Raw genomic sequence first — 57,671 nt, 5'->3', positions numbered from 1 at the left:
AAATTGTTATATAATTGTAAACACATTTACGGTTAAAACTAATTTCAGTATTTTTGTCAAAAATTAAACAAAACTACAATCCAAAAATAAATGGCTTTAAATACAATAAACCCAACCGAAACAGTAGCTTGGAAGAAACTTCAACAGCATTACAGTGAAATGCAAAAAGCTTCCATGAAAGAAATGTTTCAAGCTGATGATTCAAGAACAGAAAAGTTTAACCTGAGATGGAATGATTTTTTAATTGATTATTCAAAAAACATTATTAATCAGGAAACTGTTGACTTATTACTTGAGTTGATAGAAGAAGCAGGACTTAAAAGTGCTATCTCAGACTATTTTGAAGGTGGGATTATTAATCAGACTGAGAATAGAGCGGTATTGCATACAGCTTTGAGAGCTAAGGAATCAGCGGTTATAAATGTAGAAGGACAAAATGTGGTTCCTGAAGTTTATGAAGTAAAAAATAAAATAAAAACATTTACTAATGAAGTAACATCTGGGCAAAGAACGGGTTTTACAGGCAAACCTTTTACGGATATTGTAAATATAGGGATTGGTGGTTCAGATTTGGGACCTGCAATGGCAGTAGAAGCATTACAATTTTACAAAAATCAATTGAACGTTCATTTTGTATCGAATGTTGATGGAGATCATGTAAACGAAATCATTAAAAAATTAAATCCAGAAACAACGCTTTTTGTTATTGTTTCTAAAACATTTACCACACAGGAAACATTGACCAATTCTGAAACTATCAGAAAATGGTTTTTGCAATCAGCAAAACAAGAAGATGTAGCCAAACATTTTGTCGCGGTTTCCACAAATATTGCCAAAGTAACAGAATTTGGTATAAATCCTGACAATGTATTTCCTATGTGGGACTGGGTTGGAGGTCGTTTTTCTTTATGGAGTGCTGTGGGGCTTTCAATAAGTTTGGCGGTAGGATTCGAAAATTTTGACGAATTATTAAGCGGTGCAAATGAAATGGATGATCATTTCAAAACGACTGATTTTGATAAAAATATTCCTGTTATTTTAGCTTTGTTGAGTGTTTGGTATAATAATTTCTTTGGAGCAGAGAGTGAAGCCTTGATTCCGTACACGCAATATTTACAAAAATTGGCGCCTTACTTACAGCAAGGAACAATGGAAAGTAATGGAAAAAGTGTTGGACGTGATGGAAAACCGGTGAATTATGAAACGGGAACTATCATTTGGGGTGAACCGGGGACCAATTCGCAACATGCTTTTTTTCAATTGATTCACCAAGGAACTAAATTGATTCCTACTGATTTTATTGGATTTATAAAACCATTATATGGTGATGAAGACCATCATGATAAATTGATGTCAAACTTTTTTGCACAAACGGAAGCATTATTACACGGGAAAACGGAGGAACAAGTTCAGGCGGAATTCGATAAACAAGGGCTTGCCGCTGATAAAGCAGTTTTTCTTTTGCCGTTTAAGGTTTTTACGGGTAATAAGCCTACGAATACTATTTTGATACAAAAACTGACGCCAAGGACACTAGGTTCATTAATTGCAATGTATGAACATAAGATTTTTGTTCAAGGAATCATTTGGAATATATTTAGTTACGATCAATGGGGAGTTGAACTTGGAAAGCAATTAGCAAATTCAATTTTAGAAGAGATAAACACTAAAAAAGTAAAAAATCACGATTCTTCAACTGCATTTTTATTAAATCATTTTCTTTCGAATAAATAAAATTTTGTTTTAATCTAGATTATACAACAAGGTTTAAAGACAATTTTCATTGAATTTTGAACTTACGGACTTCAAAAAGCCCCGATTTTATAAAAAATCGGGGCTTTTTTATGTAAATAATTCAGTGATAGTGAGTTTTTGATAATGTTTTCTATTTTTTAACAAATTGGTTTTTATAATATTTTTATCAGATGAATATATATAATTGTTAAAAAATAATAATTAAATTATTTTTTAACAATTATGTTGCAATAATCACTTTAAAGCAAAAAATTGTGATTTAGGTGGATTTTCTTAACGTTTCCATAACAGTATGCGGCTTAAATGTTATAATTTTGCTAAAAATTAATAAATTAAACAAAAAACAAAAATGAAAAAAATTATTTTTATTTTGATTATTTTTTTATCAGCTGTTGGTCATACGCAGGTTACTAGTTCTGCAATGTCTGGTTCTGTTAAAACAAGCACTGGCGAATTGCTTCCAGGTGCATCAGTTGAGGTTATACATAAACCAACTGGAACAAAATATTTTTCAACTACAGGTTCTAAAGGTGGATATGCTGTACAGGGAATCAGACCAGGTGGCCCTTACACAGTTAGAGTAACTTTCATAGGTTACAAAACAACTGAAATTACTGAAATCAACGCGCCATTAGGTAATAATATTACAGTTAATGTTGTTGTAGATGAGGAATCCAATGCCCTAAAAGAAGTTGTGATTGTATCTACAAAATCAAAAGGAACTTTCAATAAAGGAAGAACTGGAGCTTCTCAACAATTTTCTAACAGAGAATTAACTGCCGTTCCTGTTACAGGAGCACGTTCAATAAACGCGGTTACTAAATATAATGCTAACGCAGGAAGTAATGGTAGTTTTGGAGGTCAAGATTCAAGATTGAATAACTTTACTATCGATGGATCTGCATTTAACAATGGTTTTGGACTTGGAACTGATTCACAAGCTGGTGGTAGAACAGGTTCTACCGCGATTTCTTTAGATGCTATTGAACAATTGCAAGTTAATATTGCACCATATGATGTACGTCAATCAGGATTTTTAGGTTCTGGAATTAATGCAGTAACTAAAAGTGGTACAAATGAAATTGAAGGTTCTGTTTATAATTCTTTCCGTAATAACAGAAAAGATTTTATTGGAACTAAAGCAGGGAACACAGTAATCGTTCCTGGAAAATTTGATGAAACAGTTTGGGGAGCTAGAATAGGAGCGCCTATTATTAAAGACAAATTATTTTTCTTTGGAAATTTTGAGACAATAGAAAATACAAGCCCAGCTACAACTTGGACTTCTACAGGTTCTCCTCAGCCAAGTGCTCAGGTTTCTTTACCAACATTTGCTGAAATGCAAACATTGTCAAATTTTGTTAAAGATAAATTTAATTATACAACTGGTCCTTGGGAAAATTATGATGCTTCAAAAGTTTCAAAGAAATTCCTTGCTAGAATTGACTGGAATATTAATGACAATCATAAACTTACTGCTCGTTATGTTTTTCATAACTCAAATTCTGACGAGTTGACTTCTAATTCAAATTCATTAGGATTTGGTAACAGAAGAACTAGTAATCTTGCAATGTCATTCCAAAACAGTGGTTATGTTATTCAAGATAATACGAGATCTATTGTTGTAGAATTGAACAGTAAATTAAGTAATTCATGGTACAATAACTTCATCGCAGGTTATGATAAACAAATTGAAGATAGAGGTTTACAAGGTGGAGGTTTATTTCCTACAATTGATATAAAAAACGGATCAAATACGTTTATTTCATTAGGTTTAGACCCATTTACGCAAGGAAATAAACTTTCTTATTCTACACTACACTTTACGGATAATTTGACAAAAACAATAGGAAATCATTCGTTATTGTTTGGTGCTAATTTTGAGCATTTTAAATCAAGTAACTTGTTTTTCTCAGGATCTAATGGAGTATATGTTTTTAACTCTTTAACTGATTTTTACGCTGCTGCTAATCAATCTGCAAATACGGGCGGTGCTCCATCAACTACTGCTTTACCGGCACGTTTTCAATTCAGATATTCTGCTTTGCCAGGAGCTGAAGAGCCGTTACAGATTTTGAAATCTAATAAAATAGATGTGTACACTCAAGATGAAATTAAAGTGAGTGATAATTTAAGAGTGACATTAGGTCTTCGTGCTTCAGCGGTTTGGTTTGCTGATACAGCACTTGAAAATACTAAAGTTACTGCAATGACTTTTGGAAATGGTGAAAAGTTTAATACTGGTGAAATGCCAAATACACAATATTTATTTGAACCTAGAGTAGGTTTCAATTTAGATGTTGCTGGAGATGCTACAACACAAGTTCGTGGAGGTAGTGGTGTGTTTACTGGAAGAGCTCCATCAGTGTTTTTATCTAATGCAATTGGTAATAACGGTGTTCTTACTGGTTTTGTTGATGTTAGTGGCGCAGCTGTAGGAACAGGTGGATATGGTTTTACTCCTAATCCTAATGATTATTTTATTCCTGCAACACCTACGCTTCCTTCTACATTTGAATTGGCGTTTACAGCTAAAAAATTTAAATTTCCACAAGTTTGGAAAACTAATATAGCGGTTGATCAAAAACTTCCTTTTGGTTTCATAGGAACTATTGAAGGTATCTTCCAACAAAATATTAACGCTATTCATTATTACAATGCTAATTTTGATGCTCCAGTTGGAAATTTTAGCGGACCAGATACAAGACCTAGATATGCTAGAACTGATAATGGAGTTCGTATAAATGACAATGTTTCAAGTGCTGTAGTATTAACGAATACGGATAAAGGATATTTTTACTCAACAACATTCAAATTAGAGTATCCATACAAAAAAGGACTTTGGGGTTCAGTAGCTTACACACATTCAAGTGCTAATGATTTATTATCTGCAGGTTCTATTGCTTCTGGTTCATGGACTGGTGCAAGATCAGTAAATGGTAACAACGATTTACCTTTGTCATTATCTTCTAACAATACACCACATAGAATTGTTGGTATATTAGGTTATAAAATTGAATATGGAAATAATTTAGGTGCTGCAACTTCAGTAAATCTTGGATATATTGGGGAACAAGCTGGAGCTTATTCTTATGCTTACGGTGGAGATATGAATGGAGATCAAGTTAATGGAAATGATTTAATGTATGTTCCAAATAATGGAAATGAAATCCGTTTTCAATCTTTATCTGTTACAAATATTGTAAATGGAGCAAATGTTGTAACTGTTTATACTGAAGCGCAACAACAACAGGCGTTTGAAGCTTACATCAAACAAGATTCATATCTTTCTTCAAGAAGAGGTCAGTACACCGAAAGAAATGGTGGTGTTTTGCCAATGTTACATAGATTAGATTTATCTGTAACTCAAGATTTTTTCATTAAAATTGCAGGTAAAAAGAATAGCTTCCAATTTAGAGCTGACGTCTTAAACTTTACCAATTTGTTGAATAGAGATTGGGGAGTAACTCAAAGAATTACAGCAACAAACGGGAATGTTTTAAGTTATAAAACGACAACTGCGAATGTGCCTTTTTATACATTGGCAACTCAAACAGATGTAGCTGGAACAAAAACTTTAATTAAAGATACTTTCCAAAAAAATGCTTCTACTTTCGATGTTTGGCAAGCACAATTTACACTTAGATATATTTTTGGTAAATAATACCTGAAAAAAATATCAAAAAATCAAAACCACGTATTAAAGCGTGGTTTTTTTATGCCTTTTTTTATTATATTTGTTAAAACAAAAACATAATTTATGTACGAATTCATTCAAAAATTTCATTCTGGTTGGGCTTATTTAGCACTTTTATTATTAGTGGTTGCAGTTGTTAATTCCTTTATTGGGATGGCTTCCAAAAAAGAGTTTACTTCAAAAGATAGAAAAATTGCATTATTTGGACTTATAGGAACACATACACAATTATTAATTGGTTTGATTTTATATTTCGTTTCGCCATTAGGTTTCGCTTCATTAGGGCAAATGTCAGATAAAGCATTACGATTAACTTCTCTGGAACACCCATTAATCAATATTATTGCAATTACTTTAATTACTATAGGATGGTCAAAACATAAAAAGTTAACGACTAGTGAGTCAAAATTCAAAACTTTTTCTATTTTTTATGGTTTAGGATTATTACTTATTTTAAGTAGAATTCCATGGTCAATGTGGTTTTAAAAAATCATTTAAAGCTCTAGAAATAGAGCTTTTTTTATCTGGGTATGGTTTTTGTAAAATAGATTAACTTAAAAAAGTATAAATGAAAAAATTAATAACATTATTTTTTTTGCTTGCAATTATAGGATTAGTTAGCAGCCAAAGTTCAATTGTTGATAAACAAAAGAACGCTATACAAAAAGATACTATTAAAAAAAACAAGCCTGGGATTGCACGTCAAGAAATTATCTCAGACACCTTGACAATCGAAAACGGAAAATTTAAAATCTATAAAAAAGAAGCGCACGCCTCTTATTATGCGGATAAGTTCAATGGAAAAAGAACGACCAGCGGTAAAAAATTTGATAATAATAAATATACAGCAGCACATAAAAAACTGCCTTTTGGAACAAAAGTAAAAGTGACTAATGAATCCAACGGAAAATCAGTAATCGTAGAGATTACAGATAGAGGTCCATTTGTAAGATCAAGAGAAATAGATTTGTCAAAACGAGCTTTTAGAGATATCGCTTCACGTAATGACGATGGAGGAATGATTGTAACAATAGCAGTATTGAATAATTAAATCACCAGCTTTTATAAGGATTATTGCTTAAATAAGAATTATAATAACGCTTGTCATTTGTTACTTCATTGCTTAGCCAATTTGGTTTTTCAAAAGTTTCATTTTCAGAGCCAAGTTCAATTTCAGCAATAATCAATCCTTCGTTTTGACCATGAAACACATCAATCTCATAAACATGATTACCTAGTTTAACTTCAAAACGTGTTTTATCAATCACGCCTTTTTCACATAAAAGCAACAAGTTTTTAGCTTCTTCAACTGGGATTTCCTTTTCCCACTCAAAACGAGACAGGCCAGATTCATTAGAAATTCCTTTTATAGTTAGAAATCCCTTATTTCCTTTTATGCGAACACGAACCGTACGTTCCGGAACCGAACTTAAATAACCCTGTGCAATATGATTTTGAGTTAAAGCGGCTCTTTTAAAGGAATCATCTTTAACCAAAAATTTTCGTTCTATTTCAATCATAATGACTTTAGTTTTTGGAGTTGTTTCCGGTTATTCGTTTCAATTTCTCCTTCATAAAATTTTTTTCTATTTTAAAAAAAGGAGCTTCTTGGGTCGCTCTTTTCTTAAAAGAAAAAATAGTTTTTTTCAATCGAAGATTTCCACTGCTACCCGGACTAATTTGATTTGTCAAATATATTGAATATTTCCACTACAATTAATTTATATCCTTTAAGAAGATTTTGTTATCTCTTCCTTCCAATTAGTTTTACTATTCTGAGTAAGACAAAGTGGTATCGACGAAGATTTAAATGGAGTTTTTTAGACAACTTTAAGTTTTGTAAACACTTTTTCAAGAGGTTATTTTATGATTAAGTTAATGAAAGTTGGCAGGTCAATTTGTATTTTTACAAAAATTGAACTAAAATAATGAAATCCCTTTTTAAAGCAAAATCAAAGACAACTCCAGCAGAATTAATCACTAAATTTTTTGACGAAAGTCAGTCTTGGCGTTATAAAGAAGACGATTTAGAACCATTAATTGAATTAATTAGATTGATTCGGCCTTTAAAAACTAAAAATTTAGAAATTGTTGATTTACAAGAAATCATATCTTTTTTAAAGAAAAATTATTTACTCCGAGAACAGTTTTCAATTTATATCAAAGAAATTTTAAACGATAAAAAGTTCAATAAAATCCTTTCTGATGCGGCTATTTTACAAGATGTAGATTTTATTTTTGAAGTCAAAAAAAGAATTTTTGCTAAATTGTTACCCTATCAGCCACAAAAAGACACATTAGAATACATCCTCAATCAAGTTTTTTATCTTGCTAATGATACAATCTGGATTAATAAAATACCATCAAATCAATTAGAAGAATTATACGTTCTTTTAGAATTTAATTCTATTTATGAAAGCACGGAGCCTAATTCGGTTTTATCGGAATTATTGTTTGGAATGTACTTAATTACTCAGCGAATTAGTGGTCGTGCTATGGAAACGGATGTTATTAAAATGGTACCGGAATTTGATGATTATGAAAGTCCTTTCTCTGCTTTTGAAAAGGAATTGTTTCAAATCGAAGACAAAATTAGAAATTCTGAAAATCATTATATCAAGTCGGATGATCTATCGTATGCGCAGCTGTTGGTCTTGCATAAACAATGTGAAGAATTCGTTGATAAAGCATTTCACAACAGTTCAAAATATGGAATTTCGCTTCGGGTAAACCAGAATTTATTAAAAATCAGGCAACAATTAGAACGGTTAAAATTCTTAATTCCGCTATTGCTTGTAGATAAAGAGAACGGTAAAAAGAGCAACGGTATCGCATTGGCGTTACATTTAATTAAATACAATTGCTACAAAAATAATGTCCGAAAATTTATTGGTGAAAGTACCCAACTGATTTCCTATGAAATAACGCAACATACGGCTAAAACTGGCGAACATTACATTACTGAAGACCGAAAGGAATATTTTAAAATGTTTCGAACTGCATTAGGAGGAGGATTTATCGTGGGCATATTATGTGTGATTAAAGTTTTACTCTCCAGAGCGGACACAAGCTTTTTTGGACACGCTTTTCTTTACAGTATGAACTATGCTTTTGGGTTTATAGCTATTTACCTTTTGGGTTTCACTTTGGCTACAAAACAACCTGCTATGACTGCTTCGGCTTTGATAAAAGCTTTGGAAGAAGGTGTTATAAAACAAGGTAGAGATACTGAAAAATATAAAGCTTTTGCGATTCTTTTTGCGCGTGTTTTTCGCTCGCAGTTTATAGCATTCGTTGGGAATGTTATTATGGCTTTTCCGGTTTCATTACTTGGAATTTGGCTTATTGATTATACTTTAGATTATAATATTGCCGCTACTAAATGGGAGTCGTTGCTCATTGATATAAGTCCAATACATTCGTTGGCTATTTTTCATGCAGCTATTGCCGGAGTATTTTTGTTTTTATCAGGAATTATTTCGGGGAGTATTGCCAATAGGGATAAACACAATCAGGTTTTTTTCCGGATAACGGAACATCCCTTGCTTAAAAGAAGTTTAGGAAAAGATAGGACGCTTAAATTAGCAAAACTGTATGAGAAAAGATGGGCAGGAATTGTTTCCAATTTTTGGTTTGGTATATTCATGGGAAGTACAGCATCTATTGGTTTGTTTTTAGGGCTGAATCTGGATATTCGACATATCACTTTTGCCAGCGGAAATTTAGCTTTAGCATTATACGGAGCAAATTATGAAGTCAGTGAGTCAATGTTATTTTGGGGTGTTTTTGGAATTGGTATTATAGGTTTGGTTAACTTTATGGTAAGTTTTAGTCTGTCATTGGGATTGGCCTTTCGCTCAAGAGCCATTTCATTATTTGAGTTGCGATTTGTCACAATTTCCATTTGGAACCATTTCAAGTCCCGTCCATTTAGTTTTTTCTTTCCCACAGAAAAAAAACACAAATCAGAAGTAGTAGAAAATTATTTAAGTTCCGAAGCTAAAATATAATCTTTAGAATAGAAAACCATTAGAAAATAGTTCTGGATATATAAGTATTAAAATATGCAGGAGGAGTCAGTGCTAAATAGAAAAATCATACACGTTGACATGGATGCATTTTATGCCTCGGTGGAGCAAATGGATAATCCCGCATTGCGAGGAAAGCCTATTGCTGTAGGAGGTTCTGAAAATCGTGGGGTGGTTGCGGCGGCGAGTTATGAAGCTAGGAAATTTGGTGTTCGCAGTGCCATAAGTGGTGTTATGGCTAAGAAAAATTGTCCGGAGCTCATTTTTGTAAGACCACGATTTGATAGATACAAGGAGATTTCGACTAAGATCCATAAAATTTTTCATGAGTACACGGATTTGGTGGAGCCTTTGTCGCTCGATGAGGCCTATTTAGATGTAACTAATAACAAAAAAGGGAACCCTAGTGCTACTTTATTGGCACAGGAAATAAGACAGCGTATTTTCAATGAAGTAGGTTTAACGGCGTCGGCAGGAATATCTGTCAATAAGTTTGTGGCTAAAATTGCTAGTGATTATAATAAACCTAATGGACAAAAAACGGTAAATCCTGATGAAGTCATTTCATTTCTGGAAGAATTACCCATCCGAAAATTTCATGGTGTTGGAAAAGTCACTACCGAAAAAATGTACCAACTAGGAATTTTTACCGGAGTAGAATTAAAAAGTAAATCATTGGAATTTTTAGAGAAACATTTTGGAAAATCGGGGAGTTTCTATTATCATGTCGTGAGAGGGATTCATAATAGCGAAGTGAAATCAAATCGAATTACAAAATCTGTTGCGGCAGAACACACTTTTGATGTGAATCTCTCTTCTGAAATTTACATGTTAGAACAGCTTGAAACTATTGCCGGTGCATTAGAAAGAAGATTGAAAAAATACAATGTTGCAGGAAAAACAATTACTTTAAAAATAAAATACAGCGATTTTACACAACAAACCCGAAGTAAAACATTGCCTTATTTTATTTCTGATAAAGCATTGATAGTAGAAATCGTAAAAGAACTGTTGTATCAAGAACGAATGAAAGATTCCGTACGATTGCTTGGAATTTCATTAAGTAATTTAAATACCGAAGAGAAGAAATTTATTGTTGTACAGTTAAAATTTGATTTTTGATTGAGAATTGACCTCGTTCAACAATGGTTAAAATCAGCTATTTGCTATTTTGTTTTTATAAATAAAATTACATTTGACTTCAAAATCAAAATAGTATGAGTAGTTTTAAACAATATGATGTAGCCATTTCGGAATATCACATGGGGCTAAGTGTAAAGAGACTGCCCGTTTTTTCTTGGGATTTTAATCATGAATTTATAGTAGAACTAAAAAAATCGTTTCTGGATTTAAATAAACTTAAATCAATTGCATTAAAAAACAAGTGGACTAGTCATAATTTAGATTTAAAATCAAGGCTAACCGAAGAAGTAATAATAGTTACAGATGTTAACTTAAGTATTGTTTTTGCTTCTCATAATATGTTGAAAATGAATGGTTATGTAGAGGCAGAAGTTTTGGGTAAAAGCCCTAAAATGTTCCAAGGTCATGCTACTGATTTAACAACTTCAAATGAGATTCGTGATGCAATTCAACTTAAACAACCTTTTGAAAAAACGGTTATGAATTATAAAAAAAATGGAGACCTCTATTCGTGCTTGATAAAAGGATTTCCGGTCTTTAATTTGAAAGGAGACTTAAGTCATTATATTGCTTTTGAGAAAGCGGCTTAAATTAAGAAACCCTTTCTGATTCAGAAAGGGTTTCTTATTATTGAATATCTTACAATAGATTTAGTTTTTACTGTTTAGCTTAGAAAGTAATCGTAAAAACTCTATGTATAACCAAACTAGTGTTATCATTAATCCCATAGCGCCATACCATTCCATGTATTTAGGCATTTTTTGTTCGGCTCCTTTTTCGATTCTGTCAAAATCCAAAAATAGATTTAAAGCAGCAATAACTATCACAAAAATACTGATTCCAATGCTCATCATCGAGTTGCCATAATGAACGGGCACAAAGCTGGTAAACATAGAAAATAACCAAGATATTAGATAGTAAGTTGCAATAGCAAGCGTAGCAGCTACAACAACTGATTTGAACTGCTCTGTTACTTTTACAATTTTATATTTATACAATCCTAGACAAACTGCAAAAGTTACAAACGTAGCTCCAACCGCCTGAATCACAATCCCGGGATACATGGCTTCAAATATTGCCGAAATCCCACCGATGAATAATCCTTCGAACAAAGCATAGCCCGGAGCCAGATACGGGGAGTATTGTGGTTTGAAAGCTGAAATCACGACTAGAATAAGTCCTACAATAGCACCGCCAATTGCCGGAACTATTGGATTTATACCATTAAATGCCAACCACCAAATTACCATTGCAGAAGCCGTAAGAAGTAAAAATAGAATTAAACTCTTGTTGATCGTTCCTGACAAAGTCATTTCTTGGTTGAAATCAATTAGAGTGGCCTGATGTACTTCGTCTTTTCTTGAAACTGCTGTTGATGAAAAAGTTTTATTATTTAAAAATGGATTTTTAGAATTGAAACTCATAGTTGGTGCGATTTTTTGTTCATCAAATATAAATTTTATTTTATAGAAGAATGTTTAATTGTTCTTAATTTTTTTCGAATGAAAATTTAAATATTTTTTTAATTGAAAAAATCTAGTCAAAAAAAATCCGTCTCGTTATTAAACAAGACGGATTTTATAGTAATTTAAATAGCTTAAATCTATTCTATTTCAGAAACTCTTAAGGTATTTACCATTCCTTTATCTTTAATAGGCATTGCTGCTAAATTGATAAGGAAATCACCTTTTTGTACAAAACCTTTTTGTTTTACAATTTCGTTAATGTCAGTTACAGTATCATCTGTGCTTACATCCTTAGAGTACATGAAAGATTTTACTCCCCATAATAAATTAAGTTGTGTAAGGATTCTTTTATTAGATGTAAAAACTAGAATATGTGCATTTGGTCTCCAAGCCGAAATCTGGAAAGCAGTATAACCACTATTAGTCAATGTACAGATAGCTTTTGCTTTGATAACATTAGCCATAGTTGCAGCATGGTGACAAATTGTTTTAGTAATAAAACGTTTTGTTTTGATTTGTGGCGTATTTTGTGGTACTTGAATAAGTGGAGAATCTTCAACTGCTTCAATGATTTGAGTCATTTTTTGGATTACTTGAACTGGATAATTTCCAGTAGCAGTTTCTCCAGAAAGCATTACAGCATCAGCACCATCCATAACTGAGTTCGCAACGTCATTTACCTCTGCACGTGTTGGCGTAAGGCTGGTGATCATTGTTTCCATCATTTGCGTAGCAACGATAACTGGAATACGAGCTGTTTTAGCTCTGCGAATTAATTCTTTTTGAACTAAAGGTACTTCATGAGCAGGAAGTTCAACTCCTAAATCTCCACGAGCCACCATTAAAGCATCACAATAAGCAACAATTTTGTCGATGTTTTCTAATGCTTCCGGCATTTCTATTTTGGCAACAATTGGAATTTTATATTCTGAATGTTGTGCAATTAATTCCTGCAAGTCTTGTAAATCTCTTGGTGTTTTTACAAAAGATAATGCAATCCAATCTACATTTTGCCCAATAGCAAAAATAGCATCAGCAATATCTTTTTCAGTCATTGCTGGAAGAGATATTTTTGTATTTGGAAGATTTACTCCTTTTTTAGATTTCAACTCACCACCTTGAATTACTCTTGCTATAACTTCTGATTTTTTATCAGTTTCAACAATTTCGAAAATAAGTTTTCCATCATCAAGCAAAATTCTTTCTCCAGGATTTACATCATTTGGAAAGTTTTGGTATTTCATGAATACTTTTTTTGCAGTTCCAAGGATATCCTCAGCAGTAGTGAATGTAATTAAGTCACCATCATGAACTACAACACCTTCTTCCATAACTCCTACACGAAGTTTAGGTCCTTGTAAATCTCCCAGGATTGCAGTAGTGTAGCCAAACTCTTCATTTAGACCTCGTATGATATTGATTTTTTGTTTTACATCTTCGTAGTCAGCATGTGAAAAATTCACTCTAAAAACATTTACACCTGCATCAATCATGTCTTTAATGATCTCTCTTGTACTACATGCAGGCCCAAGTGTGGCTACAATTTTAGTTTTTTTGTTTGTAAGCATTGGTATTAAAAAATTAAATTGTTTTTTGATTTGATTTGATTTGTATCTACGGTATAAAGTGTAGATATGCTATCGATTTTATTTAATATAGTCTGTATTGTTGATACGCTCCTTGTATCTTCAATATTCTCTATTTTTAAGAAATAATCTACTTTTTTAAACTCAGGAAGTAAAAAGACTTTTGTTGAAACTTCCATTGTAACATTTGAAAATAAATTTTGGCTAATTCCCTTTTTTTGTTGAACTACCTCATTTTTATTTTGAATCAAATTCCAAGTGATTGCTTTTTCATTATCATAATAATAGAATCTTGAAAAATTTGTTTCCCCTTCTTCTATATTAATCTGAATTTCATTCTTGCTTTTACTTAAATTTATTGGCAATAATTGATTAATAAAAAAAGCCAATCTATAGTCTTCTAATGAAGTATGTATAGCAATTAAATAGTAATCTATTTCGTCAAATTCTCCAAGATCTAGTTTATGAATAGCCATTTCATGAAAAAATAAGTTGTAAATATAGTATTTCTATCGATGTTCTAACCTATCTAAATAGGATGATTTTGTTAAATTATCAACGAAAACGTTATAGGTTTAAGAAAATGACGTTATTTTCTGTCCATTTTTTCTTGAAATGCAAAATAAGCGCGTTGGGATGCTTTCTCTTCCGCCTTCTTTTTAGAAGTTGCTCTTGCTTTTGCAATTACTTTATCATCGATGCTGAGTTTAACTCCAAACAACCGTTGTCCATCTATTGCATTGTCCTCAAAAATATCATAGTGAAATATTTTTTTCTCTTTTTGACACCATTCTATAATTAAACTTTTATAACTAATTACCTTTCCTTCCAGTCGGGCAATATCTACATAGGGGACGATGACTCTTTTCTGGATGAATTTTTCGCAATAGACATATCCTCTGTCTAAATAGATTGCTCCAACTAGCGATTCAAAGATATTACCATGTATGTTTTCTCCAAAATGTTGCAATGGCACTTTACTTTCTATATACTGTACCAGATTTAAATCCTTTCCTAATTCGTTCAAATGTTCTCTGCTTACGATTTTTGAACGCATTTTTGTCAAATAACCCTCGTCACCAGCAGGAGCTTTATTAAATAAATGGGCTGCAATTACGGAGCTTAACATGGCGTCACCCAAAAACTCCAATCTTTCGTAATTGATTGGGTTTCCCAGAACATCCAATCGATTAGAGGAGCGGTGTGTGAATGCTTTTTTATAGTAATCTAAATTATCAGGGGCAAATCCTAAAATTTTCTGAATAGAATCAAAAAAAATCCCGTCTTCTAGAGAACGGGATTTCGAAAATATTTTTCTAATTATACGCATATAATTTAGATATCTAATTTTTTTACCAATACACAAGCATTGTGTCCTCCAAAACCAAAGGTATTACTCATTACAACATTCATTTCTCTTTTTTGAGGAACATTAAAAGTAAAGTTTAGTTTAGAATCAATACTTTCATCATTAGTAAAATGATTTATTGTAGGTGGTACTATTCCGTGTTTCATAGAAAGAATAGAAGAAATAGTTTCAATTGCTCCGGCAGCACCAAGTAAATGGCCTGTCATTGATTTAGTTGAATTCAGATTCATGGTATAAGCATGTTCGCCAAAAACATGTAATATAGCTTTAGATTCTGCCATGTCTCCAAGAGGAGTAGAAGTTCCGTGCATATTCACACCATCAACATCACTTGCCTGTAAACCTGCGTCTCTTAAGCAATTCAACATTACGTTTTTAGCACCTAATCCTTCAGGATGTGGAGCAGTAATATGATGTGCATCTGCTGACATTCCGCCACCACCAATTTCGCAATAAATTTTTGCACCACGAGCTATAGCATGTTCGTATTCTTCAAGGACAAGAGCACCTGCTCCTTCACCTAGAATAAATCCATCTCTGTCTTTATCCATTGGTCTTGAGGCTGTTTTTGGATCGTCATTTCTTGTAGATAAAGCATGCATGGCATTAAATCCACCCATTCCCGCAATAGTTACCGCAGCTTCAGAACCACCTGTAACCATGGCATCTGCATGACCCAATCTGATATAATTGAAAGCATCAATAATAGCGTTTGTAGAAGAAGCGCAAGCTGAAACAGTTGTAAAATTTGGCCCTCTAAAACCATATTTTATTGAAATATGACCACCAGCTATATCGGCAATCATTTTAGGGATAAAGAAAGGATTGAATTTTGGGGTACCGTCACCAGCAGCAAAATTAAGAACTTCTATTTGAAACGTTTCTAATCCGCCAATTCCTGATCCCCAAATAACACCAACTCTGTCTTTATCTAATTTTTCAAAATTGAAACCTGCATCTAGTACAGCTTCGTCAGATGCAACCATGGCATATTGAGCGTAACGGTCCATTTTTCTGGCTTCTTTTCTATCTAAAAAATCTTCTGCATTAAAATTCTTCAATTCGCATGCAAATTGTGTTTTAAATTTTGAAGCATCAAAATAAGTTATTGGTGCCGCTCCACTAACACCGTTAATGAGACCATTCCAATACGCTTCAATATTATTTCCTATAGGAGTAAGAGCGCCTAAACCTGTTACTACAACTCGTCTTAATTCCATAAATTCTTTATTTTGTTATCTTTAAACAAATAAAACCCATGCTGATACTGTATTATATAGTACAAAATAGCGATGGGTAATACAATAAATATCTTTTTGATTGAAATTCAATCTCGAATTTAATTTTAAAAAAAAATAATAACACCCGTTTACAGGATTGCAAACGGGTGTGTAATTTATTATTTTTTAGCTTCCTCGATGTAAGAGATTGCTTGACCTACAGTAGCGATGTTTTCTGCTTGATCGTCTGGAATTTGAATGTCAAATTCTTTTTCGAATTCCATAATAAGCTCAACAGTGTCTAATGAGTCAGCTCCTAAATCATTAGTGAAGCTTGCTTCTGTTACAACTTCGTTTTCGTCAACACCTAATTTGTCTACGATAATCGCTTTTACTCTTGATGCAATGTCTGACATAATCTTTAATTTTAGAATTTAATTTGTTGGCAAAAATAAAAAACTTTATTTTAAAACAACTAAATAGTTAATAAATGTGACAACTAATTTATAAAATATATTTGACAAAGCCTTCGCAATGTTATTTAATTTCATTTTTTATGCCTTTTTTTGCATAATAAAAAAGGGTTGAATTATGAAAAAAATAGTGATTTTCGCTTCTGGATCGGGGACTAATGCTGAAAACATCATCAAGTATTTCGCTGCAAAAAAAATTGGAAGCGTTGAAGCGGTGTTTACAAATAACCCAAATGCTAAGGTAATTGAAAGAGCAAAAAAATATGAGATTCCAACGGAAGTTTTCTCAAAAACAGAATTATTTGAAAGTAAAATATTACAAAAAATTAATAATATAAAACCAGATTTGATTGTTCTGGCTGGATTCTTGTTAAAATTTCCTGAGAATATCATCGAAGCCTATCCTAATAAAATAATAAATATTCATCCGGCCTTGTTGCCAAAGTATGGCGGAAAAGGGATGTATGGGATGCACATACACAGAGCAATTGTTGGAAATAAAGAAAAAGAAACGGGTATTACTATTCATTTTGTAAATGAAAATTATGATGAAGGAAATATTCTTTTTCAAAAAAATGTAGTTTTATCAGGAGACGAAACTCCAGAAGAAGTTGCTGAAAAAATTCATGAATTGGAGCAAAAATATTTTCCTGAAATAATTGAAAAACTCATAACAAATAGCTTGTAATTTTGAATATTCACGACGTACATATATATACTGATGGCGCTGCAAAAGGAAATCCAGGCCAAGGTGGCTATGGAGTGGTTATGGAATGGGTAGGGAAGCCGTATAAGAAGGAGTTTTATGAGGGTTTTCGTCATACCACTAATAATAGAATGGAATTGCTGGCGGTAATTGTGGGTCTTGAGAAATTGAAAAACCCCAATACGAGAGTTTTAGTGGTTTCCGATTCTAAATATGTTGTGGATTCCGTTGAGAAAAAGTGGGTTTTAGGTTGGGAAAAAAAAGGGTTTGTGGATAGGAAAAATTCCGATTTGTGGAAACGTTTTTTGGTTGTGTATAGAAAACACAAAGTCAATTTCAAATGGATAAAAGGACATAATAATCATGTTCAAAATGAAAGATGTGACGAGTTGGCAGTTATGGCTTCGATGCAAAAGCAACTTTCTATAGATGCTTTTTATGAAAAGGAAGAGGGGAAGTTGTTGTAAAACAATGGATTCCAGTGAAATAAATTAGCAAAACTTTACGACTGGGACCCTTTGCTATTTTATAACTTATGAACTATCTTTGCGCTTTAATTCGAAACACATAAAATGAATAAATTATTGATTGTTGGAACTGTAGCTTTCGACGCAATTGAAACTCCTTTTGCAAAAACAGATAAAATCTTAGGCGGCGCAGCAACATATATAGGATTATCAGCATCTTATTTCAATTTACAATCGGCAATAGTTTCTGTAGTTGGCGATGATTTTCCACAAGAATATTTAGATTTATTAACCGCAAGAAACATAGATATTTCTGGTATTGAAGTTGTAAAAGGCGGAAAAACTTTCTTTTGGAGCGGTCGTTACCATAATGATTTAAATTCAAGAGATACTTTAGATACTCAATTAAACGTTTTGGCAGATTTTCAGCCAAAGGTTCCTCAAAATTTCAAAAATTCGGATGTAGTGATGTTAGGAAACTTGCATCCATTAGTACAAAGCAGTGTTTTAGACCAAATGGAAACACAACCTAAATTGGTAGTTTTAGATACTATGAATTTTTGGATGGACTGTGCTTTACCGGAATTATTGGATGTGATTAAACGTGTAGATGTAATTACCATTAATGATGAAGAAGCAAGACAACTTTCGGGAGAATATTCTTTAGTGAAAGCTGCTGCAAAAATTCATACCATGGGGCCAAAATACGTGGTGATTAAAAAAGGAGAACACGGAGCTTTATTGTTTCATAACAAAGAAGTTTTCTTTGCTCCGGCATTACCTTTAGAAGAAGTTTTTGATCCAACAGGAGCTGGAGACACTTTTGCAGGTGGATTTGCAGGATTTATTACGCAAAGTGAGAATATTTCATTCGAAAATATGAAAAATGCTATTATCTATGGTTCTAATTTAGCTTCATTTTGTGTAGAGAAATTTGGAACAGAAAGAATGATTGGTTTAGATAAAGAAGAGGTGCTGTCAAGATTGAAACAATTCAAATCATTGACACAATTTGATATAGAATTATAATATTTCAAACCTCGGAAACGGGGTTTTTTTGTTCAATAAATTTGGTTAATGACATTATGCAAAACAATGTGTTCTTGAACTAGTTCAATGTAAAACAACTAAAATAAGCACAACTTTGTAGCATCATTAAGTAAATTATAAAAACGAGGGGTTTATATGATTGAAAATAATATAGATTCATTGAGCCCAAAGGATTTAAAAGATTAGAATTTAAAAATGAAACGATTTAGCTTGTTTCTAATAAACAATAAATTGTAAAATTCTTTCTAAATAACAAACACAACAACAAACAACAACACAATGAGCGACGCTTTACAACACGAATGTGGAATAGCCTTAGTTAGACTACTTAAACCGCTTGAATTTTACAAAGAAAAATACGGAACTGCTTTCTACGGAATACAAAAAATGTATCTCCTTATGGAAAAGCAACACAATCGCGGGCAGGATGGAGCTGGTTTTGCAAGTATTAAAATGGATGTTGAACCTGGCGAGCGATATATAAGCCGCGTGCGATCAAACCATGCGCAACCTATTCAGGATGTATTTAAACAAATAAATGAAAGAATAAATGAAGAAATGGTGGCGCATCCGGAATATGCGGATGATGTGCCACAACTAAAAGCTAATATTCCTTATATAGGAGAGTTGTTTTTGGGACATGTACGTTACGGAACTTTTGGGAAAAATAGTATCGAAAGCGTACATCCATTTTTACGCCAAAGCAATTGGATGCATAGAAATCTGATATTGGCTGGAAATTTCAATATGACCAATGTAAAAGAACTTTTTCAAAACTTAGTAGAACTTGGTCAGCATCCAAAGGAAATGGCAGATACGGTTACTGTTATGGAAAAAATCGGACATTTTTTAGACAAAGAAGTGATGCAATTGTATCAAGATTGTAAAGAAGAGGGTTTGTCTAAAAGAGAAGCTTCACCAGTTATTGCAGAACGATTAGATATTGCTAAAATTTTGAGACGTTCTTCTAAAAATTTAGATGGAGGTTATGCAATGGCAGGACTTTTAGGGCACGGAGATTCATTTGTATTTAGAGATCCTGCAGGGATACGTCCCGCTTATTTTTATCAAGATGACGAAGTAGTTGTTGTTGCTTCTGAAAGACCGGTTATACAAACCGTTTTCAATGTGCCTTTCGAAAAAGTACAAGAAATAGACCCAGGGAGTGCATTAATAATTAAGAAGAATGGAACGGTTTCTATGCAGGAAATTCTTCCTCCAACAGTTAAAAAAGCATGTTCTTTTGAACGTATTTATTTTTCAAGAGGAAGTGATGCTGAAATCTATCAGGAAAGAAAAAATTTAGGAAAATTGATTTTGCCTGCCGTTTTGGAAGCCATTGACGAAGATACGGATAATACCGTTTTTTCTTATATTCCAAATACTGCCGAAACTTCTTTTTATGGATTAGTTGAAGCGGCTCAGGATTTTCTAAATCAAAGAAAGAATAATTACATTCTTGAAAATAGAAATACCTTAACTAAGGATTCTTTACAAGAATTACTTTCGGTAAAAATCCGTACAGAGAAAGTAGCGATTAAAGACGCGAAATTAAGAACATTTATTACAGAGGACAGTAGTCGTGATGACTTGGTAGCTCACGTTTATGATGTTACTTATGGTGTTATCAAACCAACAGATAATTTGGTAATTATTGATGATAGTATCGTACGTGGAACTACGTTAAAAATGAGTATTATCAAAATGATGGATCGTTTGAATCCAAAACGAATTGTAATCGTTTCATCAGCACCACAAATTAGATATCCAGATTGTTACGGAATTGATATGGCTAAACTGGAAGGTTTAGTAGCATTTAAAGCAGCTTTGGAATTACTAAAAGAAAGAAACTTATATCACATTGTAGATGAAGTATATTTGAAATGTAAAGCACAGGAAAACTACATTGACAGTGAAGTTGTAAATTATGTAACGGCAATCTATGAGCCTTTTCAACCGCAAGAAGTTTCAAACAAAATTGCCGAAATGTTAAGCTCTCCTGAAATCAATGCTGAAGTCAAAATAATATTTCAAACCGTAGAAGATTTACATATTGCTTGTCCTAAAAACTTAGGGGATTGGTACTTCACTGGAGATTACCCTACACCTGGAGGGAATCGAGTAGTGAATCGTGCATTCATGAACTTTTATGAAGGAAAAGATGCTAGAGCATACTAGTAATAGGTGTAATTTAGTTATTAATCGGTTTTATATGTTGTTCATCTAATTTATTTGGTGACAACCAAGAACTAGTATAAATTTGAATCACCATAACATTAGTAGGTTAAGTTTATGGTAGATTTGGGGCAAAAAGGGTGGAAGAAATTCCACCTTTTTTATTGGAATAAAGTCAAGGATTTTTTAAATAATGAATAAAAAAATAGACGAATAAACTTTAAAAAAGCCTATCCGTCTATCGTCTAAAAATCTATTGTTTTTCTCTTTCTGACTATTTGTCTAAAGCATATCTTCTTGAAACTTCAGTCCAGTTAATTACATTGAAAAAAGCTTCGATATAATCAGGTCTTCTGTTTTGGTAATGTAAATAGTAAGCATGTTCCCAAACATCCATTCCTAAAATTGGAGTTCCACCACAACCTACACCCGGCATTAATGGATTGTCTTGGTTTGGAGTTCCACAAACATCCACTTTTCCACCTTTATGTACACAAAGCCAAGCCCATCCTGAACCAAACTGTGTAACACCCGCTTTAGAGAATTTTGCTTTAAATTCTTCAAAAGTTCCAAAAGCAGCTTCGATTGCAACCAATAAATCACCAGTTGGAAGTCCGCCACCGTTTGGTGTCATAACAGTCCAATATAAATTATGATTGTAAAAACCACCACCGTTGTTACGAACTGGCATGTTTTTCATATCAAGATTAATCAAAATATTTTCAATCGTCTTGCCTTCCATATCCGTCCCTGCAATAGCAGCATTCACGTTAGTAATGTAAGCGTTGTGATGTTTTGTATGATGAATTTCCATCGTACGCGCATCAATATAAGGTTCTAATGCGTCATACGCATAAGGTAATTGTGGTAATTCAAAAGCCATAATATGATTGTTTAATGATTTATAAATATTTTTATTCAAATTTATACATTTAACTTTGGAATCGGAAATTCTATTTCGTTATAATTTCATTAAATTAATTGATAGTGTGCTCTTTGGAATTGTAACAGACTTATTTTCAGGAGCTATTTCCTGCTTTCCGCTACAAATGAAATTCACTGAACACCGATTAAAATAGAAGTATAGTGAAGTAATCTTTTTATTCACCGAAAAGGCACATAAAAAGGATTTCCGTTGCAAACGCAGTTCATTGAACTCCTGTGAGAATGAAAGTTAGGTGAAGTAATCAGGGCTAAAAATGACTGTGCTTTAAATTGCCGTTCTGTTTTAAATACAAGTTTTAGAACCTAAATTTCTACATTACGATTGTGCCATTGCCATACAAATGACACTAATTTTAGCGCCGGGAATTTTCAATAAAGCATGCGAACAAGCTTCAAGTGTGGCTCCGGTTGTGATAACATCATCAATTAAAAGATAATGTTTATGATGGTCTTTTTCGGTAAAGGAAACATCAAAAACAGTTTCGATTCCTTCCGTTCTTCCCAATAAATTTTTCTTGGATTGCGTTTTTGAATACACATTCCGAATCAAAAGCGAATCATTATAATTTAAATTTAAACAGGAAGAAAGCGCTTCTCCAAAAGCAGTTACTTGATTGTATCCTCTTTCTTTTAATTTTCTTCGGTGCAACGGAACTGGAATAATTTCATCTACAGATTGTAATAAATCGATTGTTTTTAAATCTTCGGCATACCATTCGCCAAGGATTGTTCCTATTTCTTCGTGTCCTTTATATTTTAAATTATGAATGAGTTCTTGAACAATTCCCTTTTTATGAAAATAAAATAATGCCGAAGTGTGAATTACGGGAATTCGCCCATAAAACTTTTTGAAGGCATCATTCTCTGGATTCAAATGATGATTAGTCAACGGAATATCGTGTCTGCAAACGGTACAAATCACATTTTCATTTACTACTAAAAAGGAGCTGCAACCGGAACAGACTTTTGGAAAAAAGAGATTTATAATGCTTTCAAACATGTAATCAAGGATTTATTTATAAAAATAGACAAATCAATGCTTCAATCTTTAACAATTTTCTTTTTTTTAAGTTCACTTTTTATATTTTTGCACTATTATGGCAAAACAAGAAGATTTATTTAAGAATGTAATTTCGCACGCAAAGGAATACGGATTTATTTTTCCGTCAAGCGAAATATACGATGGTTTAAGTGCAGTCTATGATTATGCACAAAACGGAGTAGAGTTAAAAAAGAACATACGCGAATATTGGTGGAAAGCAATGGTTCAAATGAACGATAATATTGTTGGTCTTGACGCAGCGATATTGATGCACCCGACCACTTGGAAAGCATCAGGTCACGTGGATGCTTTCAATGATCCATTAATTGATAACAAAGATTCGAAAAGAAGATATAGAGCCGATGTTTTGATTGAAGATTATGCCGAAAAGCTAAATCAAAAAGCAATCAAAGAAATCGAAAAAGCACGTGCTCGTTTTGGTGATGCTTTCAAGGAACAGGAATTTGTTACGACAAATGCTAGAGTTGTTGAATACAAAGCCAAAGAAAGAGAAATTCTGGAAAGAATGGCGCGTTCGCTTGGTAACGAAGATTTAGAAGATGTAAAAGCTTTAATTGAAGAATTGGAAATTGCTTGTCCGGAATCAGGTTCAAGAAATTGGACCGAAGTGCGTCAATTCAACTTGATGTTTGGAACAAAATTAGGAGCTTCCGCTGATACGGCAATGGATTTGTATTTACGTCCAGAAACCGCTCAAGGTATTTTTGTCAATTTTTTGAACGTGCAAAAATCAGGAAGAATGAAAGTTCCTTTTGGAATTGCACAAACTGGAAAAGCATTTAGAAATGAAATCGTTGCTAGACAATTTATTTTCCGTATGCGTGAGTTTGAACAAATGGAAATGCAATTTTTTGTACGTCCAGGCGATGAAATGAAATGGTACGAACATTGGAAAACGGCAAGACTAAACTGGCATTTGTCCCTAGGTTTAGGAAAAGAAAATTACCGTTTTCATGATCACGAAAAATTAGCGCATTATGCCAATGCAGCAGCCGATATTGAGTTTAACTTTCCTTTTGGATTTAAAGAATTAGAAGGGATTCACTCTCGTACCGATTTTGATTTGAAAGCACACGAACAGTTTTCAGGTAGAAAATTACAATATTTTGATGCTGAATTAAATCAAAACTATGTTCCTTATGTAGTGGAAACTTCAGTAGGATTAGATAGAATGTTCTTGGCTGTTTTTGCAACTTCATTAAAGGAAGAAACATTAGAAGATGGTTCCACAAGAACAGTTCTAAAATTGCCAGCAGTTTTAGCGCCTACAAAAGCGGCAGTTTTACCATTGGTTAAAAAAGACGGATTGCCTGAAATTGCGCATAAAATAATTGAAGATTTGAAATGGGATTTCAATGTGGCTTATGATGAAAAAGATGCTGTAGGAAGACGTTATAGAAGACAGGATGCATTAGGAACTCCGTTTTGTATTACAGTAGATCATCAAACTATCGAGGATCAAACCGTAACGATTCGTCATAGAGATACAATGAAACAAGACCGTGTAAAAATCACAGATTTGAAATCGATTATTGAGAATGAAGTTTCGATGAAAAATTGGTTGATGAAAATGTAATTATTTTTTTGTTTATATAAGAAAAGCTTTCCTAAACGGAGAGCTTTTTTATTTTGCATAGGATTAGTAATTTTTTTAATGTACAATTAATTAGAAAGAAAATAGTTATTAATTTGTTTTGCAACAAGAATTTATGCTCTTTGTCGGATTTATTTGCGCTTCATCTTAATGTATCAACATTTGTTAAAAACATATTAACAACATCTATGAAAAAATGGTTAAATGCTTATTTTTAGACTGTTAAACAAGGGTTTTTATGCAATATTTTATGCTTTTGTTTAATTAGTTTCCCAAAACTACCAGTATTACTTAATAATTTGAAGTGCATTTTACTTTGGAAATCTGATGTTACGCCTAACAATTTTAGGAATAGCCATTGATGAATTACTCGTACATTGTTATTGACGATGATCAAGAAAGTGTTTCGAAAACGAAAGCCATTGCTGATAGTTTTTCGGAGCTTACTTTTGTGGCATCAGCAAATAATTACACGGATGGGTTAAATCTTATTTTAGAACACACTCCTCAATTAGTTTTTCTTGAAATTGACCCTACTAATAAAGAAAGTAATTTATCGTTAATACTCATTAATGAGTTGTATCGATATCTGAAAGTAATTCCGAAGATTATTGTTACAACCACAAAGAAAGATTTGGCTTTTGAAGCTATTCAATATGAAGTAGCAGATTATTTATTAAAACCATTAGCACGTATCGATATTGTAAAATCAATTTTAAAATTGAACAAATCGAATACCACAGAAGAAGTCCTTTCGAAACAATCACCAGCTGTTGATGAAAAACCTATAGTTTCAGTTAGACAAGAAACGACAAATCAGGAGCAGCCTCTTATTCTATGTATAAAATCATATGGTGATTACAGGTATATTGATGCTAAAGATATTTGCTATTTCCAAGCGGATAATAATTCTACTGATATACACTTAAATAATGGTGAAATGATAACTGCTTTCAAAACATTGAAGCACTTTGAAGGGATTTTATCTTTTCCTTTTATCAGAATTCACAACAGTTATATCGTAAACCGAAATTACATTTCTAGAATTCATACAGGGAATACGGTATGTTACATTAAAAATACTACTACAAAGCTTCCTTTCTCCAAATCGTATAAGGCAAATGTAGACCTTATTATTTCCGATTTTTCTAACGGAAATTACTTGGAAATCTAAAAAATAGTTATTTACCATAATTTGAGTATCATTCACTCTCAAACGGCTGTGTTCTACCATAAACACCTTTTTTTGTAGGAAATTTTAAGAATGCTTATGTAGTTTTACTAAAGAAATTCCTGCAAAGGGAAGTAAAAAAGTAAAAAAATATAAACATATAAAATCCCCAAATTATGAAAAAAGCAATCTTAACAATCGGTTTATTCTCTTTAGTAATGATCTTAACATCATTCACTACACCAGAAACTAAAAACACTGTGAAATCTGATACTAATGTTAATATTATAGGTGGAACTGCAACAGGAGGAAATGTAAAAGTGGATATTATTGGTGGTACAGCAACAGGAGGAAATGTAAAAGTGGATATCATTGGCGGTACAGCAACAGGAGGAAATGTAAAAGTTGATATTATTGGAGGTACAGCAACAGGAGGAAATGTAAAAGTGGACTAATACTTTAATATTTTTCTAAGTAATATTTAGGCTATCAATTATTTGGTAGCCTTTTTTTATGTCAATAGTTTTATTTTACTATTTTTGGTAAAAATCATTAGCGACTATTGAAAAATAAATACTACATACCTCTGTTATTGTTTCTGATTTTTCTTTGTTTTGGTTGTACAAAAAAAAATATAGGAAATACTCCTGTTACTTCATCAGAGGACAGTCTTTCTACTTATTTTTCATTGGCAAATGATTTTAGCTTGGCAAGAGAAAAAAGACAATTATTTAGTAGAAAAGCTTTTGACATAGTCATAAATCAGGAGAATGATTCTCTTAATAGAGTAAATTTTTTCAAAGTTGCCAACCGGTATTATAATATAAACGATTGGAAAGATTTTAATAAAACAGTGCATCTTGTTTTAGAAAAGTCTGAAAGTGCTAAGGATACTTTAAATATAACAAAGGCATATACTTATTTAGGAGATTATTATGAGTCACAAGCAGTTTTGGATAGTGCTTTCTTATTTTATTATAAAGCAGAAAAAATGTATATTAAGCTGGGGGATAATTTTAATTTAGGAAAAACACTAATCAATAAAGCAAACTTGCAATATAAGGCAGGGGATTTTTTAAGTTCTGAAAAATCAGTTTTCAATGTATTGCGTATAATAAAAGGAGAAAAGCAGATAAATAATATTTTATACGATGCATACAACCTTTTGGGAATAATATATGGCGAGCTTGGTGAATATGAAAATGCAATTAATTACCATAATAAAGCATTAGTAATTAGTGAAGATGAAATGATACCCAAGGAATTTCAGTCTAAAGCTACAACGTATAATAACATTGGATTTCTGTATCTCAATTCGCAAAAATATTTGCAAGCAAAAAATTATTTTGGAAAAGGTTTGGAACAAAAAAATCTTAAAATACAAAAACCATATGTTTATGCAATGCTGTTGGACAATTTAGCCTATTCAAAATTTAAATTGAAAGATTCAGATAGACTGCCCGAATTATTTTATCAATCACTAAAGTTGAGAGATAGTCTTCAATTGACTTCAGGAATATTTGTTAATAAAATCCATTTGTCCGAATATTTCGCTTCAAAAAAAGATTCAATTAAAGCATTGCAATATTCTAAAGAAGCATTATTACTTGCTAGAAGCACCAATATTTCTAGAGACATTTTAGTGGCATTAAAACAATTGGCTGTTATAGAGCCTGAAAAGGCATCTGCTTACACAAAAGAATACATTCGTGTCAACGAAAAGCTACAAAAAGCTGAGCGAAAAATTGGAGATAAATTCTCTCGTATAGAATATGAAACGGATCAAATAAAAGGAGAGAACACAGATCTGGAAACTAAAAACAGGAATTTATTATTTGGTTTTAGTATAATTACGATGTTGGGTTTATTTTTGTATATCATTAAAGCTCAAAAAACTAAAAACAGAGAATTGTTATTCAAACAAGAGCAGCAAAAGGTTAATGAAGAAATTTATAACTTAATGATTTCACAACAAAGTACCATTGAGACGAATAGAATTGTAGAGAAAAAAAGAGTTGCGCAAGAATTACATGACGGCGTGTTAGGAAGAATGTTTGGCGTACGAATGAACTTAGATGGGTTGAATAGATTCAATGATGAAATGGCTGTTAATCAAAGAAATAGTTATTTGGCGGAATTAAAAAATATTGAACAGGATATTCGGGAAATTTCACATGATTTGAATAGGGAGAAATCGGAATTAATTAATAACTTCGTTGCGATTGTAAATAATTTATTTGAAGATCAGAAAAAAACATTTAAGCCGAAATTAGTAACGATAATTGATCCGGCTATAAAGTGGGAGTTATTGAGTAATGCTATTAAAATAAACTTATACCGAATTATTCAGGAGTCACTTCAAAACATTAATAAGTATGCTAACGCAAATACAATTAAAGTAGAACTCAAGAAAAATGGGGATGATTTATTCTTGTCAATAAATGATGATGGAGTTGGGTTTAATGTAAATAAAGCAAAAAGAGGTATTGGTATACAAAACATTCAATCTCGAACGAATGAGTGTAATGGAACTGTCGATATAAAATCAAATAAAGGAGAAGGAACAACAATTACAATTACGGTTCCAATAGAACAGAAACTAATACTTACATAGAAATGACAATTGCCTCAACTGAAAAGACAATGATTCAAAATAATATATTAATAGTTGATGATCACCCTTTTATTATTGAAGGGTATAAAAATGCAATTACAAGATATAATCCTAAGGATTTTCAGTTTTTTATTAGTCAAGCTAAAGATTGTAAATCAGCATATGATTTGATTACAAATCCTGATACTTTAGCTTTTGACATCGCTTTTTTAGATATTAGTATGCCGCCTTACGAAGAAAAAGGTATTTATTCTGGAGAGGATTTGGCTAAATTGATTAATGAAATCATGCCTACTTGCAAAATCATTTTGCTGACTATGTATACAGAATTGCTGAAAATAAAAACTATTATAAGTACTATAAACCCAAATGGATTAGTAATAAAAAATGATCTGACATTCGATGAATTACTTTTCGCTTTTGATAAAGTCATAAATAATCAAATCTATTACAGTCAATCCGTTCAAAAAATGTTAGACTTGGCGGAAAAAGATACGATAGAAATTGATCAATTTGATAAACAAATTTTATTTCATTTGTCAAAAGGTACTAAGCTGAATGAGATTCCGCAATACATTCCGATATCGTTGGGCGCAATAGAAAGAAGAAAGTTAAACCTAAAAGAATTATTAAAAATTGTAGATGGAAGCGATATTGATTTAATTCGTGAGGCAAAAAATCAAGGATTGCTTTTTTAGCTATTAAATGAATTTCAAACAAAAAACGACACTTTCATAAGTGTCGTTTTTTGTTTGGTTTAATGGGTGTTTTTATTCACTCAAAGCATCCCAACCACGAGCTTTCAAAGCAATTCTTGTGTTGGCACGAGTAACTAAATGAATACCTTCGCTTTCTTGTGTCATGTGGCCAATAATAGTGAAATTTGGATTGCCTTTTATTTTTTCAAAGTCTTCCATGGCAATGGTGAAAAGCAATTCGTAATCTTCTCCTCCGTTTATCGCAACGGTTGTACTGTCGATGTTGAATTCTTCACAAACATTGATAAATTGAGGGTCGATTGGTAATTTGTCTTCGTATAAATTACAACCCACTTTAGACTGTTTGCACAAATGCATAATTTCCGATGACAATCCATCTGAAATATCAATCATTGAAGTTGGTTTTATTTCTAAAGCGTGCAATAAAGTACGGACATCTTTTCTGGCTTCTGGCTTCAATTGACGTTCTATCAAATACGTATAAGCATCTAAATCTGGTTGCGAATTTGGATTGACCTGAAAGACTTGCTTTTCTCTTTCTAAAACTTGCAATCCCATATAAGCAGCTCCGATATCTCCAGTAACAACTAGTAAATCAGTTTGTTTTGCACCATTTCTATAAACGATTTCCTCTTCATCAGCTTCGCCTATGGCAGTTATACTAATGATTAATCCTTTTTGAGACGAAGTGGTATCACCACCTATAACATCTACATTATATTCACGTGCTGCATGTGTAATACCTGCAAATAATTCATCTAATGCTTCCAAAGGAAAACGATTAGATACGGCAATGGAAACCGTTATTTGTGTTGGCTTGGCATTCATGGCGCAAATGTCAGAAACATTGACCACGACAGCTTTATAGCCTAAATGTTTTAGTGGCATATAAGCTAAATCAAAATGTACACCTTCAATCAACAAATCTGTTGAAACGACTACTTTTTTGTCTTTGAAATCCAAAACGGCAGCATCATCCCCAATTCCCTTTAAAGTAGAAGGTTGATTGATTTCAAAGTTTTTTGTCAAATGGTCTATCAATCCAAATTCTCCTAATTGAGCAATACTTGTGCGTTGTGGGGTTTTATCTTCGATCATTGTTTTCATTGTTTTGAGGTTGCAAATATACAAAGAAATATTCGCCTTGATTTGTATCAAATTGTATCAATTTTATCCGACCTTTAGAGTATTAAATTAGTGAAAAATGAAGTCATTTGATATAGTTACCCTTACAGTTAATCCTGCTTTAGATAAAAGCACTCATTTTAAAGGCTTAGTCCCGGAACAAAAAATACGATGTGATGAGCCTCGTTATGATGCGGGAGGAGGAGGGATCAATGTTTCTAAGGCAATCTCTCGTTTAGGCGGAACGTCTTTAGCTGCATTTACTTCTGGTGGACCAATGGGTAAAATGCTTGAGGAATTGGTGGCTAAAGAATCGGTTGAATTTAAAGCAATTGAAGTCCAAACTTGGACAAGAGAAAGTTTTGTCGCTGTTGATGATAACACTAATTCACAATATCGATTTGGATTTACGGGCGGAAAAATTTCAGAAGAAGAAAGTAATAGAATATTAGAAACCATAGCTAATTTTAAACTAAAATTCCTAGTAGCCAGTGGTAGTTTGAATGAAGGTTTATCAGTTGATTTTTATCAAAAAATCGCTGAAATCGCAAAAAAATCAAATGCTAAATTAATTGTGGACACTTCAGGTGAATCATTAAAAAAAGCATTAGAAATTGGTGTTTATATGATCAAACCCAATGTTGGAGAACTGGCAAAATTAATAGGTGTGGAGCGATTGGAACTGGAAGAAGTAAACCAAGCTGCAAAGCAAATCATTGCTAAAGGCGGCGCCGAAATTGTAGTTGTTTCCCTTGGTCCGCAAGGTGCAGTTTTGGTGACAAAAGACTCTTATGAATTTGTCCCAGCTCCCAATGTTTCCAAAAAAAGTACAGTAGGTGCTGGAGACAGCATGGTGGGCGGAATGGTTTGGGCACTTTCGCAAAATAAAAGCCTGAAAGAAGTCATCCGTTGGGGAGTTGCCTGCGGTTCAGCAGCAACGATGAATGAAGGAACCCAATTGTTTAAATTTGAAGATGCAAAACGATTGTTTGAATGGTTGAAGGATAAATAAAAACAAAAAACCCTGACAATTTTTACATCGTCAGGGTTCATTTAAAATTTATAATTTAAAATAATTTTTAATCATTCAACTTCAACACAGCCATAAACGCTTCTTGTGGAATTTCAACATTTCCAACCAATCTCATACGTTTTTTACCTTTTTTCTGCTTTTCCAATAATTTACGTTTACGGGAAATATCTCCACCATAACATTTGGCGGTAACGTCTTTACGCAACGCTTTTATCGTTTCACGCGAAATTACTTTAACACCGATTGCGGCTTGAACAGGAATGTCAAATTGTTGGCGTGGGATTAATTCTTTCAGTTTTTCACACATTTTTTTACCAATAGAATACGCATTATCGGCATGCATCAAGGACGACAAAGCATCCACAATCGTTGCGTTCAATAAAATGTCCACTTTAACCAAATTAGAAGTTCGCATTCCAATTGGGGTATAATCAAAGGAAGCATATCCTTTAGAAACTGTTTTCAAACGGTCGTAAAAATCAAATACAATCTCTGCCAATGGCATATCAAAAGTCAACTCTACGCGTTCCGTAGTCAAATATGTTTGATTGGTAATCAATCCACGTTTTTCGATACACAAACTCATTACATTTCCAACATAATCAGATTTGGTAATAATAGTTGCTTTAATAAAAGGCTCTTCAACATGGTCTAAACGAGAAGGCTCCGGTAAGTCCGAAGGATTGTTTACTATAAGTGGTGTTGTAGGATCTTTTTTAGTGTAAGCTAGATATGAAACGTTGGGAACGGTAGTAATAACAGTCATGTTAAACTCTCTCTCCAGACGCTCTTGAATAATTTCCATGTGCAACATTCCCAAGAATCCGCAACGGAAACCAAATCCCAAAGCGGCTGAACTTTCCGGTAAAAACACCAACGAAGCATCATTCAACTGCAATTTTTCCATAGAGTTTCTCAACTCTTCATAATCTTCAGTATCTACAGGATAAATTCCAGCAAAAACCATTGGTTTCACATCTTCAAAACCTTTAATTATATTCGTTGTTGGCGTTTTTGCATCCGTCAACGTATCACCAACTTTTACTTCTTTCGCTTCTTTAATTCCAGAAATTAAATACCCAACATCACCTGCTGAAATTACTTGTTTCGGAACTTGGTTTAGTTTCAAAGTACCAATCTCGTCCGCAAAATATTCGTTTCCAGTAGCCATGAATTTAATCTTCTGGCCTTTTTTAATCTGTCCGTTTTTTACACGAAAAATAACTTCGATACCACGAAACGGATTGTAATGCGAGTCAAAAATCAAAGCTTGTAATGGCTCGTCAACATTTCCTGATGGAGGAGGAATTCTTTCAATAATTGCTGCCAAAATATTTTCAACACCCAAACCAGTTTTACCCGAAGCATGAATAATATCTTCCAGTTTGCAACCTAATAAGTCTACGATATCATCGCTCACTTCTTCAGGATTTGCACTTGGTAAATCCACTTTATTCAAAACTGGAATAATTTCCAAGTCATTCTCCAAAGCCAAATATAAATTCGAAATCGTTTGTGCCTGGATACTTTGTGCGGCATCTACAATCAAAAGCGCGCCTTCACAAGCCGCAATCGAACGAGAAACCTCATACGAAAAATCCACGTGTCCTGGTGTGTCAATCAAATTCAGGATGTATTCTTGTCCTTTATACGTGTATTCCATCTGAATCGCGTGACTCTTAATCGTAATTCCACGTTCGCGCTCCAAGTCCATGTTGTCAAGCAATTGCGCTTTTTCTTCACGAGCAGTAACGGTTTGTGTGGCGCCAAGAAGTCTATCAGCAAGCGTACTTTTTCCGTGGTCAATATGTGCAATAATGCAAAAATTTCTAATATGCTTCATCTTCTGTATCTGTCAATTTTACTAATGCTTTCGCATTTAATCTGCAAATATAGGGTAAAAGTTTGACAGTTGAATTGGAATTAATTTTCAGGTATTTTAAAAAATTGTATTTTACCTTATATTATATTTTGCATTGTAAAAAGTGGTGTCTTTTTCAGAAAATACTACTCTTCTGTTTTTTTTATCTTTAAATTCAAAAGTGTCATTTACAACAAATTTTACTTCGGTAAATTTATATCCAGTTTCAAAAGTTACGGCTGTTTCATAAAGACTGTCTTTTTTAATCTCTTTCATTTTAGTGTCATAATCCCAAGATAAAGGTTTATCGTTTCCTCTAATTCCCACTTTTTTACTATTTTTTATTTCGGATGCATCCAAAGTAAAAACAATGGTTTTTTTATACGATTTCTGAACGCAACTTGTTACTAATAAAGTAAATAATAATGCGATTGTTGATACTATGGTTTTCATAATTATACTGTGTGTTTAGTTAGTAGATAATCAATTCCAAATCTTCCTGATCCTAGAATTAAATAGAAAATTGCAACCCAAAGAAATCCCATTGCCGCAAGACAATTCCATAAACCATTTTGTATTTGTTGCATAAAAATAGCAACCAACATGGTGCCAATAATAAGAAAAGAAGCAATTCGAGTTTGAAATCCGAATAATAAAAATAATCCGCCAATGGCTTCTGCAAATGCGCCCATCCAAGCAAAGAAAACGGGAGCAATAGCAAAAATTCCACCATAATTCGCCACATCGTTTGGAAACCAAAAAGCGACTTCGAATAATCCCAAATTCGCATCAATTGGTGACCAAGGCATTCCAAATTTATCTGCCCCAAAATTAAAGGCTAACAAGTAGCCACAAACAATTCGTGGAATAGTAATAAATACATCTTGTGACCAATTGGGTAACAAAATGGGTTTTGTAATTCTAGTGAGTAGTTTCATATTTTTTAGATTTGAATTTGTAATTGAGTTTATTATTGATTAAGAAGTAAATCGCCGTTCCCTGATTTTTTTGAATTGGAATCAAATTTGGCTCTTCCTTTGTTAATGATATCTCCATTTCCGGTTAATTTTGCTGTTACTTCATCGGAAACATTTGTAATTAAATTTCCGTTTCCGGTGCTTTTTAGATCTGCTTTTTTAGCGTTCAGCTTTGAAGCATCTACATCACCATTTCCAGCTTTAACAATATCTAAAACATCAATTGTTCCGCTAATTTTACTTTCACCATTTCCTGTGTTTTCTAATCTGAAATAGTGTCCAAAAATATTTTTTACAATTAAATCACTATTGCCGGTATTGCTAATTACAATAGCTTCAGGCATCGTAATTTTGATTTTTAAGTTGGTGTCTTCAACGTACATTTGATTGTTTTTGTTTCCTTTAAATTGAATTTTTAATTCATTTTCTGAAACGTTTTTCGAGAAATTTAAAAGACTTTCTAGGTTGTCATCAATAGTTACCAAAACACTCCAAGGTTTACCAATTTCGACTTCTATTTTTCCATCTAGATCTTCAAAATTCACTTTGTCGAAGTTTTTGTAATCGTAATTTTTAGTACTAATTTTTCCCGAACCTTTCAGTTGTGCATTTGCAAAAGTTGAAGTTAATGTCAATACAATTGCGATAATTAATTTTGTCATGTTTCTTGTTTTAATGATTAATAACAGGGCAAAATTGCGCTATAAATCATAGCCAATCGCTTCAAATTATGATTTGAGACTAATATTTGAAATCTAATAAGTGTTGTAAATAAATAAGTTATAGCGTTTCGATGAATTCTTTCGGAGTTTTTCCAGTATTTTTCTTGAAAGAGCGGTTGAAAGTAGCTTTTGAATTGAATCCATTATCAAAAGCAATTCCTAATAAGGTAGATTTTTTTTGTTCGCCATTTGTAAAACTATTTTTTACGGCTTCAATTCGGTAATTATTGATGCAATCGTTAAAATTCATTTGAAAACCTTGATTGATAGTTTTAGAAATCACAGAAGCATTTGTTTCTAATTTTTTTGCCAAATCGGTAAGCGTCAATTCCGGATTTTTATACAATTTTTCAGTTTGAATTAAGGTTGTAATTTTTGATTTCCAAAGTTCAATTTCGGGCGATTTTTTTTCTTCAAAAGTTTCGTGCTGAATATCAATTATGGTTTCTGATTCATTTGTATTGTTTTCATTCAATAAAAGAATCGGATTTTTATCAAAAAACGACATCTTAAAAGGAATTGTAGTACTTATAGGATTGGAATATCCTGTAATTGCAATGTAATACATAACTATCGAAAAGAACAGAAAAAACCACCAGCTACCTTGATACGATTTTATTTCGGGATAAAAGAATCCTAAAATGTCAAAAAAAACAGGAAGAAGAAGCATCGCTAAAAAAGCCATCAGATAGGTTTTTATCCATTTAAATAAAATAGAATCGGCATAACTAACTACTTGAAACATTAGTTTTTTGTATACATTATAATATCGGATACTCAAAATAAAATAAAGAATCATAGAAAGTAAACCCAGCTTTTGATACCATTGGTCAAAATCCTTGTCCATTCCGTTTTCATAGAAATAATTTTCGCCTAAAATGAACTTATCATAAATCCAAATGGCAACAATGTAGATAAGGTAAAAAAATCCAGGAAGTAAATGAAGAGCTTCTTTTTTTGAAAATTTGAAAGATGGATTTAACAGGCTTTGCGTGTAAAAAAAGATGATAGGCCCTATAAATAAAAGGTGTTGAAAAGGGGTGTAAAATAAAATGTCCCGGTAGGGTTGATTGTCATACCAACCGGCAAAACCAAGCATCCAAGGCGCAATATACAGGCTACAGAGGAAAATAAAAAAACTCAACCAATAATTTGACTTGTTTTCGGTTTTAACGGCTTTTGCAAGTAAGAGTAAGCTGTAAATGATCCCTTGCGTAAACGAAATAAGTAAAACGGAACTGTAAAAGCCAAATTGATAAAGCATTGCAAAGTTTTCGTAAAAATAATTATTAATTTTAAATGATTGTCACACATCAGATTAAATTTCATAACCGAGTTTTCTTAACTATCTTTGCAAAAAAATAAATTGATGATCAAGATTGGCAACATAATATTACCTGATTTCCCTTTACTTCTCGCACCTATGGAAGATGTGAGCGATCCGCCTTTCCGCAGATTGTGTAAAGCCCATGGAGCTGATATGATGTATTCTGAATTTATTTCTTCTGAAGGATTAATTCGTGACGCTATTAAAAGCCGAATGAAATTAGACATCTTCGATTACGAACGACCAGTTGGAATCCAGATTTTTGGTGGTGACGAAGAAGCCATGGCGATGTCTTCCAAAATTGTTTCTGCTGTAAACCCGGATTTAATAGATATTAATTTTGGTTGTCCCGTTAAGAAAGTCGTTTGCAAAGGTGCTGGTGCTGGCGTTTTAAAAGACGTTGATTTGATGATTCGTTTGACTCAGGCTGTTATCGATAGTACCCATTTGCCAGTAACCGTAAAAACCCGTTTGGGTTGGGACGATAATTCCATTAATATTGATGAAGTTGCGGAGCGTTTGCAAGACATTGGTGTTGCTGCTTTGAGCATACACGCCAGAACACGCGCACAAATGTACAAAGGCCATTCCGACTGGTCGCACATTGCTCGAGTAAAAAACAACCCAAGAATTACAATGCCTATTTTTGGAAACGGCGATATCGATTCTCCGGAAAAAGCATTACATTATAAAAATGAATACGGTATTGATGGAATCATGATTGGTCGTGCTGCTATTGGTTATCCTTGGATTTTTGACGAAATCAAACATTACTTCAAAACCGGGGAACATTTGCCAAAACCTACCGTTGTTGATAGAGTAGAAGCAGTTCGGAATCACCTCACCTGGGCAATGGAATGGAAAGGTGAAAGATTAGGAATTGTTGAAACAAGACCACATTACACCAATTATTTTAAAGGAATTCATTCTTTTAAAACCTACAAACAAAAATTAGTAACCCTAGATCGTCCTGAAGAATTGTTCGCCGCTTTGAATGAAATCGAAGAAGCGTATGTAGGATACGAAGTAGTGTAGTTAAATAATTTAAACACGAATTCCACTAATTTGCACAAATTAATTCGTGTAAATTAGTGGAATTTTTTTTTAAATGGGAAATCTTAATCTAACAACTTTTTACTCACGCGACTACTTGCAATCAACGAAGCAATAAAACCTAGGGTGACAATAGTTTCCATAACAATCAATACATTTTCGAGAGAGAAAACTACAGGATACGCCAGTGTAGGCGTAATCATAACCAGTTGAAAATGTTGTTGCAGTAACACAATTATAATCCCTAAAACTAACCCGATAATTCCGCCAAAAACACTCAATAAAGTGCCTTGAAGCAGGAATATTTTTCGCAAATCCTTGATTTCGGTTCCAAGATTAAAAAGGGTTTTTAGGTTTCCTTTTTTATCCAAAATCATCATAATCAGTGCGCCAATCAAGTTGAAAAGTGCCACAACAATCACCAAGGTGAAAATTAAATACACAGCTATATTCTCGGTATTCAACATTTTATAGAGCGATTCGTTGAGTTGAGCTCTGTTTTTTACAGTAATAGTATTATTAAAAATAGTTTGAAGTTGATCGATGATGACACTTTCATCAGCGCCAGCTTTTTCTTTGATTTCAATCCCCGAAACCTGATTGGATTTGTATTCCAATAATTCCTGAGCTAAACCTAAATCGGCAAAAACATATTTCGAATCAAGATCTTCGCTGATGGCATAAATCCCAACAGGAATAATATCCGTTTTATTAAAAGCTTGTTCTGGATTTTCGATAGCGCCTTTTCCTGGTTTTGGAACTAAAACTTCCAATTGATGATTAAAATCAAGTAATCCCATCGAGAATTTTTGAGCAATTCCGTAACCAACCACTACTTGATAAGTGTCCGGTTTTAGCCATTGCCCGTTGAAAAGTTTCTTTTCAATAGCATTTACTTTACTAAAATTTGAATCAACTCCTTTTAAGTAAGTAACTTCCTGTTTTCCGTCAAAAGTGAATAAAACCCGCTCTTCTATTATTTTAGTATAAGAAGCTAGCCCATCAATTTTCTTGATTTGGCTTTCCTGTATTGGAGAAATAAGAAAGGATTTACCTAAAGTACTGCTTATTTTTAAATCGGGATCAATGTCATTGGTAAACGAAAGACTAAAAACTTTCAATCCGCTAAAAACAGATAAAACCACAAACAAAGCCATTGCGCCAACAATAATTCCCATGCTGGCAATCCGATTGATGATATTGATTGCATTGTTTTTACTATTGCTACGAATATAGCGTTTGGCTATGTAAAGGGGGAAATTCAAATTTTATTGAAATCTGCGTTTGTCCAAAAGATCTCTATTCTCAATAGGATTGTCTTTGTTAGCTAAGGCATTGTCAATTTTTTCGATATAGTCTAAAGAGTCGTCGATAAAGAAAACCAAATTGGGAACTTTTCTTAATTGTAAACGAACACGTTGTGATAAATCATGTTTTATTGTTTTAGAATTGGACTTAACCGCCTCTAAAATCTCTTTTGCTTTATCCTGAGGAAAAATGCTTAAATGTACTGTAGCTACTGATAAATCTGAAGTTACAACAACCTTGGATACCGAAATTATCAAATTTGTAACTCCGTTTTTTCTCACTTCACCTTGCAGAATGTCAACCAAATCTTTTTGGATAACCCCACCTATTTTTTTCTGTCTATTTGTTTCCATGCTGCAAAAATACTACTTTTAAGTTTTATCCCGAAGTTTCGGGACAAATTTTAAAAGTAACCTAAAAATTGTTGTGTTTTTAGGAGCTATTTCCTGCTGTTTACTATATCTTTTTATAAGGTGATGAAAAATCACCATATAAAAAGGATGCCGTTTCCATCAGGGCTAGGGGATTTGGGAAATTAGAACGCTAATTCTAAATCAGAAATCTAAAATCGTTAATCAGAAATCTAAAATCTTAATGCAAAGACCTTCATTCTCCATATACGACGCATCGGCAGGTTCCGGAAAAACCTATGCGCTTGTCAAAGAATATCTGAAAATTATCCTTGTTGCAAAAAAAAATGATGCCTACCGAAACATTCTCGCCATTACGTTTACCAATAAAGCGGTTCACGAAATGAAAAGCAGAATTGTAGGCAGTTTATCCGAATTTGCCAAAGACGAACCGGCACAAAAAGCGCAGGATTTAATGCAGGATTTGGCCATAGATACGGAACTTTCTATCATTGAAATAAAAATCAAATCACAGCAAATCATCAAGCACATCATTCATAATTATGCTGCTTTTGATATTTCCACCATCGATAAATTTACGCATAAAGTCATTCGTGCTTTTGCACATGATTTGAATTTACCCATGACTTTTGAAGTCACTTTGGATACCGAAAATTTATTAATAGAAGCCGTCGATGCAATTATCGCGCAAGCCGGAGAAGATGAAACATTGACAAAACTGTTAATCGATTTCACGATGGAAAAAACGGATGATGATAAGTCTTGGGATATTTCTCGTGAAATTCTCGAAACCGGTCGGTTGGTTTTAAACGAAAATAATAGAAACGAAATCACTCATTTTCAAGATAAATCCATTGCGGAGTTTGTAGAAATAAAAAATAAACTAGCCGAAGCCTGTAAAGTTTTGGAAAAGCAAACTATTGTTTTTGCTGAAGAAGTGTTATCATTAATTGATAAAAACGGAATTGATGTAAAATCCTTTTCTAGAGGTACTTTTCCAAATCATATTAATAGTATTCAGCAAGGGAAGTTCAATCCCAAGAATAAAACTTTTCATGAGTTTGATGATATTGCTATCAATAAAACTGCAAAAGACCGAGCAATTATTGAAAATTTGATTCCTGAATTTTTGCAAATCCTGACTAAAGTTTATACTGCTTTCGAAAAGATAAATTTCTATAAAGCGTTCTTAAAAAACATTACGCCTTTGTCATTGCTAAATACGGTCAGCAATGAATTGGCCAAAATTCAGGAAGAACAAAATGTGCTTTCCATTTCTGAATTTAATGCGATTATCCATCGTGAGATTCAGAATCAGCCGGCTCCTTTTATATACGAACGATTGGGTGAACGCTACCGTCATTTTTTTATCGATGAATTTCAGGATACTTCCGAAATGCAATGGCAGAACCTGATTCCACTGATCGATAATGCGCTTTCGGGTCAGGATGATTTTGGTGCAAAAGGAACTTTGATGATTGTGGGCGATCCCAAGCAATCTATTTACAGATGGCGTGGTGGAAAAGCAGAACAGTTTATCGAATTGAGTAAAGACCAAAATCCGTTCAATAATCCGGATAAAAAACTCGAACATTTAGATAAAAATTACCGTAGTTATTCGCAAATAATCGAATTCAATAATGATTTCTTTAAATTATTGTCGAATGAATTTGAACATTTGGATTATAAAGATTTATATGAAAATCACAGCCATCAAAAAACTAATGATAAAACTGGTGGCTATGTAAACATTTCTTTCATCCCAAAAGTGGAAAAAATAGACGATAATCCTGAAACTTCGGGAGATGAAGAAACGTTGGATAAAACAGATTTGTATGTTTTAGCGACTTTAAATACAATTCAAAAAGTCCTTAAACAAGGATTTCAATACAAAGATATTGTCATTCTGACTCGAAAACGAGACCAAGGAATTGCAATTGCTAATTATCTGACTGAGCAAGGAATTCCGCTTTTGTCATCAGAAACCTTGATGATTCAAAATGCCACCGAAGTTCGATTGATTATTCATTTATTGAAATACTTGAAAAACAGTTCTGATTTGGAATCCAAAGCAAACTTTCTTCAATATTTAGCTCAAAACAGTCAGGATAAATTATCGATTCATGATTTCATTGCCAAAGGAATGTCATTGTTTCAAGAAACTGATTTCGAAAATTGGTTGATGAGTTTCGATGTTTCACTTTCGTTTCAAAACATTCGAAAAAAATCATTGTATGAGGCGGTGGAAACTATAATAAGTAAATTCCTCTCCCCAGCCCTCTCCAAAGGGAAGGGTGACGGAATAGTGAATCGTGTGGATAAATTAGGGTACATGACTGGTGGAAATTATTCTCATCTTTTAATTGAAAAAGCAAAAGAGATGAGGAAACAGCCAACTCATGCCGAGAAAGTTCTTTGGATGGAACTCAAATCTAAATCATTTGAAGATTATAAATTCAGGCAACAACATTTGATAGATGATTTTATTGTTGACTTTGTTTGTTTGTCAAAAAAACTGGTTGTTGAAGTAGATGGGGATTATCATTTTACCGAAGAACAAGTTGAGTTAGATAATAATAGGACAATTACTCTAAATAAATTAGGCTATAAAGTCATTCGATTTACCAATGAGCAAGTTATAAAGAGTATTTCAGAAGTTTTGAAAAGAATACAAGAAGAAATTCAAAATTCCAACTTATCGGTTTCGTCTCCCTCCCCTTCGGGGAGGGTTGGGGAGGGGAATGCCTACGTTCAATATTTCTTGGACATTGTTTTAGAGCGAGACATTCGCAATCAAGCTGGAATTTCTGATTTCCTGAATTTTTGGGATAAAAATGCAGAGAAATTCAGCATTCCGTCTCCTGAAGGGACTAATGCCGTTCGGATTATGACGATTCATAAATCGAAAGGATTGGAATTTCCTGTTGTGATTTTTCCTTTTGCTGAGGAAGATTATAATCGGAAACCAAAAGATAAATTATGGCTTAATGCTGAAGAACAAGATTTTGGTTTGCCCAAAGTTTTAATTGACAATAGTAGCGCGGTTGAAGGATTTGGAGAGGAAGCATCATTCGTTTACAATCAAAAAAAGCAGGAAGAATTATTGGATAATATTAATGTTTTGTATGTGGCTTTAACCCGAGCAGAAGAACAATTGTATGTAATATCAAATATGAATTTATCGAGTAAAGGTGAAATTCCAAAAAATAATATGTGTACGTTTTTTATTAATTATTTGGGTAACAAAGGCGAATTTGATGAAAACAAATTGGAATATGAATTTGGAAATGCAACGAAATTATCTTCAGCAAAACTACACATCGATACTTCAAAAACGATTCCTTTAGTTTCAGAAATTCTAAATCCAAAGAATATAAAAATTGCCCAGCGAGAAGCATTAATGTGGGGGACGCATCAGCAGGAAGCTATAGAATACGGAAATGTAATTCATGAAATTTTATCTTTTGTAAAAACTAAAAACGATGTTGATTTGGCAATTACAAAATCCATTGAAAACGGATTGATAACTTTTGGTCAAAAAGAGACAGTTTTTAATACGATTCAAGAAATTGTTAATCACAGTGAATTAGAAATTTGTTTTGCTGAAGGGAATGAAGTTTTGAATGAGCAAACTATTATTCAAAAAGAAGGTAAAACCATTAAACCTGACCGAATGGTTTTGACAAAAGACAAAGAAGTATTATTACTGGATTATAAAACTGGAACACATAATGTTAAATACCAACAACAATTGGAGAATTATCAAGATGCTATTGAGAAAATGGGGTACAAAGTAGTTAAAAAGGCATTGATATACATAGGGAAAGAAATCGATGTAGTAAATTTGTGAGCTACTATTGAAAATGAATAAATAACGGCTTTAATAAACACATAAAATGTACGGAAAAATCAAAGAATACTTACAGTCAGAATTGCAAACTATTGAAGATAATGGAATTTTCAAAAAAGAAAGAATCATCACTTCGCCACAAGGAGCTGAAATCACTATTTCGACAGGTGAGAAAGTTTTAAATTTTTGTGCCAATAATTATCTTGGATTGTCATCTCACCCTGAAGTAATTCAGGCCGCTAAAGATGCTTTGGATACACACGGTTTCGGAATGTCATCAGTACGTTTTATTTGTGGGACTCAAGACATCCATAAAACATTGGAAAAAAAGATTTCTGAATTTTATGGAACCGAAGATACTATTCTTTATGCTGCGGCTTTTGATGCTAACGGAGGTGTTTTTGAGCCGCTGTTAGGAGAAAACGATGCGATAATTTCAGATAGTTTGAATCACGCTTCTATTATAGATGGTGTTCGTTTGTGTAAAGCGGCTCGTTATCGTTATGAAAATAGCAATATGGAAGATTTGGAGCAACAACTAATCAAAGCTACAGAGGCAGGAAGTCGTTTTAAATTAATTGTTACTGATGGCGTTTTTTCTATGGACGGAGTTGTGGCCCCTTTGGATAAAATCTGTGATTTGGCGGATAAATATGATGCTATGGTTATGGTGGATGAATGTCATGCCGCCGGATTCATTGGTGCAACCGGAAAAGGAACGCTCGAAGCAAAAGGAGTAATGGGAAGAGTAGATATTATTACAGGAACATTGGGAAAAGCACTTGGGGGGGCTATGGGAGGTTATACGACTGCCAAAAAAGAAATTATTGAAATTTTACGTCAACGTTCCAGACCTTATTTGTTTTCTAATTCACTTGCGCCCGCAATTGTAGGTGCTTCTATCAAAGTTTTTGAAATATTAGAAAGAGATACTGTCTTACGTGACAAATTAGAATGGAATACAAATTATTTCAAGCAAGGAATGAAAAAAGCTGGTTTTGATATCATTGATGGTGATTCGGCAATTGTTCCTGTAATGTTATATGATGCCAAATTGTCTCAGAATATGGCTAATGAGCTCTTAAAAAGAGGAATTTATGTTATAGGTTTTTTCTTTCCTGTAGTTCCTAAGGATAAGGCGAGAATTAGAGTTCAACTATCCGCAGCGCATACTACTGCTCACTTAGACAAGGCAATTAGTGCTTTTGTTGAAGTTGGGCGCATGTTGGAAGTTATATAATTTTTATTGAAAGTTATATAATTACCACTTTGGCTCCAATATTATTGTTTTTTTTAACATTTCATTTTGTAGTTAAAAATTTACGGGTTACTTTTGTCTTATAATTAACTAAATTGTAATTAAAAAAATTAAGTATGAAACATCTTAACAAACTTTTAGTTGCTGTAATGATGGTGTTGGGTTTAAGCTCTAACGCACAAGACAGTAACAATCCATGGGCAATCTCTTTTGGGGTTAATGCCGTTAACACCAAAGCTAGTGCTACTGGTGGACACAATTGGCTAGATGCACATTTTTCTCAGCCATTTGCTGTTAAAGACAACTGGAATATTCTTCCTTCAGTATCTTATTTAAGTGTATCTAGATACATTGGAGATAATTTCTCATTTGGACTTTCTGGGTCAGTAAATAAAATTACAAAAGCTGTTTATTTTCGTCCAACTACTCCAGGTCATGATTCTCGTGGTTATATTGTAACTAATCCTGGGGATTTAATGTATTATGGTATCGATGGTACTATTAGATACAGTTTTATGAACTTGATTAAATCTAAAGTAATTGATCCTTCTCTTGCTGTTGGTGGTGGTTATACTTTCTTAGGAAAAGACAGTTTTGGAACTGTTAATCCAGGTGCTGGATTGAATATCTGGTTTACTGAAAACATAGGACTTTCTTTAACAACAACTTACAAAAAATCTTTTGGAGATAGAGAAGATAACAATGGAGTTATTGATTCTCCTTCTCATTTCCAACATACTGCAGGTCTTATCTTCAAATTTGGTGGTAAAGATACTGACGGTGATGGAATATATGATAAAGATGATGCTTGTCCAGAAGTTGCTGGTTTAAAACAATTCAACGGATGTCCTGATACAGATGGAGATGGAATCCAAGATAGTGCTGATGCTTGTCCAGAAGTTGCTGGTTTAGCTGCATTAAACGGATGCCCTGATACTGATGGAGATGGAATTGCTGATAAAGATGATGCTTGTCCAGAAGTTGCTGGTTTAGCTGCTTTAAAAGGTTGTCCAGATGCTGACGGAGACGGAATTGCTGATAAAGATGACAAATGTCCAACTGTTGCAGGTCCTAAAGAAAATGCAGGTTGTCCTTGGCCAGATACTGATGGTGATTCAGTTTTAGATAAAGATGATGCTTGTCCTACTGTTGCTGGTCCAGCTAGTAACAAAGGATGTCCTGAAGTAACTACTGAAGCTTTAGACAATCTTAAAATTCAAGCTAGAGCAGTTTACTTTAATTCAGGTAAAGCTACTTTTAAAACTGCTGACGTTCCTGCAAGATTAGATGCTATGGCAAATATTCTTAAAAACTATCCTAATGCTAAATTCAGTATTGAAGGGCACACAGATAGCGATGGTTCAGATGCATACAATCAAAAACTTTCTGAAGCTAGAGCAAATGTTGTTAAAAATGCTTTAGTTGAAAGAGGTATTAGTTCTGATAATTTAAATGCTGTAGGTTTTGGTGAAAGTACACCAGTTGCAACAAATAAAACAGCTAAAGGAAAAGCTCAAAATAGAAGAACTGAAGTATTGTTACAAAAATAATCTACTTCAAAATTTTTTAGAAAACGCCTCGATTTATCGGGGCGTTTTTTTATTTTTATAAAATGACAAATACTTCTTTTTTAGATAAAATAGCCACAGTTTTAATTGAAAAATATTCAGATAATCTATCCAATGCGATTGTAGTTTTGCCAAACAAAAGGGCAAAAATATTTTTAATTGAAGCGCTGAAAAATCAGGTAACCACAAATATACTTTCTCCTGAAATTATAAGTATTGAAGATTTTGTTCAAGATATAGCAGGCATTCGTACCATTGATCCGATTGAGCTATTATTTGAATTCTATGAAGTCTATTTATCAATTACTGATAAAGCAAACCAACAATCGTTCGAACTCTTTGCCAATTGGGCGAAAACACTATTACAGGATTTTAATGAAATTGACCGGTATTTATTGGAGCCATCCCACGTTCTTTCGTATCTGAAAGATATTGAAGATATCAAAAAATGGGGGATTGAAGTCGAAAATAAGACCGTATTATTAGAGAAATACATTGATTTTTGGAAATTACTGCCTAATTACTATCAATCACTTTATACTCATTTATTGAATAAAGGAATCGGTTATCAAGGTTTGATTTACCGTGAAGCGGTTAATAACCTAAACCATTTTTCGAATTCAGTACAAAACAAACAATTCCTGTTTGCAGGTTTTAATGCGCTGAATGCTGCCGAAGAAAAAATAATCCAACATCTTATAGCTTCTGATCAAGCCAAAATATATTGGGATGTCGATCAAACCTTTCTAAATGACCCGTATCATGATGCAGGATTGTTTGTAAGGCGTTTCAAAGAAAGCTGGAAGCATTATAAACTCCATCCTTTTGAATGGATCGTAAATGATTTTTCGCAGACTAAAAACATTCGAGTTATTGGAACACCAAAAACTATAGGTCAAGCCAAAATTACCGGAAGTATTATTGAAAATGTAATCAATGAATCCCGAAGCCTCGGGACTGAAGGCAAGCTTGATAAAGTGGCTGTGGTTCTTGGCGAGGAAAATCTTTTGGTTCCACTTTTATATTCGTTACCGTCAAGCGTTGGTGCTTTGAATATTACGATGGGTTATTCGAGTAAGAACAATCCAGCCCAGATTTTGATTGCAAAATTGTTTAAAATGCATACGAATGCGTTGTCCAGAAATGCTAAAAGCTATGTGTTGTATTACAAAGATGTATTAGATATTTTGACACATCCTTTGGTGGAACCGTATGCGAAAACCAATGCGCTAGTCAAAATTATCAATCAAAACAATTACACATTTATTACCTATCATAAATTGATGGAATTGAATACTGATCCAAGCGAGTTGTTTCTATTGTTATTCCAAAAATGGGAGCATGGCTCAATTCCGGTATTAGAGACAATTTCTAAATTATTGCAGACTATAAAGAACAATTTAAGTAATGACAACGAAGAAGAGAAAATTACCAAAGCTTTTGTTTTTGCTATTTTCAAAGTCATTAATAAACTAATTAATTACTATTCGAAACATGAACATATTGATAAAATAGAAACACTCTATGCGATTTACAAACAAGTAATTGATTTGGCTGAAGTTTCTTTTGAAGGAGAACCTTTGAATGGTTTGCAGATTATGGGAGTTTTAGAAAGCCGTGTTTTGGACTTTGATACCGTTATTGTCACTTCGATGAATGAAGGGAAATTTCCGGCTGGGAAATCGCAGAATTCTTTTATTCCTTATGATGTGAAACGCGAATTGGGTTTGCCGACATTCAAAGAAAAAGATGCCATTTATACCTATCATTTCTATCATTTATTACAACGCGCCAAAAATATTTACTTGCTATATAATACCGAAAGTGAAGGATTGGATGCTGGCGAAAAAAGCCGATTCATCACCCAACTGGAAGTAGAAAAACAAAATAATCATACGCTTACTCATGAAATTTATAATGCTGTTTTGCCTGAAACAGCATATCAGCCGATGGTAATTCCAAAATCGGAAAGTGTGATGGTGCGACTGAAAGAAATTGCCGAAAAAGGATTTTCGCCATCAGCATTGACGAGTTATATCCGAAATCCAATTCAGTTTTATTTTCAGAAGATTTTGCGCATCAGCGAAGTCGAAGAAGTCGAGGAAAATATAGCATTAAATACTTTGGGAACCATTATTCATGAAACTTTGAAAGTTTTATATGAACCTTTTATTGGGAAATTTATATCCGAAAGTAATATTTTAAACTGTTTCAAACAAATTGATGCTGAGGTTCTCAAGCAATTCAAATTGGTTTATAAAGAAGGTGAAATCAAAAAAGGAAGAAATTTATTGGCGTTTGAAGTCGCCAAACGAAACGTTTCAAATTTCCTAAAAGTGGAATTGGAAAGTATTAAGAATGGTGATGCAATCAAAATCATCGCTTTGGAGCAAACATTTGGTCGTACTTTAAATCATCCTAATTTGCCTTTTCCGGTATTGATAAAAGGAAATGTAGACAGAATTGAAGAGCGCAACGGAATCATTAGAATTATCGATTATAAAACGGGAAAAGTTGAAAAGGCAAGTGTTACTTTGAAAACCTGGAAAGGATTAATTGAAGATATTAAAAGCGATAAAATTATTCAGGTACTGGCGTATGCTTATATGTATGAGCATGAAGCAAAGGGAAAACCAATTGAAGCGGGAATTATTTCTTTTAAAAATTTGAAAGCAGGATTTCTTCCGTTTAATTTTAAAGAAGACAAAGAGGTTAATTCAATTATAAATGAAGAAGTTTTGAGTAATTATCTCGAACAGATTGTCCTTTTGTTGAGTGAAATTTTAGATGAGAATATTCCTTTTGAAGAGAAAATAATTTAAATACTTTTGAAAAAAGCCAACAATTCTTTCAATAACTGGTCTTTGTTCTCGATATGACTCATGTGTCCGTCTGGGAAATTTACGAATTGTACAGTAGTGTTTTCTAATTGTTCTTTAGTCTCTTCATAATTTAGGACAGGATCTTTTTCGCCTAGAATTAATAGCTTTGGATAGGGTGTGAGGTGCAATAAAACTTCCCGGTCTTTTCTTGTTTTCATTCCTTCGAGTGAGGCAACGATTCCTTGAAGTGGTGTTTTTAAGGCTTCTTTTTTTACTCTTTCAATTTCTGACGAAAGTCTCTCTCGATTGGATTCGCTGAATAAATTAGCGATTGATAGTGAAACAAAATTTATGAAAGATTGTTTTACGGCTTTAATAGCTCGGTCCCGATTTGTTTTTCGTTCCTCGCTATCGGCTCTTGTTGTTGAATTTAACAAAACCAATCCTTTTATAGTCTCAGGATATAATTCTGCGAAAGCCAAAGCCACGTAACCGCCCATAGAATGCCCGACAAAAATGGCTTTCCGGATGCGCAATTCCGATAAAACAGCGTGAACTGCATCGGCATTATCTTCCATTGTTTGTACGTAACTCAAACATTCCGTTTCGCCATGTCCCAATAAATCAATCGTGATGACGCGGTTTTTTTTAGTAAACTCCGGAATATAAAAATCCCACATGCCTTTGTTTTCCAAGAAACCATGAAGCAAGACAATAACCGTTCCTTTCCCGGTATCGGAATAGGAGATGTTGGTATTTTTAAAGAGAATTTGTTTCAAAATGGAAATTTAGTCTACAAAAATAACACTTTATTTTTTTATGATTTTACATTATAGTTGCTGTTTAAAAGGGTTGCCATGAATTACAAGAAAAACACGAAATGAAAATTGTAAAAATCTTTAAAGAGAATAATTAAACAATATATATTTTTAAACCATTTAAGAAATATAAGTTCATTTAAGAATTACTAATGTGTCCTTACATTTCTTATTTGGTTTAAAAAGATGCCCCTATTTCTGAAAACCGTTTATAAAATTTAAAATCGATTATCACCATCTAATAAATTCCCTAAACCACCCAATAAACTGCCTTCGTCGCGACTGTTTCCGCCAGATTTTGGTGCAGATGCGATGATTCTATCGGCAAGTCGGCTGAAAGGTAAGGATTGTACATAAACGGTTCCCGGACCACGAAGTGTGGCATAAAATAAACCTTCGCCGCCAAAAATAGAATTCTTGATACCGCCAATGAATTCAATATCATAATCGACATCTTTGGTAAAGCCTACGATACAACCCGTGTCTACTTTTAGGATTTCGCCTGCGGCTAATTCTTTTTTGGCTAATGTTCCGCCTGTATGCACAAACGCCAGACCGTCACCTTCAATTTTTTGCATGATGAAACCTTCACCACCAAAAAGTCCACGACCGAGTTTTTTAGAGAATTCAATTCCAATAGAAACGCCTTTGGCAGCGCAGAGAAACGCATCTTTTTGGCAGATGAATTTTCCGCTAAATTGGGTTAAGTCAATTGGGATTATTTTCCCTGGATAAGGTGATGCGAATGAAACCTTACTTTTGGTATTGTTTTGATTGATAAACGCTGTCATAAAAAGACTTTCGCCGGTAAGCACTCTTTTTCCTGCGCTTAAAAGTTTACCGAACAATCCAGTTTGTTGTCCGGAACCGTCGCCAAAGATGGTTTCCATTTGGATATTATTGTCCATCATCATAAAACTTCCTGCTTCGGCAATTACGATTTCTTGTGGGTCCAATTCTATTTCCACATATTGCATTTCCTCGCCATATATGTGGTAGTCTATTTCGTGTGCTTGCATGATTTCTGTGATTTAAGTTTTTCAAATAAGTCGGAAGCTGGATTATAAAGTTACAGTTTTAAGATGGATTTTGGAATTGATGTTGTTGAGTTATAAATTTTCTTGTTGAAGCGCGCAAGGGATAATAGCGAAAAGCCCACAGCGCCGCATTTTTTTGCGGTGCGAGGACTTACAGCGGATAGCCCGACGCAGCCGGAGTTTACGGAGGTTGGGTTGCGCCCAAATAAAAAACGGCCTACATTGCTGTAAGCCGTTCTGGTTATAACCATTTGAAACGAGTTTAACTGTTCATCAACGTTTCAATTTCGTCGACTTCAATAGGAATGTTGCGCATCAAATTAAATGGTTCGCCTGTTTCCTGAACGATTACATTGTCTTCTAAACGGATTCCGAAACCTTCAGCAGGAATGTAAATTCCCGGTTCTACGGTGAAAACCATATTGGCTTGCATTGGTTCTGTCAGGATTCCATAATCATGCGTGTCCAATCCCATGTGGTGGGAAGTTCCGTGCATGAAATATTTTTTGTAAGCGGGCCATTCCGGGTTTTCGTTTTGTACGTCGGCTTTGTCAATTAATCCCAAACCTAACAACTCAGAAGTCATGATTTTTCCCACTTCAAAATGATATTGTTTCCAAAGTGTTCCTGGTGTAAGCATTTTGGTTGCTTCGTTTTTTACTCGTAAAACGGCTTCGTAGACCTGTTTTTGTCTGCCGGTAAATTTTCCTGAAACAGGAATCATTCTCGTCATGTCGCTTGAATAATTCGCATATTCTGCAGCTACATCCAATAAGACCAAATCGCCGGCGTGACATTGTTGGTTGTTTTCGATGTAATGCAACACATTGGCATTATTTCCGGAAGCGATAATTGGTGTGTAAGCAAAACCTTTGGAACGATTGCGAATGAATTCGTGAATCAGTTCGGCTTCGATTTCGTATTCAGTAACATTTGGTTTTACAAATGACAATAATCTTCTGTATCCTTTTTCAGTGATATTACAAGCATTTTGGATTAAATCCAATTCTTCGGTTTCTTTTACAGAACGAAGGCGTTGCAATATCGGATTGCTTTTTGCAACTGCATGTGCCGGATATTTCTCTTTCCACCATTTTACAAAACGGGCTTCACGGGTTTCGGTTTCTACAGTGGCGCGGTAATGTTCGTTGGTGTTGATGTAAATCGTATCCGAATGCGTCATCATTTCGAATAAAATTTTCTCGAAATCCTGTAACCAATAAACTGTTCTGATTCCTGAAACTTCAAAAGCGCGTTCTTTGGTCAGTTTTTCGCCTTCCCAAATCGCAATGTGTTCGCTGGTTTCTTTCAAGAAAATAATCTCTCTTTGATGTTCGTATGGCGCATCTGGAAAAAGCAATAAAATACTTTCTTCTTGGTCCACTCCGCTTAAATAAAAAATATCGCGGTGTTGTGCAAAAGGCATTGTACTATCGGCACTTATTGGATAAATATCATTAGAGTTGAAAATAGCAACGCTTTTTGGCTTCATCTGAGCCATGAATTTAGTGCGATTTTTTATAAATAAATCCCGGTCAATTTGATGGTATTTCATAACAATTCGGTTTAAACTTTTAATTACTCAAAAATACTAAGTTTAAATCGTTTTTTGTTATGAATTCGTCAAATTTTAAATAAAAAACAGACAAAGCGAGCAAGAAAAAATTTGTATTTTAAACTTGAACGCTTTGTGTTCTTAATGAAATAAGTTTTGCTTAAAACTGTGCTACTTCAGTTGAATCTTTCATGGCTGTTGTAGAAGATTTTCCTGTTGTAACGGTGTTTTGAACTGCATCAAAATAAGATGTTCCTACAAAACCTTGGTGTTTTACTGCTTTGAAACCATGTTTTTGCAATGCAAATTCTCTTTCCTGTAATTCAGAATAGCCTGCCATTCCTCTTTCTTTGTACGCTTTAGATAATTCGAACATGCTCGTGTTTAGCGCATGGAATCCGGCCAAAGTGATGAACTGAAATTTATATCCCATTGCAGCTAAGTCTTCTCTGAAAGTTTCCATTTCAGCAACAGATAATTTAGCAGCCCAGTTGAAGGATGGGGAGCAATTATAGGCTAACATTTTGCCAGGAAATTCTTTGTGAATAGCATCAGCAAATTGTTTTGCGTAAGCCAAATCAGGATTGCTGGTTTCCATCCAAATTAAATCAGCATACGGAGCATAACTCAATCCTCTGTCAATTCCTTGCTCAACACCACAATTTACATAGAAAAATCCTTCTCCCGTTTTTTCTCCCGTTATGAATTTTGTGTCTCTTGGGTCAATATCACTTGTCAATAAGTTGGCTGCATCAGCATCTGTACGGGCAACAATCAACGTTGGCGTTCCCATTACATCGGCTGCTAATCGCGCCGCAATCAGTTTATTGATGGCTTCTTGTGTTGGCACTAATACTTTTCCGCCTAAGTGTCCGCATTTTTTTGCAGAACTCAATTGGTCCTCAAAGTGAACTCCCGCTGCGCCCGCTTCAATCATAGATTTCATTAATTCGAACGCATTTAGATTGCCGCCAAAACCAGCTTCCGCATCAGCAACGATAGGAACTAAGTATTGTTTTCTATCGGTAGTTCCGTTTACAACTTGTATTTGATCTGCACGTAAAAGCGCATTATTGATTCGTTTTACCACTAGCGGAACACTGTTTGCGGGATATAAAGATTGATCAGGATACATTTCGCCGGCAACATTTGCGTCAGCGGCAACTTGCCATCCACTCAAATAAATCGCATCTAATCCGGCTTCTACTTCCTGAATCGCTTGATTTCCGGTAAGTGCACCAAGTCCGGCAACAAAATCTTGAGAATTAAGTTTTTTCCATAAATTATTGGCGCCAATTTTAGCAACGCTATGTTCTATAACATAAGAACCTTGCAATTTTACAACTTCCTCCGCTGTGTATGGGCGCTCAACTCCTTTCCATCTTGGGTTTGTTATCCAATCGGTAACTAATTCCTGAATTCTTGTTTCTGTTGTTTTCATAATATGTTTTATGGTTTGTTTGGTTTATTTTTAGATGTATTGGTATCCTGGAATGGTTAAGAATTCGATAAAATTTTCGTTTACAACAAGCGTGTCTAACAGTTGTTCCGCTAATCTGTATTTCTTTTTTTCATGATTTTCATCTCCAACAGTTTTTTTTATTTTTTCAAATTCTTCCATGGCTATTCTGTGATAGTATTTTTCATTTAATGCTTTTTTATTATCCAAAACCACTTCGTTTTTAAGCCATTGCCACAATTGTGATCTTGAAATTTCAGCAGTTGCGGCATCTTCCATTAAATGATGTAATGCTGCAGCACCTTGTCCATTAAGCCATGAGGCAATATATAAAACGGAGATACTGATGTTTTTTCTAACGCCTTCCTCGGTAATTGTTCCTTCTGGGGTTTCCAGTAAATCATTTTCGGTAACGTGTACGTCGTCTCTTTTTATATGAATTTGATTTTTCGTTGGCATGTACTTGTCGAATACAGTCATGGCAATTGAAACTAAATCCGGATGGGCAACCCAAGTGCCGTCATGTCCATTTTTTGCCTCTCGTTCTTTATCGGCAATTACTTTGTTGAAAGCAATTGTGTTGGCTTGCTCATCATTTTTTATCGGAATTTGAGCTGCCATTCCGCCTATTGCGTGTATGTTGCGTTTGTGACATCTTTGAATTACCAATTGTGAATAGGCACTCATAAATGGAGAAGTCATTGTTACTTGGTCTCTATTTGGAACAATAAAGGTGGGGTTGTTTCTTAGTTTTTTGATATAAGAAAAAATATAATCCCATCTTCCGCAATTAAGGCCTACAATATGATCTCTTAATTCGAAGATTATTTCGTCTAATTGGAAACTGGCTGTTATTGTTTCAATTAAAACCGTTGCTTTGAAAGTCCCATTTTGTTCTCCTAAATATTCTTGTGCAAATTCCAAAACTTCATTCCACCATCTTGCTTCTAAATAATGTTCCAGTTTTGGTAAATAGAAATAGGGAGCGGTTCCATTTTTTATCAGTTCTGAGTGATTATGAAAAGCGTATAAACCAAAATCAATAAGTGAGCCTGAGGCCTGTTGACCGTCAATCAAGATATTTTTTTCTGATAAATGCAATCCTCTTGGGCGAACAATTAAAACTGCTGTATCTTCATTTAATGAGTATTTCTTGTTCTTTAGTGGGTCGTCTAAAGTGATGGTTTTATTTACTGCATCTTTTAAATTTTGTTGTCCAGCCATTAAATTATTCCAAGTTGGGGAAGTGCTGTCTTCGAAATCAGCCATGAAGGTTTTTGCTCCTGAATTCATCGCATTAATGACCATTTTTCTATCAACAGGGCCTGTTATCTCGACTCTTCGGTCTAATAAATCTTTTGGAATTGCCGCCGCTCGCCAGTTGCTTTCTCTAATACTTTTTGTTTCGGTTGGGAAACAAGGTAAGGCGCCAGCATCAAATTTGACTTGTTGTTTTTTTCTTTCTTCTAATAACAAAAGTCTTTTGTTGTTGAAGTTTTTATGCAAATCAGTTAAAAATTCAATGGCTTCATCCGTCAATATTTCAGGATAATGCTGATTCGTTTCAGTAGAAAACTGGAACTCTCTTTCGGTTGTTTCTGGTTGGTGTATCATGGTTAATATGTTTTACATGACAATATTAGAAAAAAGTTTTTTACAAAACAAGCGAACGTACGCTAAAAATGAAAAAAAAATATTTTTGACGTTTTTGTTTTTTAGCGTATATTTGAATTTATGAATGTAGAAAAGGATTATATCAAGTTAATTTTTGGGCTGAAACTCAAGCAGGCTCGAACAAATAAGAATTTGTCACTATTTGGTTTGGCTAAAATTACCGACCTCTCAAAATCGTATTTAAACGAAATTGAAAAAGGGAAAAAATATCCTAAAACAGATAAGATTATTCTTTTGTCTGAAAAATTAGACGTTTCGTATGATCATATGGTGTCGTTAAAGCTGGATAATAATCTGGCTCCTATAGGTGAAATATTAAAATCGGGAATTTTAAAAGAAATTCCTTTGGAGATTTTTGGGATTCAAGAAAATGATCTTATCGATATTATTGCTAACGCGCCAGCTAAAGTGAATGCCTTTATAAGTACGATTATTGAAATTGCACAGCATTATAATCTAACCCGTGAAAGTTTCTTCTTAGCTGCGTTGCGTTCGTATCAAGAAGCGCACAATAATTATTTTGAAGATTTGGAATTGAAAGTATTGCAGTTTTCTAAAGCGTTTCATGTAAATATTGATGCTAAAATTTCTATTGAAGAATTATCAGCCATATTAATTGAAGAATATGGTTATACGATTAATGAGATTGTTTTTTCGGAACAAGAAGAATTGGGTGATTTAAGGTCGATATTCGTACCTAAAAGCAAGACTTTATTACTGTCATTAGATATTGATGAGCCTCAAAAAGCTTTTATTTTAGCAAAAGAAATTGCTTATAATTACCTTGAAATTACTGAAAGGTTGTACACGTTCAGTTGGATAAAATTTGATAATTTTGATCAGGTTCTGAATAATTTTTATGCTTCTTATTTTGCTGGAGCATTGCTTATTCCTAGACAAAAATTGATTGAAGAGTTGAATGTGTTTTTGTTGAAAACGGATCCAAAACCACAGGAAATGATTGAGCTTATGGGTAAATTCAATGTTTCACCTGAATCTTTCTATCAAAGGCTGACGAATATTTTGCCAAAGGATTTTCAGTTAAAAAATTTATTTTTCCTTCGATTGTCACACAAAATCGGTGCTGATACGTATCAAATTAAAAAAGAATTGCACATTACCAATCAACAGGAGCCACACGCTAATGAAATGAATGAGCATTATTGTAGAAGATGGGTTTCAATCAAAACCATTGAAAATGCAATTAAACAAAATAAAACACATTTTTTCGATGCGCAAATTTCACGTTATGACAACAGTAATAATGAGTATTTGGTATTTTCTTCAGCGACACTTGATCCTTTCAAAAAAGATTGCTTAAGAAGTATATCTGTGGGAATATTGATTACGCCAAGTGTCAAGAAAAAGTTTAAATTTATTGATAATAAATCCATACAAAAACAAATTGTTGGGGTGACTTGTGAAACTTGTGCGGTGAAAAATTGTTTGGAAAGAGCTTCGCCTCCAATTCAGTTAGAGCAAAAGACTCGGAATGAAAACACAGATTTAATAGTGCAACAATATATGAGCAAATTCAGTTAAACTGATGCGCTGTTTAAGTAAAAAGCACCGAAAGTTTCAATAAGAATTCTCGGTGCTTTTTCAATAAGAATATAAATTAATCAACCCATTTGTAATAACGAGCTCCTAATAGATTCGGAATTTCTGTTTCTATTCGCTCCAAAATCCATTCGTTTTTTGGAAGTTGAATGCTTTGTTTTTGTTCTTTTTTATGTAGTTTTTCATAAGTTTTAAAATCAATTTCAAAACTTTCTTCTAAGGTTTCAAAAAGATTTATATTGGTAATTGCAGTTTTCCAATCCGGCTGAATTTCCCCTTCGAAAACTTTGGATTTAGAACCACTTCCGTAAGCTAAAAAGCCAAATTTTGAATTTGAAAGTTCTTTTTTGGTATCATAAAAATGTGCCAAAGTAGAAAGTAATCCCATAAAAATGGAGCCCGTGTATAAATTACCAATTAATGAAGAAGCTAATTCAGCTGGCATTAATTTTTCATTTATAAATTGTTGGTATTCTTCAGATTTGCTGATTCCTTTCAATTTATTTTGATATTCCGAAGCATCTTCATCTCCGGAGATAATTTTATTTTCGGCATCCAAAGCATAAATTTCAGACAACATACGGCGCCCTTGAAATGAATACGGCAAATGCATGATGATGCATTTCCATGAATTATAGATAGTTTCGTTCCCGTTTTTTAATTTTTTGAATGAAAAATAGGCGTTTCTGGTACGGTCCATGTAGCATTGGTTGGAATATTGTCCGTCAAAAACTGGTTGGTCTTTGTGGATTTCTATTTCGTCTTCAAGATTGTCAAACCACGAATCATTGTTTTTGTTTCCTGTGATTTCTTCTTTTGAAAGTGTTCTAAATGGTTTGAAAAAGTCAAAAACACCTTTTGTGCTTGTCGCCCAATTGTTGTCGAATACAATAATTCTAGGATTTGAAGTAATTAACATTGCTAAAGCTCCGGCGCCCTGAGTATATTCACCTGTAGAGTTTAGATCATATTTTGCAAAATCGGTAGTGACAACAATTGCTTTTTTGGTTGGATTTAATTTTACAAAATCGATGCAGTTTTGCAATGCGTCA

At 33.5% G+C, this 57,671-nt stretch carries 46 protein-coding genes (1 of these 46 only partly in view); 23 read left to right on the top strand and 23 right to left on the bottom strand.

Annotated elements, in window-relative coordinates:
- Window positions 1-90 precede the first annotated feature (90 nt).
- The 4 genes from pgi to ACM55H_RS00440 all read left to right on the top strand — a co-directional run bounded on the left by pgi (window position 91) and on the right by ACM55H_RS00440 (window position 6,503).
- Window positions 91-1,734: a glucose-6-phosphate isomerase gene (gene pgi / locus ACM55H_RS00455; RefSeq protein ID WP_416834629.1), complete on the top strand. Its 1,644-nt coding sequence runs from the start codon at window positions 91-93 to the stop codon at window positions 1,732-1,734.
- A gap of 370 nt (window positions 1,735-2,104) precedes the next feature.
- Window positions 2,105-5,419 carry a TonB-dependent receptor gene (locus ACM55H_RS00450; RefSeq protein ID WP_416834628.1) on the top strand — a complete coding sequence of 1,105 codons (3,315 nt, stop codon included), beginning with the start codon at window positions 2,105-2,107 and terminating at the stop codon, window positions 5,417-5,419.
- 96 nt (window positions 5,420-5,515) lie between these two features.
- Window positions 5,516-5,938: a hypothetical protein gene (locus ACM55H_RS00445; RefSeq protein WP_416834627.1), complete on the top strand. Its 423-nt coding sequence runs from the start codon at window positions 5,516-5,518 to the stop codon at window positions 5,936-5,938.
- An 82-nt stretch (window positions 5,939-6,020) separates the two neighbouring features.
- Window positions 6,021-6,503 (top strand): septal ring lytic transglycosylase RlpA family protein, encoded by a 483-nt coding sequence (locus tag ACM55H_RS00440; RefSeq protein WP_416834626.1) that lies wholly within the window; start codon window positions 6,021-6,023, stop codon window positions 6,501-6,503.
- Between the two features lies 1 nt (window position 6,504).
- Here the strand turns inward: ACM55H_RS00440 and ACM55H_RS00435 are convergent, their stop codons facing one another.
- On the bottom strand, window positions 6,505-6,972 hold the full coding sequence (locus tag ACM55H_RS00435; RefSeq protein ID WP_416834625.1) for a CYTH domain-containing protein: 468 nt from the start codon (window positions 6,970-6,972) through the stop codon (window positions 6,505-6,507).
- A 408-nt stretch (window positions 6,973-7,380) separates the two neighbouring features.
- Between ACM55H_RS00435 and ACM55H_RS00430 the strand changes: the two genes are divergently transcribed.
- The 3 genes from ACM55H_RS00430 (at window position 7,381) to ACM55H_RS00420 (ending at window position 11,213) form a co-directional block, all read left to right on the top strand.
- The gene (locus ACM55H_RS00430; protein ID WP_416834624.1) at window positions 7,381-9,462 is read left to right on the top strand and encodes a recombinase; all 2,082 of its coding nucleotides are present in this window, start codon (window positions 7,381-7,383) and stop codon (window positions 9,460-9,462) included.
- A gap of 54 nt (window positions 9,463-9,516) precedes the next feature.
- Entirely contained in the window at window positions 9,517-10,602 is a 1,086-nt protein-coding gene (gene dinB / locus ACM55H_RS00425) for a DNA polymerase IV (protein ID WP_416834623.1), read from the top strand.
- 95 nt (window positions 10,603-10,697) lie between these two features.
- Complete coding sequence (locus tag ACM55H_RS00420; protein WP_416834622.1) at window positions 10,698-11,213, top strand: PAS domain-containing protein; 516 nt, start codon at window positions 10,698-10,700, stop codon at window positions 11,211-11,213.
- A gap of 60 nt (window positions 11,214-11,273) precedes the next feature.
- Here ACM55H_RS00420 and ACM55H_RS00415 read toward each other — a convergent pair whose 3' ends face one another.
- The 6 genes from ACM55H_RS00415 to ACM55H_RS00390 all read right to left on the bottom strand — a co-directional run bounded on the left by ACM55H_RS00415 (window position 11,274) and on the right by ACM55H_RS00390 (window position 16,680).
- Complete coding sequence (locus tag ACM55H_RS00415) at window positions 11,274-12,047, bottom strand: Bax inhibitor-1/YccA family protein (protein ID WP_416834621.1); 774 nt, start codon at window positions 12,045-12,047, stop codon at window positions 11,274-11,276.
- A gap of 179 nt (window positions 12,048-12,226) precedes the next feature.
- On the bottom strand, window positions 12,227-13,657 hold the full coding sequence (gene pyk, locus ACM55H_RS00410; RefSeq protein ID WP_039108529.1) for a pyruvate kinase: 1,431 nt from the start codon (window positions 13,655-13,657) through the stop codon (window positions 12,227-12,229).
- 5 nt (window positions 13,658-13,662) lie between these two features.
- The gene (locus ACM55H_RS00405) at window positions 13,663-14,151 is read right to left on the bottom strand and encodes an IPExxxVDY family protein (RefSeq protein ID WP_416834620.1); all 489 of its coding nucleotides are present in this window, start codon (window positions 14,149-14,151) and stop codon (window positions 13,663-13,665) included.
- A 113-nt stretch (window positions 14,152-14,264) separates the two neighbouring features.
- Window positions 14,265-15,005: a ribonuclease III gene (gene rnc, locus ACM55H_RS00400; protein WP_416834619.1), complete on the bottom strand. Its 741-nt coding sequence runs from the start codon at window positions 15,003-15,005 to the stop codon at window positions 14,265-14,267.
- Window positions 15,006-15,010: 5 nt separating this feature from the next.
- Window positions 15,011-16,264: a beta-ketoacyl-ACP synthase II gene (gene fabF, locus ACM55H_RS00395; RefSeq protein ID WP_416834618.1), complete on the bottom strand. Its 1,254-nt coding sequence runs from the start codon at window positions 16,262-16,264 to the stop codon at window positions 15,011-15,013.
- A 179-nt stretch (window positions 16,265-16,443) separates the two neighbouring features.
- Window positions 16,444-16,680, bottom strand: a complete 237-nt coding sequence (locus tag ACM55H_RS00390) for an acyl carrier protein (protein ID WP_007137004.1) — start codon at window positions 16,678-16,680, stop codon at window positions 16,444-16,446.
- Window positions 16,681-16,855: 175 nt separating this feature from the next.
- Between ACM55H_RS00390 and purN the strand changes: the two genes are divergently transcribed.
- The 4 genes from purN to ACM55H_RS00370 all read left to right on the top strand — a co-directional run bounded on the left by purN (window position 16,856) and on the right by ACM55H_RS00370 (window position 21,138).
- Window positions 16,856-17,425 carry a phosphoribosylglycinamide formyltransferase gene (gene purN / locus ACM55H_RS00385; RefSeq protein WP_416834617.1) on the top strand — a complete coding sequence of 190 codons (570 nt, stop codon included), beginning with the start codon at window positions 16,856-16,858 and terminating at the stop codon, window positions 17,423-17,425.
- A 2-nt stretch (window positions 17,426-17,427) separates the two neighbouring features.
- On the top strand, window positions 17,428-17,910 hold the full coding sequence (rnhA, locus tag ACM55H_RS00380) for a ribonuclease HI (protein ID WP_416834616.1): 483 nt from the start codon (window positions 17,428-17,430) through the stop codon (window positions 17,908-17,910).
- 105 nt (window positions 17,911-18,015) lie between these two features.
- Window positions 18,016-18,939 carry a PfkB family carbohydrate kinase gene (locus tag ACM55H_RS00375; protein ID WP_416834615.1) on the top strand — a complete coding sequence of 308 codons (924 nt, stop codon included), beginning with the start codon at window positions 18,016-18,018 and terminating at the stop codon, window positions 18,937-18,939.
- 300 nt (window positions 18,940-19,239) lie between these two features.
- Window positions 19,240-21,138 (top strand): amidophosphoribosyltransferase, encoded by a 1,899-nt coding sequence (locus ACM55H_RS00370; protein WP_416834614.1) that lies wholly within the window; start codon window positions 19,240-19,242, stop codon window positions 21,136-21,138.
- 271 nt (window positions 21,139-21,409) lie between these two features.
- Here ACM55H_RS00370 and ACM55H_RS00365 read toward each other — a convergent pair whose 3' ends face one another.
- Both ACM55H_RS00365 and ACM55H_RS00360 read right to left on the bottom strand, forming a co-directional pair.
- On the bottom strand, window positions 21,410-22,018 hold the full coding sequence (locus ACM55H_RS00365) for a superoxide dismutase (RefSeq protein ID WP_416834613.1): 609 nt from the start codon (window positions 22,016-22,018) through the stop codon (window positions 21,410-21,412).
- Between the two features lie 378 nt (window positions 22,019-22,396).
- Window positions 22,397-23,080 (bottom strand): ComF family protein, encoded by a 684-nt coding sequence (locus tag ACM55H_RS00360; RefSeq protein ID WP_416834612.1) that lies wholly within the window; start codon window positions 23,078-23,080, stop codon window positions 22,397-22,399.
- A 97-nt stretch (window positions 23,081-23,177) separates the two neighbouring features.
- Between ACM55H_RS00360 and ACM55H_RS00355 the strand changes: the two genes are divergently transcribed.
- The 5 genes from ACM55H_RS00355 (at window position 23,178) to ACM55H_RS00335 (ending at window position 29,220) form a co-directional block, all read left to right on the top strand.
- Window positions 23,178-24,719, top strand: a complete 1,542-nt coding sequence (locus ACM55H_RS00355) for a glycine--tRNA ligase (RefSeq protein ID WP_416834611.1) — start codon at window positions 23,178-23,180, stop codon at window positions 24,717-24,719.
- Window positions 24,720-25,098: 379 nt separating this feature from the next.
- On the top strand, window positions 25,099-25,911 hold the full coding sequence (locus tag ACM55H_RS00350) for a LytR/AlgR family response regulator transcription factor (protein ID WP_416834610.1): 813 nt from the start codon (window positions 25,099-25,101) through the stop codon (window positions 25,909-25,911).
- Window positions 25,912-26,084: 173 nt separating this feature from the next.
- On the top strand, window positions 26,085-26,363 hold the full coding sequence (locus tag ACM55H_RS00345; protein WP_416834609.1) for a 3-oxoacyl-ACP reductase: 279 nt from the start codon (window positions 26,085-26,087) through the stop codon (window positions 26,361-26,363).
- A gap of 107 nt (window positions 26,364-26,470) precedes the next feature.
- The gene (locus ACM55H_RS00340) at window positions 26,471-28,522 is read left to right on the top strand and encodes an ATP-binding protein (RefSeq protein WP_416834608.1); all 2,052 of its coding nucleotides are present in this window, start codon (window positions 26,471-26,473) and stop codon (window positions 28,520-28,522) included.
- A 2-nt stretch (window positions 28,523-28,524) separates the two neighbouring features.
- Window positions 28,525-29,220 carry a response regulator gene (locus tag ACM55H_RS00335; protein WP_416834607.1) on the top strand — a complete coding sequence of 232 codons (696 nt, stop codon included), beginning with the start codon at window positions 28,525-28,527 and terminating at the stop codon, window positions 29,218-29,220.
- 72 nt (window positions 29,221-29,292) lie between these two features.
- On the opposite strand, the gene thiL is transcribed toward ACM55H_RS00335, so the two are convergent.
- Window positions 29,293-30,339, bottom strand: a complete 1,047-nt coding sequence (gene thiL, locus ACM55H_RS00330; RefSeq protein ID WP_416835086.1) for a thiamine-phosphate kinase — start codon at window positions 30,337-30,339, stop codon at window positions 29,293-29,295.
- 106 nt (window positions 30,340-30,445) lie between these two features.
- Here thiL and ACM55H_RS00325 point away from each other — a divergent pair, with 106 nt between their 5' ends.
- Window positions 30,446-31,378, top strand: a complete 933-nt coding sequence (locus ACM55H_RS00325; protein ID WP_416834606.1) for a 1-phosphofructokinase family hexose kinase — start codon at window positions 30,446-30,448, stop codon at window positions 31,376-31,378.
- 67 nt (window positions 31,379-31,445) lie between these two features.
- Here ACM55H_RS00325 and lepA read toward each other — a convergent pair whose 3' ends face one another.
- The 5 genes from lepA to ACM55H_RS00300 form a co-directional block, all read right to left on the bottom strand.
- Window positions 31,446-33,242: a translation elongation factor 4 gene (gene lepA / locus ACM55H_RS00320; RefSeq protein ID WP_416834605.1), complete on the bottom strand. Its 1,797-nt coding sequence runs from the start codon at window positions 33,240-33,242 to the stop codon at window positions 31,446-31,448.
- 111 nt (window positions 33,243-33,353) lie between these two features.
- Window positions 33,354-33,713 (bottom strand): hypothetical protein, encoded by a 360-nt coding sequence (locus ACM55H_RS00315; RefSeq protein ID WP_416834604.1) that lies wholly within the window; start codon window positions 33,711-33,713, stop codon window positions 33,354-33,356.
- A 2-nt stretch (window positions 33,714-33,715) separates the two neighbouring features.
- Entirely contained in the window at window positions 33,716-34,198 is a 483-nt protein-coding gene (locus ACM55H_RS00310; protein WP_416834603.1) for a DoxX family protein, read from the bottom strand.
- Between the two features lie 32 nt (window positions 34,199-34,230).
- A complete protein-coding gene (locus tag ACM55H_RS00305) occupies window positions 34,231-34,899 on the bottom strand; it encodes a GIN domain-containing protein (protein ID WP_416834602.1) in 669 nt (222 codons plus the stop codon).
- Between the two features lie 118 nt (window positions 34,900-35,017).
- Window positions 35,018-36,223 carry a helix-turn-helix domain-containing protein gene (locus ACM55H_RS00300; protein WP_416834601.1) on the bottom strand — a complete coding sequence of 402 codons (1,206 nt, stop codon included), beginning with the start codon at window positions 36,221-36,223 and terminating at the stop codon, window positions 35,018-35,020.
- 105 nt (window positions 36,224-36,328) lie between these two features.
- Between ACM55H_RS00300 and dusB the strand changes: the two genes are divergently transcribed.
- Entirely contained in the window at window positions 36,329-37,321 is a 993-nt protein-coding gene (dusB, locus tag ACM55H_RS00295) for a tRNA dihydrouridine synthase DusB (protein ID WP_416834600.1), read from the top strand.
- Window positions 37,322-37,404: 83 nt separating this feature from the next.
- Here dusB and ACM55H_RS00290 read toward each other — a convergent pair whose 3' ends face one another.
- Complete coding sequence (locus ACM55H_RS00290; RefSeq protein ID WP_416834599.1) at window positions 37,405-38,604, bottom strand: ABC transporter permease; 1,200 nt, start codon at window positions 38,602-38,604, stop codon at window positions 37,405-37,407.
- Between the two features lie 3 nt (window positions 38,605-38,607).
- Entirely contained in the window at window positions 38,608-39,000 is a 393-nt protein-coding gene (gene rbfA, locus ACM55H_RS00285) for a 30S ribosome-binding factor RbfA (protein ID WP_416834598.1), read from the bottom strand.
- Between the two features lie 241 nt (window positions 39,001-39,241).
- On the opposite strand from rbfA, the gene ACM55H_RS00280 reads away from it, so the two are divergent.
- From ACM55H_RS00280 to ACM55H_RS00265, 4 genes are all read left to right on the top strand, one after another.
- Window positions 39,242-42,868: a UvrD-helicase domain-containing protein gene (locus ACM55H_RS00280; protein ID WP_416834597.1), complete on the top strand. Its 3,627-nt coding sequence runs from the start codon at window positions 39,242-39,244 to the stop codon at window positions 42,866-42,868.
- A 46-nt stretch (window positions 42,869-42,914) separates the two neighbouring features.
- Window positions 42,915-44,108, top strand: coding sequence for a glycine C-acetyltransferase (kbl, locus tag ACM55H_RS00275; protein WP_416834596.1), 1,194 nt, complete (start codon window positions 42,915-42,917; stop codon window positions 44,106-44,108).
- A 134-nt stretch (window positions 44,109-44,242) separates the two neighbouring features.
- The gene (locus tag ACM55H_RS00270; RefSeq protein ID WP_416834595.1) at window positions 44,243-45,676 is read left to right on the top strand and encodes an OmpA family protein; all 1,434 of its coding nucleotides are present in this window, start codon (window positions 44,243-44,245) and stop codon (window positions 45,674-45,676) included.
- A 62-nt stretch (window positions 45,677-45,738) separates the two neighbouring features.
- Window positions 45,739-48,516, top strand: a complete 2,778-nt coding sequence (locus ACM55H_RS00265; protein ID WP_416834594.1) for a PD-(D/E)XK nuclease family protein — start codon at window positions 45,739-45,741, stop codon at window positions 48,514-48,516.
- Here the strand turns inward: ACM55H_RS00265 and ACM55H_RS00260 are convergent.
- The 5 genes from ACM55H_RS00260 to aceB all read right to left on the bottom strand — a co-directional run bounded on the left by ACM55H_RS00260 (window position 48,513) and on the right by aceB (window position 54,999).
- Complete coding sequence (locus tag ACM55H_RS00260) at window positions 48,513-49,295, bottom strand: alpha/beta fold hydrolase (protein WP_416834593.1); 783 nt, start codon at window positions 49,293-49,295, stop codon at window positions 48,513-48,515. The two genes, ACM55H_RS00265 and ACM55H_RS00260, sit on opposite strands and share 4 nt — an antisense overlap.
- A 257-nt stretch (window positions 49,296-49,552) precedes the next feature.
- Window positions 49,553-50,353 (bottom strand): TIGR00266 family protein, encoded by an 801-nt coding sequence (locus ACM55H_RS00255; RefSeq protein ID WP_416834592.1) that lies wholly within the window; start codon window positions 50,351-50,353, stop codon window positions 49,553-49,555.
- Between the two features lie 280 nt (window positions 50,354-50,633).
- Window positions 50,634-51,926: an aminopeptidase P family protein gene (locus ACM55H_RS00250; RefSeq protein ID WP_416834591.1), complete on the bottom strand. Its 1,293-nt coding sequence runs from the start codon at window positions 51,924-51,926 to the stop codon at window positions 50,634-50,636.
- Window positions 51,927-52,086: 160 nt separating this feature from the next.
- The gene (aceA, locus tag ACM55H_RS00245; protein WP_416834590.1) at window positions 52,087-53,367 is read right to left on the bottom strand and encodes an isocitrate lyase; all 1,281 of its coding nucleotides are present in this window, start codon (window positions 53,365-53,367) and stop codon (window positions 52,087-52,089) included.
- A 30-nt stretch (window positions 53,368-53,397) separates the two neighbouring features.
- On the bottom strand, window positions 53,398-54,999 hold the full coding sequence (aceB, locus tag ACM55H_RS00240) for a malate synthase A (RefSeq protein WP_416834589.1): 1,602 nt from the start codon (window positions 54,997-54,999) through the stop codon (window positions 53,398-53,400).
- 120 nt (window positions 55,000-55,119) lie between these two features.
- Here aceB and ACM55H_RS00235 point away from each other — a divergent pair, with 120 nt between their 5' ends.
- Window positions 55,120-56,601, top strand: coding sequence for a helix-turn-helix domain-containing protein (locus tag ACM55H_RS00235; RefSeq protein ID WP_416834588.1), 1,482 nt, complete (start codon window positions 55,120-55,122; stop codon window positions 56,599-56,601).
- 76 nt (window positions 56,602-56,677) lie between these two features.
- On the opposite strand, the gene ACM55H_RS00230 is transcribed toward ACM55H_RS00235, so the two are convergent.
- Window positions 56,678-57,671: the 3' portion of a hydroxymethylglutaryl-CoA synthase family protein gene (locus ACM55H_RS00230; RefSeq protein ID WP_416834587.1), read on the bottom strand. 368 nt of this gene lie beyond the right edge of the window; the window shows 994 of its 1,362 coding nt (coding positions 369-1,362); its start codon lies beyond the right edge, outside the window; its stop codon occupies window positions 56,678-56,680.

The organism is Flavobacterium cryoconiti, from assembly GCF_048158645.1.
Classification (GTDB): Bacteria; Bacteroidota; Bacteroidia; order Flavobacteriales; family Flavobacteriaceae; genus Flavobacterium; species Flavobacterium cryoconiti.
This window is presented reverse-complemented; position numbering and strand designations above follow the sequence as displayed.

Excerpts from the sequence above, each read along its gene's own strand:
- pgi (WP_416834629.1), top strand. The coding sequence starts at position 91 with ATGGCTTTAAATACAATAAACCCAACCGAAACAGTAGCTTGGAAGAAA.
- ACM55H_RS00450 (WP_416834628.1), top strand. The coding sequence starts at position 2,105 with ATGAAAAAAATTATTTTTATTTTGATTATTTTTTTATCAGCTGTTGGT.
- ACM55H_RS00445 (WP_416834627.1), top strand. The coding sequence starts at position 5,516 with ATGTACGAATTCATTCAAAAATTTCATTCTGGTTGGGCTTATTTAGCA.
- ACM55H_RS00440 (WP_416834626.1), top strand. The coding sequence starts at position 6,021 with ATGAAAAAATTAATAACATTATTTTTTTTGCTTGCAATTATAGGATTA.
- ACM55H_RS00435 (WP_416834625.1), bottom strand. The coding sequence starts at position 6,972 with ATGATTGAAATAGAACGAAAATTTTTGGTTAAAGATGATTCCTTTAAA.
- ACM55H_RS00430 (WP_416834624.1), top strand. The coding sequence starts at position 7,381 with ATGAAATCCCTTTTTAAAGCAAAATCAAAGACAACTCCAGCAGAATTA.
- dinB (WP_416834623.1), top strand. The coding sequence starts at position 9,517 with ATGCAGGAGGAGTCAGTGCTAAATAGAAAAATCATACACGTTGACATG.
- ACM55H_RS00420 (WP_416834622.1), top strand. The coding sequence starts at position 10,698 with ATGAGTAGTTTTAAACAATATGATGTAGCCATTTCGGAATATCACATG.
- ACM55H_RS00415 (WP_416834621.1), bottom strand. The coding sequence starts at position 12,047 with ATGAGTTTCAATTCTAAAAATCCATTTTTAAATAATAAAACTTTTTCA.
- pyk (WP_039108529.1), bottom strand. The coding sequence starts at position 13,657 with ATGCTTACAAACAAAAAAACTAAAATTGTAGCCACACTTGGGCCTGCA.
- ACM55H_RS00405 (WP_416834620.1), bottom strand. The coding sequence starts at position 14,151 with ATGGCTATTCATAAACTAGATCTTGGAGAATTTGACGAAATAGATTAC.
- rnc (WP_416834619.1), bottom strand. The coding sequence starts at position 15,005 with ATGCGTATAATTAGAAAAATATTTTCGAAATCCCGTTCTCTAGAAGAC.
- fabF (WP_416834618.1), bottom strand. The coding sequence starts at position 16,264 with ATGGAATTAAGACGAGTTGTAGTAACAGGTTTAGGCGCTCTTACTCCT.
- ACM55H_RS00390 (WP_007137004.1), bottom strand. The coding sequence starts at position 16,680 with ATGTCAGACATTGCATCAAGAGTAAAAGCGATTATCGTAGACAAATTA.
- purN (WP_416834617.1), top strand. The coding sequence starts at position 16,856 with ATGAAAAAAATAGTGATTTTCGCTTCTGGATCGGGGACTAATGCTGAA.
- ACM55H_RS00375 (WP_416834615.1), top strand. The coding sequence starts at position 18,016 with ATGAATAAATTATTGATTGTTGGAACTGTAGCTTTCGACGCAATTGAA.
- ACM55H_RS00370 (WP_416834614.1), top strand. The coding sequence starts at position 19,240 with ATGAGCGACGCTTTACAACACGAATGTGGAATAGCCTTAGTTAGACTA.
- ACM55H_RS00365 (WP_416834613.1), bottom strand. The coding sequence starts at position 22,018 with ATGGCTTTTGAATTACCACAATTACCTTATGCGTATGACGCATTAGAA.
- ACM55H_RS00360 (WP_416834612.1), bottom strand. The coding sequence starts at position 23,080 with ATGTTTGAAAGCATTATAAATCTCTTTTTTCCAAAAGTCTGTTCCGGT.
- ACM55H_RS00355 (WP_416834611.1), top strand. The coding sequence starts at position 23,178 with ATGGCAAAACAAGAAGATTTATTTAAGAATGTAATTTCGCACGCAAAG.
- ACM55H_RS00350 (WP_416834610.1), top strand. The coding sequence starts at position 25,099 with ATGAATTACTCGTACATTGTTATTGACGATGATCAAGAAAGTGTTTCG.
- ACM55H_RS00345 (WP_416834609.1), top strand. The coding sequence starts at position 26,085 with ATGAAAAAAGCAATCTTAACAATCGGTTTATTCTCTTTAGTAATGATC.
- ACM55H_RS00335 (WP_416834607.1), top strand. The coding sequence starts at position 28,525 with ATGACAATTGCCTCAACTGAAAAGACAATGATTCAAAATAATATATTA.
- thiL (WP_416835086.1), bottom strand. The coding sequence starts at position 30,339 with ATGATCGAAGATAAAACCCCACAACGCACAAGTATTGCTCAATTAGGA.
- ACM55H_RS00325 (WP_416834606.1), top strand. The coding sequence starts at position 30,446 with ATGAAGTCATTTGATATAGTTACCCTTACAGTTAATCCTGCTTTAGAT.
- lepA (WP_416834605.1), bottom strand. The coding sequence starts at position 33,242 with ATGAAGCATATTAGAAATTTTTGCATTATTGCACATATTGACCACGGA.
- ACM55H_RS00315 (WP_416834604.1), bottom strand. The coding sequence starts at position 33,713 with ATGAAAACCATAGTATCAACAATCGCATTATTATTTACTTTATTAGTA.
- ACM55H_RS00310 (WP_416834603.1), bottom strand. The coding sequence starts at position 34,198 with ATGAAACTACTCACTAGAATTACAAAACCCATTTTGTTACCCAATTGG.
- ACM55H_RS00305 (WP_416834602.1), bottom strand. The coding sequence starts at position 34,899 with ATGACAAAATTAATTATCGCAATTGTATTGACATTAACTTCAACTTTT.
- ACM55H_RS00300 (WP_416834601.1), bottom strand. The coding sequence starts at position 36,223 with ATGCTTTATCAATTTGGCTTTTACAGTTCCGTTTTACTTATTTCGTTT.
- dusB (WP_416834600.1), top strand. The coding sequence starts at position 36,329 with ATGATCAAGATTGGCAACATAATATTACCTGATTTCCCTTTACTTCTC.
- rbfA (WP_416834598.1), bottom strand. The coding sequence starts at position 39,000 with ATGGAAACAAATAGACAGAAAAAAATAGGTGGGGTTATCCAAAAAGAT.
- ACM55H_RS00280 (WP_416834597.1), top strand. The coding sequence starts at position 39,242 with ATGCAAAGACCTTCATTCTCCATATACGACGCATCGGCAGGTTCCGGA.
- kbl (WP_416834596.1), top strand. The coding sequence starts at position 42,915 with ATGTACGGAAAAATCAAAGAATACTTACAGTCAGAATTGCAAACTATT.
- ACM55H_RS00270 (WP_416834595.1), top strand. The coding sequence starts at position 44,243 with ATGAAACATCTTAACAAACTTTTAGTTGCTGTAATGATGGTGTTGGGT.
- ACM55H_RS00265 (WP_416834594.1), top strand. The coding sequence starts at position 45,739 with ATGACAAATACTTCTTTTTTAGATAAAATAGCCACAGTTTTAATTGAA.
- ACM55H_RS00255 (WP_416834592.1), bottom strand. The coding sequence starts at position 50,353 with ATGCAAGCACACGAAATAGACTACCACATATATGGCGAGGAAATGCAA.
- ACM55H_RS00250 (WP_416834591.1), bottom strand. The coding sequence starts at position 51,926 with ATGAAATACCATCAAATTGACCGGGATTTATTTATAAAAAATCGCACT.
- aceA (WP_416834590.1), bottom strand. The coding sequence starts at position 53,367 with ATGAAAACAACAGAAACAAGAATTCAGGAATTAGTTACCGATTGGATA.
- aceB (WP_416834589.1), bottom strand. The coding sequence starts at position 54,999 with ATGATACACCAACCAGAAACAACCGAAAGAGAGTTCCAGTTTTCTACT.
- ACM55H_RS00235 (WP_416834588.1), top strand. The coding sequence starts at position 55,120 with ATGAATGTAGAAAAGGATTATATCAAGTTAATTTTTGGGCTGAAACTC.